The following is a 55,552-nucleotide window of genomic DNA, read 5'->3' on the forward strand; positions in this document are numbered from 1 at the left end:
CGCCGTCGTCCAGCAGCCAGACGGTGAAGCGATCCTTCGGATAGTCCATCGCTTGCGCCGCGGCGATCGTGTCGGCCAGCAGCGAAGGCTCTTCGTTGTATGTCGGTATGAAGACGTCGACCGTGGGCAAATCCTCTTCCGCGACCGAAATGGACGGACGGGAGGGAAGCGGCTTGGCAACGATGAACAGGCTGAGCGCCAGCATGAACACGCTGTACATCTCCGCCAGATAGAGCAGCAGGCCGGGAATGAAGTTCTCCAACTGGCTGACCGGCGGCAGCGTGCTCGTCGTGCGCCAATAGACGTAGCGCATGACGATGGCCGTGCCGAGCGCGAGCGCGATCAGCCGCCAGGTCCCTCCGGCGCCTACGAGCTTCAGCGTCATCATTGCCGTCAGGACGACAGCGCCGGCGATCAGGTGGGTCTGCAGGTTTATAGGCAGCGATACGATCAGCAGAACCATGACGGCAGCCGCCGCCCACAAAAGCACAATAAGAAGCCTGCTCATCGCAAATCCCTCGTCGTACCGCCGTCGAAACGGCGAGCGTTCCGGTGAACGCGATGATGCCACCCGGTCCGATTTTTCAGGTGCACTCGAAGGTGGCGCAAAGCCGATCCCCACTTCAACCGATGAGGGGCGCTAGAGTTTGGCATTTGTGCGATCATTGCCGGCAAAGCTCTGATCCTGCTTAATCTTTGGTAAAGTCGGCGGGCGACATCCTGATTGCGTGAACTATTGTCCCGGCGGGGGCGGCGGCACGACGGGCGCCGGTTCGGCCTGCGCGGCAGGCGGCGGCGGGATGAGCGGAGCACCGGGCGGCGGCGCAGGCAGCACCGGCCGGACAGGGGCTTGTGGCGGCGGGGCGGCAACCCGCCTCACTGCCTGTTCCCGGGGAGGGGCTGGCGCATCGAGCATCGTGTCGAAGCCGGTGGATGAGCCGGGCACGATCACCTGGCCCGGACTGCCAAGCCGCGGGTCTGCCGCCTGCGGGGTGCCGTAGGGGTTCCAGTTTTCCCCGCCGAAGGATGCGTTGATCGTGTAGCCGTACATCAGCGCCAGAAGGCCCCGCTCGCTGGCTCCCGCCTGGCATATGCGCAGGCGTACCTGAACCGTGCCGAGATTGCCGAAGGGCGCCCCGTTGCGGCTGCCGGCGATACGCTGCCAGGCATAGAGGCAAAGGTCTGCGCCCGACGTTCCGGTCGCGTAGCCGAACGGGCCGTAGCCGTTTTGGGTATAAAGCGGCGAGCGCTGCATGGCGACGCCGGGAAACTGCGCACGCATCTCACGCCGCAGTTCCGCGTCGTGAAGCCGGCGGTCGACCAGAGGCGTTTCGCCGCCCTCCCGGCCGACAGGGCCGAAAATCTGCACGCGCAAGAGATTCTGGCCGGAAACGGCGGACCGTGTGGTCAGCGCGATGTCCTGCTGGATGGCGTTGGAGTAGCGCCTCTCAACAATGCCGGCGATCGAGGGTCCGCCGGGCGGCAGCAATGCAATCGCCTCCTGCGCGGCAACGCCGCGCGCCAGCGAAGATCGCTCCAGCTGCGTGTCAGTCTGTGCACAGGCGACCAGAAGCAGACCGAACAGTGCAGGCATCAGTTGCCGCGCCGGATGCTTTCGTTCATTTTGGCCTCTGCCGGCCAGAGTTTGCGCTCCAGTCGTCATCCTTGCCCGAATCGGTTGGCCCACCATCCCCAGCTGTTCCTAGCGCCTCAGGCGAAACGACGAAAGCGGCAAGCGATCAAAACGTTCGATACTTCTCCGCACCGGTATCCCGGTAGCTTGAGAGCGCGGGCGGCGGGGGGCTCTTGTGGAAACGAGCGCCTTTTAGCCACAGTCTTAGGGCCTGCCAGTGAATGCCGGCCACCACCTTCAGTGTCATGAACGGGAACCTGACGAGGCATACGGCGAGCGAAGCATCGGTGAGGGGAACCGCATCGCCGTGGAACGTCGCCGCCAGCAGCGGCTCGCCGCTTTCGGTTTCGTGGATGCGCAGCCGTACCGTCCTGCCGGGTGGCATAACGCGGAAATGGTAGCGCGCGTCCATGCCGACGAATGGCGAGACGTGAAAGACCTTGGCGCGCGTTTGTCTCACGCCGGCAGGCGTCAAGTCGGTGGCTTCGACGGGGGCGATATAGATGTGGCGCTCGCCGAATGTGTTGCGCACGGCGTAGATGAGGGCGAGCAGCTCGCCGTTGCCGTCATAGGCAAAGAACACCGAGATCGGATTGAAGACGTAGCCGAAGACGCGCGGATAGGCGAGCAACAACACGCGCGCGGCAGGTCGGTGCAGCCCCGCGCCTGAAAGCAGCCGGTCGACGAACTGCCGCAGCGTCTCACCCGTCTGCTCGACGTGGTCGGCTTCACGAAAAGACAGGATGCCCGCGCGGTTGACGGCAAGCAGCCTCGTCATTCCTGCAAGTTCGTCCAGCCTGTCGATGTCGACCAGAAGTGAGAAGACCGAGTATTCGAAGCGGTGGCCGAACGGCTTCAGCCGCTGATGCATGACCTTGCCCGGATAGAGTGCGGCTGGAGCACCCGGCGGCGGCCCATTGGCGGCCATGGTGGTTATGCGCTCGGAGGTCATGCTTCGTCCTTCATGGCCTGATAGGCGGCAAGGGCACGATCACGCGCGCGGCCATGGTCTACAACGGGCGGGGGGTAGGTTTTGCCGAGTTCCATCCCGGCTTTGGCGAGTACATCCTTGGGCGCTTCCCACGGTTTGTGAAGGTAGCGGTTGGGCAGCTTCGCCAGCTCCGGCACGAATTGACGAACATAGTCGCCTTTCGGATCGAACTTCTCGCCCTGAAGAACCGGATTGAATATGCGGAAATAGGGTGCCGCATCGGCGCCTGATCCCGCCACCCACTGCCAGTTGGCGGGGTTGCTGGCGGGGTCGGCATCGACCAGCGTGTCCCAGAACCAGCGCTCCCCCTCTCGCCAGTCTATCAGGAGATGCTTGGTGAGGAGCGACGCGGCAATCATGCGGACGCGGTTGTGCATGGCGCCGGTCTGCCACAGTTCCCGCATGCCGGCATCGACGATCGGATAGCCGGTCAGGCCTTTCTGCCAGCGGCGCAGGGCCTTGTCGTCGGACACCCATGCGAAAGTATCGAATGATGGCTGGAAATTCTTCCGGTGAAGCTCGGGATTGTGGAACAGAAGATGGTGGCAGAATTCGCGCCAGCCGACCTCCTTGCGGAAAGTGGCGACGTCCGCACTTCCTGCCTTCCCACGGCCATCGCGCAACGCAGCAAAAATCTGATAGGGCGTGATCTCGCCATGCGCCAGATGTGGAGATAGCCGGGAGGTTGCAGGCCGGGCCGGGAAGTCGCGCCCTTCTCCATAGTCGTCGAGGCCGTCTTCCAGGAACGCCTCCAGACGTTCGTGAGCGCCATGTTCACCCGGGGACCAGTTTTCGCGCAGGCCGCCCGCCCAGTCCGGCGCAGTGGGGAGCGGGAGAACGTCGTCTATGCGCAGCGCGTCGACCTTTCCCTCCCAGCCGTGCAGAGAGGAAGGCGCATCGACCGGATCACGAGGCTCGGGGCCGGAAGAGAGGGTTTTCCAGAACGGTGTGAACACCTTGTAGTAGGATCCAGAGCCGTTCTTGAGGCGCGAAGGTTCGTGCAGCAGGTGCCCTTCGAAGCTTTCGGCGTGCAGTCCGCGCTGACGAAGCGAGCATTTCATCGCAGTGTCGCTGGCGATCCCGCCCGGGTCGTAGCGGCGGTTCCAGAAGACGCAAGAAGCACCCGTTTCGGCGATGAGGTCGTCGACGACCTCCGTCATTCTTCCCCTGCGGACGGCAAGGCGCGCGCCAAGCCTATCGAGCTGCTTCTCGAGTGCCGCAACCGAGTGGTGCAGCCACCAGCGAGATGCACCGCCGCGTGGCCGCACACCGTCGCTCTCCTCGTCCAGAACGAATACGGGAAGCACAGGCGAAGCCGCCTCCGCCGCATGATATAAGGCGGCGTTGTCGGCTATCCGCAGGTCGTTTCGAAACAGGACAAGCGTCGGGCCTTCGCTCATCTTGCGGACTTCCTCAATCGGCAGGCGTCCAGCTCACATCGCGGCACAGCACGCCGCCAAGCACGCATCCACGCGTCACCAGGCTGTTCTGGGCCACCTGCAAGGTCATGGAATATGTGCGGTCGCGCTTTTCATCATAGGCCGTGCCGGCCAGGGTATTCTCCGACTGCGGCTCGAGCGACATCACGAGCCTGTCGCCAACTTCTTCACCTTTGCTGGTATCGCGGATCCAAAGGTTGGTTGCGCACAGATTGTTTCCGCATGGGGCAATTTCAACGCGGGCGTTGCCGTCGTCGCGCATCCATACGCCGTTAGGTTCCGCAGCCTCCTGTGCGATAGCCGGAAGGCCAGCAAGCAGGAAGGCGGCTACGGTCAAAATTGCCGGGTTCTTCATTGCCGTTCGTCCTCGTTGGTCACCCTCCTATACGCAGACAAGTCCCGTTCGGTTCACTCGAGCTGTGATCCGAAGCGATCCAAGCGCCGTAGAAAGTGCATCGCCACAGGAGCACAACATGAAGACCATTCTCATCGCCTATGTGGCGGCCGGACTTGCCTTTCTCATTGTCGACGCGATCTGGCTGACGACCATGGCGGACTCGCTCTATCGTCCGCTGCTGGGCGACAAGCTGGAGCCTCAGTTCAAGTTGGCGCCCGCCGTCTTTTTCTATCTGATCTATATCGGCGGTATCGTGTTCTTCGCGGTGATGCCTGCCCTTGCGGGCGGAGGGCTGCCCAAGGCTGCGCTGAACGGTGCGGTGCTGGGCATCGTCGCTTATGCGACGTACGACCTGACCAACCACGCCACTCTGAGGGATTGGCCGCTGGCCGTGACGCTCGCCGACATTCCTTGGGGTGCGTTCGTCACCGCCGTCGGTGCTTCAGCCGGGTTCGCGGCGGCGAGCAAGTTCAGCGGCTGACTTTTCGGTCTGAGCCAGAACGTTGGAGAAGACCAGTGCTGCACAGACAGTCAGCGCGGCGGCGCTGACCGCGTTAAGGCGAATGAAGGCTGCGTACTCTTCTGCGGTGTAGACCACTGCCGGCGAACCGTACCAGTCGCCGAGCACAAGGTAGGCGGCGAAGGCCATGCCGGCCAGGAGATATCCGAGCCAGCGCTCGTGTGGCCGGAACAGCAGCAAAGCCAGGACCGCGCAGGGAATGAGGAATATTTCCACGCCGGACTGAACGCCGAACAGCTGGGCGCACATGATGCCATTGCCGATGCCGGTGAGCGGGAGCAGCGCGCGTCCGGCCATCGTGTTCCTGCGCGCCAGCGCAGGCACGGCAAGGAAGAACGGCGTCGACAGGAACGTGTAATAGGCGGGCCAGACCGTCTCGCTCACGATCCAGTAAAGATAGAGTGGGTAGAAGGGCTGGTTGGACGCGACCAACAGCGCAAGGAAGTTGGCAGACGCGACCAGCGGATCGGGGTGTGCGGTGTAGGCGCGCAAGGCTGCCATCGGCTCACGCCAGAAGCGTAGCATTGTCACGCCCGTGCTGGCTGTTCGACCGGCCGAAGCAGATAATGGCTGACGCCCCATTCGTCGCCCCCGGCGTGTCCGAACAGGCCTGCGGTAGCGAGGAAGAAGAGGCGCCAGCGGCGCATCCACAACTGCGCATCCGAGCCGTAGGTTTCCTCGAATATCTTTGTGATCGCTGCGCGGTTGGCGTCGAAATTCTTCAGCCAGTCCATGGCCGTGCGCTCGTAGTGGCGGCCGTTCCAGCGCCAGTCTCGCTCGACAGTGAATGTGTCGCCAAACTGGCGAACAAGCCCGTGGCTGGGCATGACGCCCCCCGTAAAGAAGTGCTGTGCGATCCAGTCAGCCTTGTCGGCATGGTCGAAGCGGTAGGCGCTCACGCGATGAGAGAAGACGTGGATGAACATCCGACCGTCCGCGTGCAGCCATGTGCGCGCACGCTCGAACAGGGCACGCCAGTTGGACATGTGCTCGAACATCTCGACCGAGACGATGCGGTCGAATTTGCCATGCGGCGTAAATGCGTTCATGTCGCCCGTGACGATCCTCAGGTTGGTCAGGCCGCGCCGCGCGATCTCGGTTTCGATGTGCAGGCGTTGTGGCGTCGAGTTGGAGACCGAGACGATGCTGGCGTTCGGATAGCGTTCCGCCATGAACAGCGACAGCGAACCCCAGCCGCAGCCGAGTTCGAGGATCGTCATGCCATCGCGCAGATCGGCGTGTGCGCACGTTTCCTCCAGTGCGGCGATCTCCGCCTGCTCAAGCGTCGCATCCACCGCTCGATAGAGGCAGCACGAATATTTGCGCCGGGGCCCGAGCGCCAGTTCGAAGAATGCGGGCGGCAGTTCGTAGTGCTGTTCGTTGGCCTCTTCGACATGCACCGCGATTGGCCAGCGCTCCATCGCGCGCGCAAATTCGGGGTCGGCAACGCCTTGGCCACCTGCGAGCCGGCGCCGGGTGCGGCCGACAAGCTGGTCGACACCGAAACGCAGTGCGGCATCGGGTAGCGGAAGGCGTTCTGCTGCGGCAATCGCGGTTACGGCGAGGTTCATGTCGGCGTCTCCTTAAGTTGCGGTCCTGGCCAGAAGGCGTTCACCCGCCGGCGATATTCGGCGTAGGCCGGGCCGCGCGAGCGCATCATGTGCTCTTCCAGCGGGGGGATGCCGGACGCGTAAACCAGCAGCCAGTACATGAAGAGAGGACCCGCCAGCGCTGCCCAGCCCCATATCCACATGCCGTCGGGCCCGATTGCGATTACGGCGTAGCCGGTCCAGCCAAGCCATTGAAAGAAATAGTTCGGATGGCGCGAAAGTGCCCAAAGGCCGGTATCGCAGACCTTGCCCTTGCCCCTGTTCTCACTACGAAAACGTGTGAGCTGTGCGTCTGCGACGCCTTCGCCCACAACGGCCGCCATCAGGATCAGGACACCGACGATGTCGCTCCATTGCAAACCAGGCGCGGGGTTGCGCGCGGCCAGAAAGATCGCGCCTGCGAGCAACAAGGCTGCCGCTGCCTGGATTTGCAGGAAGCTGAACATGCGGGTGCGCCACTCTTCGCCCCATTCCTCCTTCAACGCCGCGTAGCGAGGATCCTCGCCGCCGCCTTTGGTGCGGGCGACTATATGGAGCCCGAGGCGAAGCGACCAGAGACCGGCGAGCGTCGCGACCATGACCGAGCGCACAGAGTCGCCATCCCACCCCTCGACGGGGACCAGCGCGACCGTGACACCGGCGGCACCCACGAGGAAAGACCACACGGCATCTACCCAGCCTGACTTTGCGCCGCGTATGACCGCGAGCGCGGCGAGGGCCATGACGGCCGACAAAGCCACGGCGACGGCGATGAAAAGCGTCGCCACGCTCATGTCAGATGCCGAAGATGGGTTGCAGCATCCGGCCGAGGAAGCTGTTGAAGCGCATCTTGCCTTCCATCGCGGCAAGGCAGATGCACTCCTGGCCTTCATCCACGATCGGCTGGTGCTCGATATCCTCGTCCATCTCGGCGAGATCGCCGACCTTGAACTGACCGAACTTATCGGTGAATGAGCCGCTCACGAGATAGGTGAACTCGGTGCCCACATGGCCGTGATCGGGCAGCGCGCGTCCGGGGCCGACTTTGATGAGGATCACGTTCGCGTCTGGATCATGCGGTACGCCGATCCTGCTCATATGCATGCCGGGACCGATCCAGCGCCAGCGCCCGATGTCGCAGCCGCGCAGGGAGTCGGGCAGCCGCACACGGCCGATCTGCACGGGTTCGAGCGGCGCAGGGGGTGCGGTTGGCTCGGACGATTCGCCATCGATCAGCGACAGAACGTCGGCAAGCGCCGTTGGTGAGAGCTGCGTCGGCTCGGTCTCTTCGAGCACGGCGCCGCCTAGAGCCTCATAGTCGCCAACGCGGGCGCGGCAGGCGGAACAATGCGCCAGATGGGCCTCGACAACGATGGCGGGACCGGCGGCCAGGGTGCCGGCGGCATAGCGCATCAGCGTCTCGTCGGTGGCGTGATGGTGTAGGGTCATTCTTCGTCTTCCAACAGGGCTCTCAGGCGGTTCATGGCCAGCCTGGCCCTCGATTTCACTGTGCCGAGCGGTATCCCCAATTCGCTCGCGATCTCGGTCTGCGATTTCTCGCTGTAGTATGCCAGCCGGATGATGGTCTGCTGGTCGGGCGAGAGCCCGGACAGGGCCTTGCGCACCCGTAGGTCTCGCTCCGCCCCCAGCAGCGCATCTTCCAGTGTCTGAGGTTCTTCCTCCGGATCGGGAGGAAGATCGGCCGGGTTGCGCTGGCGGCGCAAATGGTCGATCCGCAGGTTTCTGGCGATGGTGAACACCCATGTCGCGACACCTGCCCGTCCAGGGTCGAAATAAGATGCCTTGCGCCATACGGACAGCATGGTTTCCTGGACAAGATCCTCTGCCAGCCCGGCAGACATGCTGCCACGCATGAAGAAGGTCTTCAGCCTCGGTCCGAAATGCCGGAACAGGGCCGCAAAGGCGTTGCGGTCGCGATTCGTCGCCACGGCAATGACAAATCGCGCCAGTTCGTCCGCCGGCGGTACCGGCAGTCCTTCCCCAAGACTCACGATGGCCATCCGCATCCTTGCTGGGACCGGTACGCCTTCGCTGGGCAGGTTCTGGTTCGACGCTTCATGCATGCACCCTGATACGCGACTGTCCGTCTGCCGGATCACTCGACGGACAACACTGAAACTTTTGCAGTGATCCGTCCGTAACTTAAGCCCGTAGAACCTAGCGAAACTACAATATCAAATCGACAGCCACCACGATGCCGGTGTGAAGGATTTACATGCGTCACTTTTCCGAGTCCGAACGCCCCCTCAAAATCGCGGTGATCGGCACTGGTATCGCCGGCCTGTCGGCCGCCTGGCTGCTGTCGCAGCGCCACGAAGTAACCGTGTTCGAAGCAGACAGCCGCATTGGTGGTCACTGCCACACTGTCGATGCGGGCGAAGCGAGCGTCGATACCGGTTTCATCGTCTATAACGACGCCACCTATCCCAATCTTTCTGCCCTGTTTCGGCACCTGGATGTTCCCACCAAGGCGTCTGATATGTCGTTCGCCGTCTCGATGGACGACGGCGCGCTCGAATATTCGGGCACCAATCTTGCCGGCCTTTTCGCGCAGCGGCGCAACCTCGCCAGCCCGCGCTTCTGGTCGATGCTGCGCGATCTCGTCCGATTCTATCGAGCCGCGCCCGAAGATGTGCGTGGCATCGGCCCGTCGGCAAGTCTCGACGAATATCTGAACACAGCCGGCTTCGGCACGGCATTCCGCGAGGACCATCTCTACCCGATGGCGGCGGCCATCTGGTCGACGCCGGCGATGGAGATCGGCGACTACCCCGCAGTGTCCTTCATCCGGTTTTGCGAGAATCACGGCCTGCTGAAGTTCTTTCGAAGGCCGGTGTGGCGCACCGTCGATGGTGGCAGCCGCGCCTATGTCGAGCGCCTTGTCGCCAGCTTCCGGGATACCATCAGGACCGGTGCCGCCGTATCATCCGTAAGGCGTGTAAACGGGGCCGTTGAAATCACGACGGCCGGCGGTGAACCGGAATGGTTCGACCATGTGGTCGTCGGTTCCCACGCCGACCAGGCGCTGAAGATGCTTGCCGATCCGTCCAACGAGGAACGGCGTCTGCTCGGCGCGTTCACCTATGGCCGTAACGAGACCGTGCTCCACCGGGACGCCTCGCTCATGCCGCGGCGACCCAAGGTGTGGTCGAGCTGGAATTACCTGGCCAGCTCGCAGGTGGACGAGCGCGGACGCAAGAAGCCGTGCGTGACATACTGGATGAACCGGTTGCAGGGTATCCCGGACACGTCGCCGCTGTTCGTTACGCTGAGCCCGCTTAGTCCGCCGGCTGAAGACAAGGTGATCTGGCGGGGCACCTACGACCATCCGTTGTTCAGCGCGACGACGCTGGAAGCACAAGGCAAGCTGTGGTCGCTGCAAGGCATGCGTAACACGTGGTTCTGCGGCTCCTATTTCGGCTCTGGCTTCCATGAGGACGCAATTCAGGCCGGGCTTGCTGTGGCGGAAAGCCTGGGTGGAGTGCGCCGTCCATGGACCGTGCAGGGCGAATCGGACCGCATCTTCTGCCGGCCGCAACCGGCGCTTCCAGTCGCGCTGGAGGCTACCGAGGCTATTCCTTCCTGATCGGGTAGGACGGCGGAAATATCTCCCTGACTTCCGGGTGCCCAAAGGTGCGGTCGGGATACTTCGCAATCAGCCCTTCGAACTGCCGTTCGGCCTGAACCTGCGCGGACGCCAAATCAAACGAGGGGACGCTGCCGTCCCGCATTGACAGCCGGCCGTCGACAAAGACCGCTTTCACGATCGCGCCGCTGCCTGCCACCATCAGCGTCTGGATGGGGTCGAAAGACGGGCCTGTTCGCGGCGAGGCGAGATCGAAGATCGCCAGGTCCGCCTTGCAGCCGGGGGCGAGACGGCCAATGTCGCTGCGGCCGAGTGCGCGGGCTCCGCCCAGCGTCGCGGCATCGTAAATCTCGGCCGACGAGCAGGCATCCGCTCGCCCTTCTGCCACCCGGCACATCATAAGCCCAATTGCCATGTTCATCAGCATGTCGGGCGGCGCGGTGTCGGTCCCGAACGCGATGTTCAGCCCGATGTCGCGGCAGGACCGGAACGAGCGAAGCACCTCGCCATGCCTGGCGAAGACCAGCGGGCAGTGAACGATGCTGACGCCATGGTCGCGGTAGAGCGCCAAATCCTCAGTCGTTGCGTGGGTGGCATGTGGGGCGATCAGCCGGGGCGAAAGCACGCCCAGCTCGGACAACCACTGTGGCGCAGTCTTGCCGTGGAGCTTGCGCATGGTTGCCACTTCCATGTCGCCCTGCGCGGCGTGAAGGCGGATCGGGATGCCGCGCACGTCTGCCGCGCGCGCCGTCTGCGTCAACAGCTCTGCCGTGCATGTTTCCACGCGGTCGGGCGCGAGAAGCGTGCGGATCAGGCCGTCGCGCGTATCTTCGTTGCGTTCGCTGAAGGCCAGCGCAGCGCGCAACCCGTCAAGCCCGCGTGCCTCGTCGAACACGGGGTGCACCCGGCCTTCGACATCAACGACCATTCCGCCGGAGCGGTAGGCCGGGCCGAGATAGACCCGAAGGCCAAGATCGTCGGCGGCTTGGGCCGCTGCTTCAAACTCGCCGACGGTCTCGCCCCACTCACGATAGAAAAGCGAGGCGATCGGAGCAGCCGTGGTGACGCCGTTGAGCAACAATTGCGCGAACGCATAGCGTTTCTGGAAGGCCAGTTCTTCGGGCGAATACATCTCGTATGGCCCGCGCGCGACATAGCTTTGCGGCCAGACGCGACCCTTGCGCCAGCCCGGTTGGGCATCGAGCCCGAGCACGGTTGTGTCGAGGTCGGACAGCGCATCCAGGTCTACGAAGCCGGGTCCGATCAGGACGTTGCCGAGTTCGATCCGACGCGCGACTTCGCGTTCAAAGCGCTTGCCGACGAAGACGACCTCGTTGCCGTCGATGACGATGCCCGCATCCTCGTGGAGGACGTGAGCGCCATCCTCGTTGCCGACGACCCAGCGAGCGCCGAGCCATGTCGGTCCCGCCGGACGCTGCCCCAGAGCCAGATCGCCGAGCTGCGTCGTCTGCTCAGGCGGCACGCGGCGCGGCCTTCACGCGTGCCATTCCCGCAAGTCGCCTTGTGGCGTCCACCGTCTCCTGCGCGGCGTACCAGTAGCGCTTGTCCAGCTCGATGTTGAAAAGCACGCCTTCCGGAAACTCGCATTCGGCGACGATCTTCTCCCACTGCATGTCGCCCCATCCGACCGGCAGATGCAGGTCGCCGTGGCCGTAGGCGACCCGTTCGCTTTCGACATACATCCAGATGTCATCCTGCCTGCCGAAACTGTCGTGGATGTGCAGGTGCCGCGACCACGGGGCAAGCGCCTTTGCCTCCTCGATGAAGTCTTCGCGCCGGCCGTCATAGTCCAGCTTGATGAGCGAGTGGCTGAAGTCGAAGGTGGCGCCGACGCGCGGATGTGCGATCTTGTCCAGTTCGCTGGCCAAGCGCGAAGGCGACATCGCGAGTTCGCGGCCGTTATAACCGGCAAACAGCGTCTCTACGCAGAGATACAGCCCATGCTCAGCTGCCAGGTCGCCGCCGCGCGAAAGCCATTCGCGCTGCCGGTCGTAGGCGGCCTCGACGGCATCGCCCTGCTGCTGCGGCATCAGGCCCGAATGGATCACGTAGTGTTCCGCGCCGACTTCGGCGGCGACTTCCAGCGAGGCCTTCAGCACTTCCATATGGCGCGGCAGCCTCCATGGCTCGTCCATGAAGTTGATGGCAAGTGCGCCATGGGCAGAGTAGACGACATTACGTCCTGAGCACGCGCGCCTCAGCGCGTCCAACTGTGGCTGGCGTATCTTGCCGCCGATCACGATGTCCATGTCGTAGGTGGGCAGTTCGATGGCCTCGACGCCCAGCGCCTCGATCATATCGAGCTCATCGGCGAAGTCGCTCAGATCGTTTGCCCGCTTGTGGGCCGAGATTCCCGTACCCGTCGCACCGTTCGGCAGCATGGTCATGTCCTTCGAAGTTGGCTCGCAGTCGTGCGTACAGTAGCCGAGATTCGGGCGCGTGCGTATCGCGGTCTGGACATGGAATGTCGCTTCGCGGTGGCGTCATGCGCCTGTCACGCAGGGCTGCGTAAACACGCGGCATGAGACGGACAGGACATGAAGATTCGAACGACAGCGTCCAGCCTAGGCGCTATCGCAGCCTGTTTCTCTCCGACCTGCACCTTGGGACCAAGGGAGCGCAGGCCGAGGCGCTGCTGGAGTTCCTGAAGCATCACGACGCGGAGACCATCTATCTGGTCGGCGACATCGTGGACGGTTGGCGGTTGCGTTCCGGCTGGTATTGGCCGCAATCGCACAACGACGTGGTGCAGAAGCTGCTTCGCAAGGCGCGCAAGGGGGCGCGCATCGTCTACGTGCCGGGCAATCATGACGAATTCCTGCGCGACTTCTACGGGACCCATTTCGGCGGGATCGAGGTGTGCGAGACGGCGCTGCACCAGGCGGCGGACAGCAAGCGCTACCTCGTGATCCACGGCGACGCCTTCGATATGGTCATCAGCCACGTCAAATGGCTCGCCTATCTGGGCGACTGGGCATACGAGATCGCGCTGGCGATCTCGACACGCATCAACTGGGTGCGCCGCAAGCTGGGCTTCACCTACTGGTCGCTGTCGGCCTGGGCCAAGCTGAAGGTCAAGAATGCCGTCAACTTCATCGGCCGCTTCGAGGAAACGCTGGCCGCCGAAGCAGCGCGCCACGGCGTTGACGGCGTGATCTGCGGCCACATCCACAGCGCCGCGCAGCGCGACTTCGACGGCCTCATCTACATCAACACCGGCGACTGGGTGGAAAGTTGCACGGCTGTCGTGGAGCACGAAGACGGGCGCATGGAGATCATCCACTGGCCCGCATTCAGCCAGACACTCAACGCGGGACGCAGTTTGGCGATGCTTCCGCAGCAACGCGCGGCCTGAACCCGGAAGGATATTGCGAATGGACCTGATCGCAACCGAGGCGCAAACCCTGCCGGCGGGAGGCGCCGCCGATGCCGGCCGGCGCTTGCAGCATGCGGTACGCCGCAACCGGCTCTTCTCTCGTTCCGGACTTGCAGAATATGCCTTTGCCCGGCTTTTCCATGGTCTCGTCTACGCCCAGATATGGGAGGACCCCGACGTCGACATGGAGGCGCTTCGCATCGAGCCGGGGCACCATGTCGTCACGATCGCATCTGGCGGCTGCAACGCGCTCTCCTACCTGCTGGCGGATCCGGCACGGGTGGAGGCCGTCGATCTCAACCCGGCACATATCGCCTTCAACCGGCTCAAGCTGGCGGCGCTGGCCAATCTTCCCGACTACGACTCGTTTCATCGTTTCTACGGCAGGGCCGACGACCGCGCGAACCTGGACGCCTACGAGCGCTACATACGGCCGGCGCTGGACGAGACTAGCCGCGATTACTGGGAGAGACGCTCCGCTTCCGGCCGCCGCCGCATATCAATGTTCTCGCGCAATCTTTATCGGCATGGGCTGCTCGGGCGTTTTATCGGGCTGGGGCATGGGGTCGCGCGCCTCTATGGCGTCGATCCACGCCGTCTTCTCGAGGCTCGTTCACTCGACGAACAGCGGTGCTTCTTCAAAACGGCGCTGGCGCCGCTCTTCGAAAAGCGGCTGGTGCGCTGGGCAACGGGCCAGCGCTCCTCGCTGTTCGGGCTGGGCATCCCGCCGCAACAATACGACGCGCTCGCCGGTGACGGCCATATGGCTGCGGTGCTGCGCGAACGGCTCGAAAAGCTCGCTTGCGGCTTCCCGTTGTCGGAGAACTATTTTGCGTGGCAGGCCTTTGGTCGCGGCTACGGTGAAGTGGACGCGCCGCTGCCGCCATATCTTTCACGCCAGAACTTCGAGGTTCTGCGCGAACGCGTGGGCCGCGCATCCGTCGTCAACGCGTCGATCACCGAATTGCTTGCGGCCAAGCCCGCAGCCTCTATAGACCGGGTTGTTCTGCTCGACGCTCAGGACTGGATGACGGACGGGCAACTGAACGCCCTGTGGCGAGAAATCACTCGAACCGCGAGGCCGGGCGCACGGGTCATCTTCCGCACGGCGGCTCCAGAGAACCTGCTTCCGGGGCGTGTGGACGATACGATCCTCGACCGTTGGGAGTATCGCCGCGATGCTTCGCTGGCGCTGCACGAGAAAGACCGCTCGTCTATATACGGCGGTTTCCATCTCCACGGTTTCCGAGGCTGAGCCAATGGCGACGTCTTCGGAACATGCGCTGCTGATGGACCGCATCTATCGCTACCAGCGGCGGTTCGGGATCTATGACGCGACGCGGAAATACTATCTGCTCGGCCGTGACCCGCTGATCGCGAGCCTGAACCCGCCACCTGGCGGCACGGTGCTCGAGATAGGCTGCGGAACTGGGCGGAACCTCGTTCAGGCTGCCCGACTCTACCCGGCAGCGGCGTTTCACGGCATCGACATTTCACAGGAAATGCTGGCCGCAGCGGGTGAAGCGTTGGAGCGCGGCGGGTTGCGCGGTAGTGTCCGGCTGGCCCACGCCGACGCCACGACGTTCGACCCTGCAACGACGTTCGGCCGGTCCGGCTACGACCGCATCTTCATATCCTACGCGGTGTCGATGATCCCACAATGGAGGGCGGTGATGGCCGCAACGGTGAGCCACCTTGGCCCCGGCGGCGAACTTCACATCGCGGACTTCGGAGACATGGCCGGGCTTCCGGCGTGGTCGCGGGCTGCTATGTATTCATGGCTGAGATTCCACCATGTGAAGCCGCGAAACGACCTGTTCGACGTCGCCTCAGCTGTGGCCGCAGAGTTCGGGGGCGGGACGACGGAGACGCGGTTGCATCGCGGCTTCTCGTGGATTTCGGTCGTTCGACGTGGATGACGATTGACCTGCCTCGACGCGGGGGCGAAGAAAGCCTCTCACTGGATGGGAGGAAGACTTGGCCACCATCGTGGGCGTCATACTGGCAGGCGGGCTCGCCACGCGAATGGGCGGCGGTGACAAGGGCCTCCTACCGCTCGACGGGAGCACGCTCCTGGACAAGGTGATCGCGCGGCTGGCCCCACAGTGCGGCACACTTGCACTCAACGCCAATGGCGATCCGTCCCGCTTTGCGACTTTCGGACTTCCGGTAATCGCCGATCCCGTCGCAGAGTATCCGGGACCGCTGGCGGGTATTCTGGCAGGGCTGGACTGGGCTGCCCGGCAGGGTGCCGACATGATGATATCGGCTGCGGCCGACACCCCTTTCCTGCCGCTCGACCTTGTGGAACGACTGCAGGCTCAGGCCGGAGCGACCGGAGCGAAGATCGTGCTTGCCGCATCCCCGGACGATACCGGGACCCTGCGTCGTCATCCCACCTTCGGTCTATGGTCCGTCAGCCTGAGGAACGACCTGCAGGCCGCTCTGGAAAGGGGTGAGCGCAAGGTTGTGGCGTGGGCAGACCGGCATGGCGCTGCGACGGCACCTTTCGAGGCTGACGGCGTCGATCCGTTCTTTAACATCAACACGCCGGACGATCTGGCGAAATCGCGGGTGATGCTGGCGGCTGCTCAGGCGAAGCGGCTGTAGTCCAACGGTGCGTGGCGGTCGAGCGTCTGGCGTGCCGGCGGCAGCGGGTATTTCAGCCCCGTGGCGCAGTTGAACAGGACTGCGCGTTCGTTTGCGCTGACGCGGCCATCCTTCAACGCCTGTCGGTAGGCCGCCCAGGTTGCCGCGCCTTCCGGACACAGCAGCAGGCCGTCGGATTGCGCCACTTCCGTCAGCCCGGCCTCGATGGCCTCGTCGGAGACGGCGATTGCAAATCCGCCGCTTTCGCGCACGGCCCGCAGGATGAGGAAATCGCCAACGGCCTGCGGCACGCGTATGCCGGATGCAGCCGTATGGGCGTCCTCCCAACGCGTCGCATGCTCCACGCCGTCTTCGAAGGCCTTGACGATGGGCGCGCAGCCTGCGGCCTGAACGGCGATCATACGAGGACGCTTGGGGCCGATGAAGCCGATCGCTTCGAGCTCGTCGAAGGCCTTCCACATGCCGATAAGGCCGGTGCCGCCTCCGGTGGGATAAAAGATCACGTCGGGCAGTTCCCAGCCGAGCTGTTCGGCCAGTTCCAGCCCCATCGTCTTCTTGCCCTCGATGCGATATGGTTCCTTCAGCGTGGACAGGTCGAACCAGCCGACGGCCTCCTTGCCCGCGCCGACTATCTTACCGCAATCGTCGATGAGGCCGTTGACGCGCCAGGTGTCTGCGCCCTGCAACGCGATTTCGGACACGTTTACTTCCGGGGTGTCTTCGGGGCAGAAGATCGTCGTGCGGATGCCGGCCCGCGTCGCGTAGGCAGCAAGTGCCGCGCCTGCGTTGCCGTTGGTCGGGATGGCGATGTGGCCCACGCCCAGAGCCTTCGCCATCGAAACCGCCATCACGAGCCCGCGCGCCTTGAAGGAGCCGGTGGGCAAGCGGCCCTCATCTTTCACCAGCACCTCGCCGCCACCGGCAGCAGCCGCCGAGTTGGGGATGGGTATGATGGGCGTCATCGTCTCGCCGAGGCTGACGATGTCGCGGCTGTCACGCACCGGCAGCAACTCGCGATAACGCCAGAGATCGGCCGGGCGCGACGCGAGAGCCTCCTTGGTCAGCGCCTTGCTCACGCCTTCCAGATCGTAGCGCACCAGCAGCGGCCTCCCTGCGCGCGACAAGCCGTGCAATATGTCGGCTTCGTAGGTTTCGCCGGTGATCGAGCATTCGAGATGCGTGACGAAGGTGGGGCGCTCCTCCGTCAGATTCGCGTCATGCCGCATCTCAGAAAACGAGCGCCGCGGTGGAGGCTATAGCCATAACCATGGCGAGCACGATGAGAATCGCGACCGCGCGCGGCAGCTGAAACACCATTGCATAGCCCGCAAGCCAGGCCGAGGTCGCAGCGCCGAGAGCATAAAGGAAGCTGCTGCGGTCGCCCGTGCTGATCGCCGCAGCCATGAGGCCGCCTATCGCCAATGCGCCAAACACCACGATGATGGCGATGGCGTATCTCTCGAGTTCATTTTCCATGACCGGTCCCTTGCCGAGCGAAGCAGCTGTTCGCACCGTTCTGACAATCATTCGCGGCGCACACAAGACCGGCGAGGCAATATGATTGTTGTGTGGCATCTCTGCAAAGACGTGCGCGATCCGTTGAAGCTGGACCCGGCAGGTGCGAATGTGGCCAGCATGCCGGAGGAGGGGAGTGCGGCCACCATGCGCATTCTGCTGGTCGAGGACAACGAAGATCTGGGGGAGGCGATCGAGCGCCGCCTGCGCGACGCCGGCCACTCGGTCGAATGGCTGCGCAATGGCGATGACGCGATCGACGTGGCAACGAGCGAGACCTTCGACGTGGTGGCGCTCGACCTGACGCTGCCCGGCCGTGACGGCATCTCGATCCTTGGCGAACTGCGCGGCCGCAAGTCGGATACGCCGGTGCTGGTCATGACGGCGAGGGCCGAGATAGACGACAAGGTAAGCCTACTGGACCGGGGCGCCGATGACTATCTCGTCAAGCCTTTCGACCTGCGCGAACTGGAAGTGCGCCTGCGCGTGCTGATGCGCCGGCCGGCGGGGCAGGCGACCAGCGTGACTACCGTGGCAGATGTGACGGTCGATCTGGCAAATGGCTACGTCACCGTTGGCGGACGGACGATAGAACTTGGCCGCCGCGAGTTTCGACTGCTCGAAATCCTACTTGCAAGAGTGGGGCAGGTGGTGGCCAAGGAGCGGCTGATGGCGCAGCTCTTCAATTTCGACGAGGACGTGTCGGTCAACGCGCTGGAACTTCAGGTGTCGCGCCTGCGCCGCAAGCTGGATGGGTCGCGGCTGGAGATAGAGACGGTGCGCGGCGTAGGCTATCTTGCAAGGGCGATGGCGGTCGATGGGCGGTAGCACCTTCTCCATCCGCAGGCGCATCTTCGCGCTTGCCGTCTCGCTGCTGCTGGTGGCGGCGCTCGCGCTTGCAGCCTTTATTCACGATTACGCCCAGCGTGCCGCCGACCGTGCATTCGACCGGCTCCTGGCTGCTTCGGCGCTGACGATCGCCGGTGCGGTGCAGATCGAGGACGAGGCCGTTCTGGTGGAGCTGCCGTTCGCGGCGTTCGCGATGTTTTCCGGCAGCGACCGGCTGTTTTATGCTGTGCGCGGGCCGGACGGCGCGCTCGTGACCGGTTATGACGACCTTGGAGCCGAGCTCGCGCCGGCAACGTCCGCAGAACCTGTATTTCAGGACTTGTCCTATCGTGGCGAAACCCTCCGACTTGCAAGTGTCGGCAGGCTCCTCTCGTCAGCCGATGCGGCGGCATGGGTGACTATTCGCGTGGCCGAGACGCAAAACGAACGTGAAGCCCTCTCGGCCGAAATCCTGTCCAACGCGATGGTGCCGCTGGCTGCGCTTACTTTGCTGGCAATCGGTATTGTCTGGTTCGGGCTGGGGCGCACTTTCGCGCCGCTGTCTGCTCTGGAACAGGAGCTGCGTGCGCGTTCGCCCGACGATCTTTCGCCGGTAACGGTGCCGGTGCCGGCAGAGGTCAGTCAGCTCGTCGCCGCGCTCAATCTCTTCACTGGACGCCTGCGTCTTGCCATAGAACGCATGAGTGGTCTGGTGACGGAAGCCGCCCATGAAGTGCGCACACCGCTGGCGTCGCTGCGCGCGCAGGCGGAAATCGCCATGGACGAGCCAGACGCCGACAGGCTGCGCAAGCGTGTGGCGCGCATCCATCAGAGTGCAGCACAGGCAAGCCAGCTCGTATCGCAGCTTCTGATGGACGCGACGATCTCCCATCGTCTCGAAATGCGCGACGCGCGGCCGACGCGCGTGGACGCGCTGGTGGAGGAAGTGCGAGGTCGCCTCGACGCGGCGGCGGCCGAGAGGCTGGACGTTTTCATCTCCGACGAGGCGGCCGAGGCGGAGCTTCTCGCCGACAGGGTGGCGATCCGCGAGATGCTTCGGAACGTCGTGGACAATGCGATGCTCTATTCTTCGGGGCTCGTCGAGATCGTCGCTGGCATGAGCGAAAAGCAGACGGTTAAGCTATGCGTGCAGGATCGCGGACCGGGCATCGCGGACGGGGAAAAGGATGCCGTGCTGGAGCGTTTCAAGCGCGGCAGCACGGGCGAAGGCAAGACTGGCTCGGGGCTGGGGCTGGCGATCGTGAAACGTGTTGTCGATTCCCATGGTGGGACCCTGCAACTTGCCGATCGCGAAGGAGGCGGGCTGGTGGTGGAAATGGAGCTGCCTCTATTGCGCACGGGGTCTGTCGGCCAAGCGGCCTCGCATGTTGCGGCTGCATCGATCCTGCTTGTTGGACTGCTCTTGCTGCCTGTTCAGGGGCTTGCCAACGAAACCCGCTATCCGGCCCTGTCGCCTTCGTTCCAAGGAGAGCGCACGCTCACCATCGTCGGAACGACCGATACGCCGCTGTTCGCGCATTTCATCGAGGGGTTTCAGCGCACGAGGCCCGACGTGGGCGTCCTTTATCGCGAGACCGACACGCTGGTGATGTATGAGGAGTTTCTTGACGGTGGCATCGAGCCGAAGCCCGACCTCATGATAAGTTCGGCGGCCGATCTCCAGCTGAAGCTTGCCAATGATGGCCACGCGCTGGCGCATGCTTCGCCGCATCTGGCCACGCTGCCCGCCTGGGCGCGGTGGCGCGGCGAGGTGATCGGCTTCACCTTTGAGCCTGCGGTCATTATCTACAATCCGCGCCTTTTGGCGGAGAGCGAATTGCCGCGCACGCATCTGAGGCTAGCGGAGTTACTGGAAGAACAGCCCGAGCGTTTTCGCGGCATGGTCGGCACCTACGACATCGCCAAGAGCGGCGTCGGCTATCTGCTGGCCGCGCAGGACCAGCTCATCTCGTCCAATTTCTGGCGGCTGGCGGCCGCGTTCGGCCGTGCCCGGGTCCATCTGAGCGGGTCGAGCCCGGATATCCTCGATCGCGTGGCGCGCGGCGATCTTGCGCTTGGCTACAATGTGCTCGGCTCCTATGCGCTGGCGCGGCAGGCGGCCGGCGCGGAGATCGGCATCATCGTGCCGGACGACTATGTGCTGGTGCTGACCCGCACGATGCTGATCCCGCGTGACGCGCCGGATACCGAGCTCGCGCGAGCCTTCGTCGACTACGCGCTTTCGCCTCAGGGCCAGAGCGTGGCGGCGGGCGAGGTGGCGCTGGGTTCCATAGTGCCGGGGTCGTTCGGTCGGTTCACCTCCGAAGCGATCTCTGCGCGGGGCAGGGGCGCGATACAGCCGCTCGCACTGGGGCCGTCGCTGCTCGTCTTTCTCGACCAGCAGCGTCGAAGCCGGTTTCTGGCGACATGGCGGGAGATCGTCTCGCCCCGATAGCCGATGACAGGCGGATGACAGGTTGACCTGTTAAGGTGCCGGCAACCGGGAGGAACCGGCCACATATCATACCTGTCTGGGAGGACATCATGAAGACTTTCGCGCTCGCCGCCGCAGCGGCGCTGCTTTCCGCATCCACCGCATTCGCGCAGATGGCGGAGCTCAAGATCATGGCGCCGGCGGCCCCTGGCGGCGGCTGGGACCAGACCGCCCGCACGATCCAGTCGACGCTTCAGGCCGAAGGTCTGGCAAGCAACATCCAGGTCGAGAACGTCGGCGGCGCCGGCGGCACCATCGGCCTCCAGCAATTCGTGAACAATTCCAGTGGTGACGGCTCGGCAACCATCGTCGGCGGCTACGTCATGGTCGGCGCGATCATCGCAAACGACTCGCCGGTGTCCCTCGCCGACGTGACGCCGATCGCGCGCCTTACGGGCGAGTATGTCGTCGTCGTCGCCCCCGCCAGCAGCGAAATCGACAATGCCGAACAGCTCGCTGAAAAGCTGCGCGCCGATCCCGGGTCGGTCACTTGGGCCGGCGGCTCGGCAGGCGGCGTGGATCACATCGCGGCCGGCATGTTCGCCAAGGCCGCGGGCGCCGATCCGGCAGAGATCAACTACATCCCGTATGCGGGCGGCGGCGAGGCACTGGCGGCACTGCTCGGCAATCAGGTGAGCGTCGGCGTTTCGGGCTATAGCGAGTTCTCGGCGCAGATCGAGGCAGGGGCGCTCAAGGTCATCGGCATCACCGCGCCGGAGCGTCAGTCCTACCTAGACGCCCCTACCTTCGCAGAGCAAGGCTTCGACGTTGACGTTCAGAACTGGCGAATGATCGCCGGTGCGCCCGGCATTTCCGACGAACAGCGCGAAGAACTCCTTACCACCATCCGCACAATGGCGGAGTCGGATACCTGGAACGGCGAGCTGGAAACAAAGGGCTGGGTGAACACCTATCTCGACGGTGACGAGTTTGCCGCCTACCTCGAAGGCGAAACGGAGCAGACCGCCGCCATCCTTTCCGAACTCGGGATCACCCAGTAAGCGGGACGACGAACATGTCTTCGGATGAAGAAGGAGCCGGCGGCAGCCGGCTCCATTCGGATGATGGGACGACTGGTAGGGACCTCGCGGGGCTTGGCATAGCGCTGGCGTTGTTCGCTCTGGCAGCCCTGATCTGGTGGGACGCGTCTGGCTACCCCGTCAGGCGCAGCTACGCGCAATTCGGCCCGGAAATCTTTCCCTACATCGTCGCGGCGGGCCTCGCCGTGTTCGGTCTTCTTACGGTTCGACTGGCACTGTTGTCCGAGTTTCCTCCGCGAGAGGAAATGAGCTGGCCGCCGGTGCTATGGATCGTGAGCGCCATCGCCGCAGAGATCTTGCTGCTTCGCATTGGAGCGGGCTTCATTCTCGCCTCGGGCACGCTGTTCGGCTTTGCCGCGCGCGGTATGGGACGGCGGCCCGTATGGTTGACCATACTGGTCGGGATCGTCGTTTCAGCGCTTCTCTATACCCTGTTCCGCCACGGGCTCGGCCTTTCGCTGCGCGCCGGTCCGCCAGAACGGCTGATCGACGGCCTGTTCCGACGCTGAGGAAAGCAACGCGCAATGGATACCTTTTCGCTTCTGCTCAACGGCCTTTCGGTCGCGTTCGAGCCGATGAACCTGATGTTCGCCTTCATCGGCGTCGTCCTTGGAACGGCCGTGGGCGTAATGCCGGGCATCGGCCCGGCGCTGACCGTCGCGCTCCTTCTGCCCGTCAGCCTTTCGTTCGGGGCCACGGGCTCGCTCATCATGTTTGCCGGCATCTACTACGGTGGGATGTACGGTGGCGCGATCTCTTCGATCCTGCTCAATACCCCCGGCGAGACCGCGTCGATCATGACGGCTGTGGAGGGCAACAAGATGGCCCGGGACGGACGCGGCGGCAAAGCGCTCGGCGCGGCCGCTATCGGCTCGTTCTTTGGCGGCTCTTTCGCTACGCTCGGGCTCGCGGTCGTCGCGCCCTTCATGGTCATGGTGGCGCTATCCTTCGGGCCTGCCGAATATTTCGCGCTGATGGTCCTGTCGTTCATGACGGTTTCGGCAGCCTTCGGAGGCTCGATCATCCGAGGGCTGACGGCACTGTTCCTCGGTCTGGCAATCGGTCTCGTCGGCATCGACAAGCTGACCGGGCAGGCGCGCATGGCCTTCGGCGTGGCCGAACTTCGCGACAACATCTCGATCGCCATCGTCGCCGTCGGGCTCTTTGCGGTAGGCGAGACGCTCTACATCGCCTCGCAGAAACACAACGTCATCGACAAGGTCGAGGCCATCAAGGGTTCGGTCTGGCTGACCTGGCAGGATCTCAAGCGCTGCATCAGACCATATATCCGCGGCACGCTGCTCGGGTTCAGCTTCGGCCCGCTACCGACCGGTGGTGCCGAAATCCCGACCTTTCTTTCCTACTCGACCGAGCGAAAGACTGCCAAGGGAGTCGCCAAGGAAGAGTTCGAGGGGCCGAAGGGCGCAATCGAGGGTGTGGCCGGTCCTGAAGCGGCCAACAATGCTTCGGCTGCCGGCACGCTCATTCCGCTCCTGACGCTCGGCCTGCCGACATCGGCGACTGCTGCGATCATGCTCGCGGGTTTCCAGCAGTACGGGCTTCAGCCCGGTCCGCTGCTTTTCACCAACAATCCGGACATCGTCTGGGGTCTCGTGGCCAGCCTGTTCATCGCCAACCTGATGCTGGTGGTGCTCAACCTGCCTTTCGTTGGCATCTGGGTGAAGCTTCTGATGATACCTAGGCCGTGGCTCTATGCCGGCATCCTGACCTTCGCGACGCTCGGCATCGTGGGTGCGGAAGGGTCGGTGTTCGCGCTGGTGCTGCTGCTCGCCTTTGGCGTGATCGGCTTCGTCATGCGCCGGTTCGGCTATCCGCTTGCTCCTGTGCTGGTAGGTACCATCCTCGGGCCGCTAGCCGAAGAGCAGCTTCGTCGTGGCCTGATGATTAATCGAGGAGACTGGACGTTCCTGTTCACGTCGCCGATTGCGCTGACGATTTATGCAATTGCGATCGCAGCCGTGCTTGGGCCCGTGATCTGGCGGGCGATGCAGCCAAAGGGCAAGAACACGGTTTTCGCGATGGACGGCGATTGATGATCCCCGGCGCGGCCGATGGACCCGCGCCGGATGGCCATGTATCAGGGGGGCTACGCAACGCTGCGTAGACCTTTTTGCTTCGCCGCGCTGCGAGGGTATTGATGGCCGAACCTGCTGCATCGCGAGATATAGACTGCCTGAGCGAAGCACAGAAAGCGATCGCGCCTGAAGTGGCGGCCGCGCGGGCGGTGGCAATTGCAAACAGTCTCGTCGAGACCGAAAAGCTGCTGCTGGCTGAAGCAACCGGACGCGTTGTCGCGGCGGCGATCGACACTCCTATTGCCATACCGCCCTTTGACAACTCGGCCATGGATGGCTACGCGGTGCGCAGGGCTGAGCTTGCGGGGGAAGGCCCATGGACGCTTCGCGTAGCCGGGCGTATTGCCGCAGGCGGTCCGGGTGTGGGGTCTCCCGGCGAAGGCGCGCTCCGCATCTTTACGGGCGCGCCGGTGCCGCCGGGTTTCGATGCAGTGGTGATGCAGGAGCGTGCCCGGCCAGAGGACGACACCGTCGTCATTTCCGGCAGGCGGCCGGCTGCCGGTGAAAACATCCGCCGTGCCGGAGAGGATGTAAGTCTCGGCGCGCGGCTGCTGGAACCTAGCATGACGCTTTCGCCTCAGCATCTGGCACTGCTCGCCGGTGCCGGCGTGGCAACCGTCGAGGTTTTTCGCAAGGTGCGCATCGGCATCATATCAACCGGGTCCGAACTGCGCGACCCGGGCGAAGAACTCCTCCACGGCCAAATCTACAATTCCAACCGGGTGATGCTGCGTGCCACGCTGGCCGGGCTCGCCTGGGCCGATCTGCGCGACTTCGGCATAGTGCCGGACGACCGGCGGCTTGTGGAGGCAGCATTGAGCAGGGCTGCGGCCTCGTGCGACGTCGTCGTTACCACGGGTGGCGTTTCGGCCGGAGACGAAGATCATGTAGCCGCGATCCTGCGTGACGGCGGGGCCTCGGTCGAGGTGGTCAACGTCGCAATGCGACCGGGCAAGCCCGTCAAGATCGGTCAGATCGGCCACGCGCTGTTTGCAGGGTTGCCGGGCAATCCCAACGCGGCGCTGGTGACTTTTCGCCAGATTGCGCTGCCCGCAATCCGCGCGATTGCCGGGCTGGGCGACATCTATCCCGCCTGGCAGCCGGCGATTTCCGGTTTCGCCTACGCCAAGCGGCCCGGGCGGACGGAATTCGTTCCGGTGAGAATGTCGGGCAGGAACGATCGCGGACTGCCGGTCCTGGAGATGCTTGGTCGAGGCTCGTCAGCCAGCCTGTCCGCAATGGCGCTAGCGGATGGCATTGCCCTGCTGCCGCCACACGACGAGGCGATAGAGACTGGAATGACCCTGCGATACGAGCCCTTCCGCGCCGGCTGAGGTGCTGGGAAATAATCCCTTGGTCGGAGACGACAAAAAAGCGCGGGGGCGCAGGGTTGACCGTTGTCGAGGGCGGATGCGACACAATCACTATCGCATGCCAGTCACGAGGCACGGGCATCAACCGGGGCAGCCTGCAACGAGTGTCAAGCATGAAACCGACTGAACATCCGCAGGAACAGCGCTGGCTGGGCGCTACGGCGCCCTCGCGCATCGCGCTGATACCTCCGCTTTCGGCAGCGCGGTGGTTGCTGGTGCTTGTAATCGCGGCGGGCATCTATTTCTTCCACGGCTTCCTCGTGCCGGTACTTGCCGCGCTGGTGATAGGCTTTGCAAGCTGGCCGATCTATCGCGACATCCTGCGGCGGTGCGGCGGCAACCGCGCACTTGCCGCGAGCGTTGCCATCATCCTCATCCTGACGTTCCTGATCGTGCCGATCGTGCTCGCCGTCAGCTATACGATCGGCGAGATCGGGCAATGGTTCACATGGGCGGTCGAAACCAACAGAACGGGGTCGCCGACGCCCGAGTGGATGGCCGCGCTTCCCGGCATCGGCGAATGGGTCGACGAGCAGTGGTATCGCTACATCGGCCACCCAGGCGCCATCGGCGAGCTGGTGCAGATCGTCAGCGGTGCAAATATCGGCAGCATCTATCGTGGTGTGCTGGCGGCGGGCACGGGTCTGTTCGACCTGTTCCTGACGCTTCTCTTCATGATGATCGCGCTGTTCTTCGTCTACAAGGATGGCGAGAATTTCGTGGCTCAGCTCGACACGCTGGGCGAGCGCATCCTGCCGATGCGGTGGAGCCGTATCTCGCGCGTGGTGCCTGCCACGATAAGCTCCACGGTTATGGGCATGACGCTCATCGCCATTGGCGAAGGCATCGTGCTGGGCATCGCCTACTGGATCGCCGGCGTTCCTTCGCCGGTGACGCTGGGCGTGATCACGGGCGTCATGGCGCTCATTCCCGGCGGTGCGCCGCTGTCGTTCACTCTCGTCTCCATCTACCTCGTGGCGTCAGGTTCGCCGGTCGAGGGTATCGCGCTGTTCGTCTGGGGGTCCACCGAACTCTTCATCGTCGACAAGACGTTGCGTCCAAAGCTGGTGGGAGGGCCGATCAAGCTGCCGTTCCTGCCGACGTTTTTCGGACTTATCGGCGGTGTGAAGACGATGGGCTTTCTGGGCCTCTTCATCGGCCCGGTTCTGATGGCGCTGCTCGTTGCGATCTGGCGCGAATGGCTGCACGAGATGAAGACGCCGGAGCCTGCCATCCTGCCGCCACCCGGTGAAGCGGAACCCATGCCTCCGCCTCGGGGGTGAAGTGACGTCCGGGCTGAGTTTTCAGTTGATGCATATTGCCGCTTTCTGAAAATATCGACTTGACGCATGCGGTTTCAATATCGCTTTTCAGAAGCAGGTCGCTGGCAACCCCGGTCGGGCCGATTCGAACTATTTCCCGGACAGTATGACAGAACCAAACCTGCTCCTGCTTCTCATTCTATTGCCTTTCATGGGCAGCGTGCTTGCGGCGATGCTGCCTGGCAACGCGCGCAACGCGGAAGCATGGTTGTCTGGTGCGGTGACGATCGTCGCCTTTGCGATCGCGATAAGGCTTTTTCCATCGGTCGCCGATGGCGGGGTCGTGCGTCGGCAGGTCGACTGGCTACCCGAGTTAGGGCTGAACTTCACACTGCGTATGGACGGCTTTGCGTGGCTGTTCACGATACTGATCATGGGTATCGGCTTCCTCGTCGTGCTCTACGCCCGCTACTACATGTCGCCGAAGGATCCCGTACCCCGGTTCTTCTCGTTCCTGCTCGCCTTCATGGGTGCGATGCAGGGCATGGTGATTTCGGGCAACCTGATCGTTCTGGCCATCTTCTGGGAACTGACCAGCATCTTCTCGTTCCTGCTGATCGGCTACTGGCATCACAACGCCGCTGCACGCGACGGCGCGCGCATGGCATTGACCATCACCGGTATCGGCGGGCTGTGCCTGCTGGTCGGCCTCATCATCATCGGGCACATCGTAGGCAGCTACGAACTTGACGATGTGCTGGCCTCGGGCAATCTCATTCGCGAGCACGACCTCTACGTGCCGGCGCTTCTTCTGGTGCTGATGGGGGCGCTGACGAAGAGCGCGCAGTTTCCGTTCCATTTCTGGCTGCCCAACGCGATGGCGGCCCCCACGCCCGTCTCGGCCTACCTGCATTCGGCTACAATGGTGAAGGCTGGCGTTTTTCTGCTGGTGAGACTGTGGCCGGTGATGTCCGGCACCGATGAATGGTTCTTCATCGTCGGCATAGCAGGCATGACCACCCTGGTGCTGGGCGCGTTCTTCGCCATCTTCCAGCAGGATCTCAAAGGCCTGCTCGCCTATTCGACCATCAGCCATCTGGGGCTCATAACGACGCTTCTGAGCTTCGGTAGCCCATTGTCGGCGGTCGCGGCGATTTTCCATATGATGAACCACGCCACCTTCAAGGCGTCGCTTTTCATGGCTGCGGGCATCATCGACCACGAGGCGGGCACGCGCGACATGCGCAAGCTCTCGGGGCTGTTCATCTTCCTGCCCATCACGGCGACGCTGGCGATGGTGGCCAGCGCTGCAATGGCGGGCGTGCCGTTGTTGAACGGCTTCCTCTCCAAAGAGATGTTCTTTGCGGAAACGCTCGAGCAGCACTCCGGCGTGTGGCTCGATCGCATCTCCCCTTATGTGGCGACGCTCGCAGGCGCGTTTGCCGTGGCCTATTCGCTACGCTTCATCCATACCGTCTTCTTTGGGCCCAAGCCGGTCGGCCTGCCGCGCGAGCCGCATGAGCCGCCGCACTGGATGCGCCGCCCCATCGAACTGCTGGTGCTGATCTGCCTCATCGTCGGCGTCGTTCCCGGCATGACGGTGGGCCCCTACCTGCACGCGGCGGTCGTTTCAGTGCTCGGCGACCGGACACCCGAATACAGCCTTTCGATCTGGCACGGCATAAACCTGCCGCTCATCATGAGCGTGGTGGCGCTGGTAGCGGGCGTCGCACTCTATTTCCTGCTGCGCGGCTATCTCGCAACATGCGAGGACGGAACTCCGTTCCTGCGCAATCTCAAGGGCCAGCGCATCTTCGAGCGTATCCTCGTCACCATCTCGTGGCGCATGGCGCGCTGGATGGAAGCCAATTTCGGGACAAGGCGCCTTCAGCCGCAACTGCGCCTCGTCGTGTTTCTCGCCTTTATCGCCGGGCTTTGGCCGCTCTTCAGGGCGGGCTTCACGCCGAAGGTGCCGACGCTTGCTGGCGTAGACCCCGTCTTCGCGGCAATCTGGGTCGTGGGCGGGGTATGCGCGATCGGCGCTGCGCATCAGGCCAAGTATCACCGGTTGGCGGCGCTCGTGCTGATGGGCGGCGCGGGCATCGCGACATGCCTCACCTTCGTGTGGCTGTCCGCGCCCGATCTCGCGATCACCCAGTTGATGGTCGAGATCGTCACAACGGTTCTTATCCTGTTGGGACTGCGCTGGCTGCCCAAGCGCATCGAAGAGGTGGACAACTCGATATCGGCCACTTCCCGCATGCGCAGGCATCGCGATTTCGCGCTCGCGGTCCTTTGCGGCGCGGGCATGAGCGTCATCGCCTATGCGATGATGACCAACCCGCTGCCCTACACGATTTCCGACTTCTTCCTTTTGCGCGCCTATACTGAAGGCGGGGGCACGAACGTCGTCAACGTCATCCTCGTCGACTTCCGTGGCTTCGACACGTTCGGCGAGATCGTTGTGCTGGGCATCGTGGCACTCACGGTGTTCGCATTGTTGCGCCGCTTCCGCCCGGCCTCTGACAGCGTCGGCGTGCCGGAACAGCAGCGCAGGCAGAACGAATATGACGACGCGGCCGAAGACCGCGAGGTTGGAACGACCGTGCATGACTACCTGATGGTGCCGTCGGTCATCATGCAATGGATGTTCCCGGTCACCATCCTCATCGCCGCCTATCTGTTCCTGCGCGGCCACGACCTTCCCGGTGGTGGGTTTGCGGCGGGCATAGCGATGGCGATCGGCTTCCTGCTTCAATATCTCGCTGGCGGTACCCGGTGGGTGGAAGATCGATTGCGCATCCTGCCAGTGCGCTGGATCGGCTTTGGCCTCTTGATGGCGGCATTCACCGGTATGGGGGCCTGGCTGTTCGGCTATCCGTTCCTAACGTCCTACTTCCAGTATCTGGACATACCCTTCATTGGAAAGGCGCCGGTCGCGTCGGCGCTGCTGTTCGATCTGGGTGTGTTCGCGCTGGTGGTCGGCGCTACGGTGCTCATCCTCATCGCGCTCGCACATCAGTCGGTGCGCAGCCATCGCGTGCGCGCCGTCGAGGCCGCCAAGGTCGAGGAGCAGGCCTGATGGAACTCGTCCTGTCGCTGGCAATCGGTGTGCTCGTCAGTTCCGGCGTCTGGCTGCTGCTGCGCCCGCGCACCTATCAGGTCATCATCGGGCTGGCGCTGCTGGGCTATGCCGTCAACCTGTTCATCTTCTCGATGGGGCGGCACCTTATCATCAACGCCCCGCCGGTGCTGGAGGGTGGCGATCCCATAGATCCGATGACTTTCACCGACCCGCTGCCGCAGGCGCTGGTGTTGACGGCTATCGTCATCGGGTTCGCCACCACGGCGCTCTTCCTCGTGGTGCTGCTCGCCGCGCGCGGCCTGAGCGGGACCGACCACGTCGACGGGAGGGAGCCTGAAAGATGAGCGTTTCTCCCGAACACCTTGTTATCGCACCGATCCTGCTGCCGTTGGTGGCCGGTGCGCTGCTGCTCTTCTTCGACGATCGTGAGCGCCTGCTGAAGGCGACGATCTCCATCCTTTCCGCCGTCGCGCTGCTCGGTATCTCCATCATGCTGCTGCGCATCGCGCATGCCGATGGCGCGGTGGATGACGGGCGCGTCATCGTCTACCTGCTTGGCAACTGGCCGCCGCCATTCTCCATCGTGCTGGTGCTCGACCGCCTGTCGGCGATGATGCTGGCACTGACCGCGACGCTGGCCATACCGTCGCTGATCTTCTCCATCGGGCGATGGCAAAAGGCGGGGCCGCATTTCCACACGCTGTTCCTGCTTCTACTGGTGGGGCTCAACGGTGCGTTCCTGACCGGCGACCTTTTCAACCTCTTCGTCTTCTTCGAGGTGATGCTTGCGGCCTCCTATGGCCTGATGCTGCACAGCTCGGGCTCCCAGCGCGTCAAGGCAGGCCTGCACTACATCGCGATCAATCTGGCTGCGGCCCTGCTGTTTCTCATCGGCGTGGCGCTGATCTACGGCGTTGCGGGCACGCTCAACATGGCCGAGTTGGCCACGCGCTTTCCGGACGTTCCGGTGGAGCGCCGGATATTCCTCGAGTCGGGTGCGGCCATCCTCGGCGTAGCGTTTCTCATCAAGGCCGGTATGTGGCCGCTGTCGTTCTGGCTGCCCACCACATATACGGCTGCGCCGGCGCCGACCGCCGCCATCTTCGCGATCATGAGCAAGGTGGGCGTCTACGTCATCCTGCGCCTGTCGCTGCTGTTCTTCGAGGAAACCCCCGACGGCGTGTCCGGCTTCGGCTCACAGCTTCTGTTCGTGGGTGGAATGGCCACCATCGTCTTCGGCACAATAGGCGTGCTGGCATCGCAGGCGCTGGGACGTCTTGCCGGCTTTTCCGTGCTGGTATCGTCCGGCACGCTGCTGGCCACTCTGGGCCTGCTGCAGGTCGAGATCACGGCGGGCGCGCTGTTCTACCTGATAAGCTCCACACTCGCGATCAGCGCATTCTTCCTGCTGATTGAACTGGTGGAGCGCGGGCAGGACGCCGTCGCCAACGTTCTCGCGGTGACGCAGGAAGCCTTCGGCGATGAGGAAGAAGAAGAGGAAGAGGAGGTCGGCGTCACGATTCCCGGTACGCTTGCAATCCTCGGGATCAGCTTTGCTGCCTGCGCCATCATGCTGGCTGGCCTGCCGCCGCTCTCTGGCTTCATCGCCAAGTTCGCCATTCTGACCGCAATGCTCAATCCCGAAGGTTTCGGGCAGGGCGGGGCCATCGCCGCTTCGGCTTGGTGGCTTGCCGCGATGCTGATCATCTCGGGTCTCGCGGCGCTGATCGCGATGAGCCGTGCCGGCATCCGCGCTTTCTGGGCTCCGGTCGAGCTCAACGTGCCACGCGTGCTGCTGGTCGAGATCGTTCCGGTGGCCGCGCTGCTGATGCTCACCCTTGCAATGACCGTACAGGCGGGGCCGATCATGCGTTTCATGCACGCTACGGCCGAAAGCCTCCACGCCCCGCGCTCCTACATTGACGGCGTGCTGGACGCGCCCAGGCCTCCGATGAGCCGGGACGCGCCGCTCCCACCGGAGGTGCAGCGATGATAAGTCGGATATTCCCCTATCCGCTGCTGATCGCATCTCTTGTGGTGATGTGGATGCTGCTTGCCGGCTTCACGCCCGGCCAGCTTCTGGTCGGCATCGGCGTGGCGCTGGTGGCTGCTCAAGGACTTGCCGCGCTCCAACCGGCCAAGCCTCGCCTGCGGCGATGGGATCTTCTGCCCAAGCTTGTAATCATCGTGCTTTACGACATCGTGCGATCGAACATCGCGGTGGCGAGGATCATTCTCGAAGGTTCGAAACGGGAGCGCAAATCCGGCTTCCTGACCATTCCGCTGGACCTGCGTGATCCGACCGCACTGGCGATCCTTGCCGTCATTCTGACCAGCACGCCGGGCACGGCGTGGCTGGACTACAATTCGGCGCGCGGCACGCTGCTGCTTCACGTCTTCGATCTCGTCGACGAGGCGGAGTGGTTCGACCTCATCAAGAACCGCTATGAACATATGCTGCTGGAGATCTTCGAATGAGCGCGATCATCCTGCTTTGGGCCCTGACCGCAGCGCAGGCGATGCTTGCCATAGCCATGGGTTTCGCCACTTTCCGCATGATGAAGGGGCCGCGCGCGCAGGACCGCGTGCTCGGGCTCGATACGCTCTACGTCAATTCGATGCTCCTGCTGCTGGTGTTCGGCATCCGCACCGGCAACGTCCTCTATTTCGAGGTGGCCCTTATCATTGGCATGCTCGGCTTCGTGGCTACCGTTGCGCTCGCCAAGTTCCTGATGCGCGGCGAGGTGATCGAATGAGCCACGCTGCCGATCTTCCTGTCTGGGCTGCGATAGTCGTTGCCGTGTTCCTGCTGATCGGGGCAGGGCTGGCGCTCATCGGTTCGTTCGGTTTCTACAGGCTGCGCTCGTTCTACGACCGCATCCATGCACCAACCCTGGGTACGAGCTGGGGCACGGCCGCCATCGTCATGGCTTCCATGTTCTGCTTTACGGTGCTTCAGTCGCGACCAGTGATCCATGAGATATTGATCGGCATCTTCGTCACGATCACGACACCGGTTACCCTCATGCTGCTGGGACGCGCCGCCCTCTACCGCGATCGCTCGGAAGGCAGCCCCGAGGTGCCCGCGATGGACCCGGCAGACGGCGTGCTTGAGGAAGGCGTGCAAGTCGAGGAGTAAGGCAGCCTGCCCGAAAGTAGGCTGGCCAACGGGACAGGAAGATGCAGTCGATCACGCGTCATATCATTACCGGGGTGCTCACGGTCATACCGCTTTTGGTGACGGTGTGGATCGTGTGGTTCGTGGTCGACATGTTGATCTGGCTCGGGCGCCCCGCAACCTTCGCGCTCTCCGGCGTGCTGCGGCCCACCTTGCCGGATGTGGCGGATCTGCTGCTTGCAGGCTGGTTCCAGTCGAGCCTCGCGCTGGTGCTGGTGCTGATATTCCTCTTCATTCTTGGCAAGGTCGCCAACGCCGTCGTCGGCCGCAGGCTGCTCAACACGGTCGATCGCGTGGTCGAGGCCGTGCCTCTGGCGCGCACCATCTACAGCGCGACGCAGACGCTCATCCGTTCGCTGGGTGGCGACGGTTCGCCGACCGGCCAACGGGTGGTGCTCATAGAATTTCCATCCGAAAACATGCGTGCGGTGGGCATCGTCACGCGCATCTTTCCCGCCAGTGAAACCCAGCCGGAGCTTGCGGCGGTCTATGTGCCGACGACACCCAACCCGACATCGGGTTTTGTCGAGATCGTGCCGACCTCGCGGCTGGTGTGGCTCGACTGGACCAAGAACGACGCGATGGCCTTCATCGTTTCCGGCGGATCGATGACGCCGGAGAACCTGCCGATCAACTGGATAACGGATGTGGGCCCGCGCATCACTCCTTCTGATGCGCGAGTTGCGTCCGCTCGAAGCCCAGAACCACAAACAGAGCGATGATGAACGGTATGATCAGGTAGAGCAGCCTGAATACCAGAAGCGCGGCCAGAACGTCGGCCGGGTCCATCTCCGACAGGCCGGTGATGAATACCAGTTCCAGCACGCCCAGCCCGCCCGGTGCATGGGAAAGGAGGGCGGCGGAAAATGAAATCAGAAAGATCCCCAGCACGATCATGAAGCCCGGGTTGCCCGCCTCCGGCAGCGCGAAATAGATGATCGCCGCCGCGCCGATGAGCTCGAGCGGCGCGATGACGAGCTGGCGTCCGACGATGTGCAATTGCGGATAGTGAATCTCGAACGAGCCGATCTTGAGCGGGCGCAACCGCAATGCGCTTCCCAGAACGTACAGCCCGACGAGAGCCAGCAGCAGCGCGCCCGTTGCCGCCGATGCCTCAACCGGCAGCACATCGACGAACCGTTCGGAAAGCTGCGGCTGCAGGATCAGGACGAGGCCGGTCAGCATGATGGTGCCGAGCGCGAAGGTGAAGGAGCAGAAGGCGACCAGCACGCCCACTTCTGCGCCCGAAAGCCCCTTGGCGGTGTAGGCGCGGTATCGCACGACCGAGCCTGAGAAGACCGATGCGCCGATATTGTGCGACAGCGCATAGGTCGTGAACGAGCAGATGGTCATATACAGCCATCCGACGTGTCGCCTCAGGTGGAGCAGCGCCAGATGGTCGTAGCCGGCAAGGGCGGCGTAGGCCAGGAAGGTGGCCGCAACGGCAAGCGTCCAGTCGCGTGCGGAGATCGCCATGAGGCTGTCCCAAAGCTCGTCGAGCGAGAGGCCCCGCAGTTCGTGATAGAGCAGCCAGACCGAAAAACCCACGGCTGCCAGCCCGATGACGGGCCAGATGTATTTCTTCACCTTCACGGTGCACTCCCTTTGCGGATGAGACCGCTGGGACAGCCTCTCCTGTTTGTCGTTTTCGAGGGATCTGTGCTCGGTATGCGTTCGCTCCCCACCTCGTTCGGCACAATAGCCAAAAAAGTGGTAACGGAAATGAAAACGACTGACATGAACACGTGATCGATACTTATGTCTATGGCCGATACGGGCGCAAACCGCATCGCTTGCGACCGCTGGCTGCGCTATTTCGCCCGCACTCATCGCCAGATTGAAATCCCGGCTCTCGCTCGGCTGTAGCTCTGCGCTGCTTCGACCAACGGGCGGTGGCGCGGTGAGGTTCCAGCGCCCGGCGAATCCGTCCCGGCGGGCCCGAGGCAACTCCGTCCTGTCCAATCAACCGCCGTTTGCAGGCGATTTTTTGGCGAACCCGGCAGTTCGTCGGTGGATTGAGAATGACGTTGCGTTGGTGGTATGGTTTGCGGAAAAACAATCTGCGAATTCACTGATCGACGGTATCGAAGTGCGTTACGCGCGATTGTTCAACGAATATAGCTTGCAATGGAAATCGAGGGCGACGGGAGGATTGTGTGCGGGGAAGGTCCAGCCATTGGTTGAGGCGCGTTGCCTTGGTGGCATCGCTTGCGGCGATGACGGCCGTGGCGTCCGGCACCGAGGAAGATAGCCTGCGCGCCGAAGCTGACGAACGCGTTGCGGCGATCCTCAAACTGTCTCCAGATCCTGCCTACGGCGCCTATCTGGCGGGTGACTGCGCGACCTGCCACCGCGCGTCTGGCGGCTCCGACGGCATCCCGCCGATCGCCGGTCTGCCAGCGGACTACACCGTCAACGCGCTGATCGAATACAAGCTCGGCATTCGCGAAAACGAGGTGATGGTCGTACGTGTCGCCAGGTTGGGCGATGCGGAAATTGCCGCGCTCGCCGCACACTTCGCCGATCAGAAACCATGAAACTCAGGACAACGGGCAAACAGGAGAGAACGATGAACGGATTGACCAGAAGACAATTCGGGCTGTTGCTGGGGGCGGGCGCATCGACGCTTGCGATGCCTGCCTATCTGCGCGCGCAGGACAAGCCGCGCGTCGTCGTCATTGGCGGCGGCCCCGGCGGCGCGACCGTGGCGAAGTATGTCGCCAAGGATTCGGCCGGCGCAATCGACGTCACGCTGATAAACGACGGCGAGACCTTCACCACCTGCTTCTTCTCGAACCTCTATCTCGGCGATTTCCGCACCTTTGAGTCGATCACGCACAGCTACGACCAGCTGGCGTCCGCCTATGGCATCAACAAGGTGACTGGCAGGGCGGTTTCGGTGGACCGCGAGGCAAAGACCGTCACGCTCGCCGACGGTTCGACCGTGCCCTACGACCGGCTGGTTCTGGCCCCCGGCATCGACGTGATCTACGATTCGGTGCCCGGCTATTCGGAGGAGGCGGCAGAGATAGCGCCCCATGCGTGGAAGGCCGGCGCGCAGACGCAGCTTCTCAAGGAAAAGCTGGATGCAGTCGAGGATGGCCAGAACATCGTGATGGTCGCGCCGCCGAACCCCTACCGCTGCCCGCCCGGACCGTACGAGCGCGTCTCGATGTTCGCGCATGTGCTCAAGAAGAAGGGCTTCACCCAGTCGAAGATTTTCGTCATCGACCCCAAGGAGACCTTCTCCAAGCAGGCCCTGTTCACAGAGGGCTGGGAGAAGCACTATCCCGGCATGGTCGAGTGGTACGGCCCGGATGTCCATGGCGGGTTGAAGAGCGTTGATGTTGCCGCCGGCACGGTCGAAACCGACCTCGATACGTTCGAAGGCGCGCTGCTGAACATCATTCCTGCGCAGCGGGCCGGCGCGATCGCAATCGATGCAGGCGTCACCAACGAGGCCGGCTGGGCGCCGATCGACGCGGGCTCGATGCGCTCGACGATAGACGAGGCGATCTACGTCATCGGCGATGCATCGATCGCGGGCGACATGCCGAAGTCCGGCTTCTCGGCCAACAGCCAGGCCAAGGTGGCCGCGCTCAACATCCGTGCCGACCTGACGGATGCGCAGGCCTTCCCGGCCCGCTATTCCAACACCTGCTGGTCGCTGATCGAGACCGACGACGGCGTGAAGGTTGGTGCGCAGTATGAGCCGCAGGACGGCAAGATCACGGCGCTTGACGCGTTCGTCAGCCAGCCGGGCGAGAGCGCCGAACTGCGCAAGGAAACCTATGAAGAGTCGATTGGCTGGTATTCCGGCATCATCGAGGACACCTTCGCCTAAACATTCGTTATCCGACACCGGAGGCGGCGGAGATACCGCCGCCTTCGCGCGTTTGTGACTGGTCGCAGAGGCGTTTCCTGCCTATCTGGGACGAGATGGAAAAGGGACAACTGGAATGACAATGACGATGACCAGACGACAGGCGCTCGTTGTCACGCTCGGCATTTCGGCTGCGGCGATGGCGAGGATGCCTGCCTATGCGTCGACCGAGGAAGCCGAGGCCGTCGTTTCCGCATTTACCGGCGGGGCGGAGCCGCAGGCGGGCCGGATCGTGCTTACCGTTCCGGACGTTGCCGACAACGGCAATGCCGTGCCGGTTTCCTTCGAGGTCGAGAGCGCCATGGAAGGAGATGACCTCGTCGAGAGCGTAATCATCGTCGCGGACGGCAACCCGCGTCCGGAAGTCGCGACCTTCCATTTCACGGGGCTGAGTGCGGCCGCCGCCGCCACGACCCGCATCAGGCTGGCGCAGTCGCAGACGCTGACGGCGGTAGCGAAGATGGCCGACGGCTCGTTCATCGTCGATCGGCGCGACATCAGCGTTACTGTCGGCGGTTGCACCGGCTGAGGCCTTCAGGAGATCACCATGTCTGCAAGACCACGTGTCCGGGTTCCGGAAACCGCAACCAAAGGCGAGGCGGTTCTCATCCGCGCGCTCATCAGTCATCAGATGGAATCCGGCCAGCGGCGCGACAACGCCGGTAACCTAATCCCGCGCCGCATCATCAACACGTTTACTTGTGCGTTCAACGGCCATCCGGTGTTCTCTTGCGACCTTGCCCCTGCGATTTCGGCCAACCCGTATTTCGAGTTCTCGGTGAAGGCGACGGAAAGCGGCACCTTCACGTTCACCTGGGCCGACGATGACGGCTCGGTCTATATGGACGAGCAGCGCATCGAGGTCAGCTGAAGGTCACGACCGGCGCATTGGCGCAAGCACGCGAACCAACGTCCCAAGGTCTAGGTCTTCTGCAGGGGCCTGTGACTTCAACGCACCCATCCTGTCCTGAGTGTCGGCGATGGCGTCTGCGAGAGCGTCGTTGAGGCCAAGCGTGCGCATGGTGACGGCACTCTCGCGCATTTCAGCGGCGCGCCGTTTGCCGTGGGTCAGCGTGCGCTCGAACTGATAGCGGGCGAAATCTGGCCAGCCCAGGCCCGGAAATGAGCCGCCGAGAGAGTTCATCACATAGTCGAGGCAACCTGACGCTTCCGCCGCAAGCAGCGTTTCGACGGTGATCGCCTCCATGCCCTTCACGAACAGGCTGCGCACCATCTTGATCGCGGTGGCCCGTCCTGGCTCCGTTCCGACGACCTCGAAGTTGAAATCGAGTGCGCCCAGCGCTTCCGTCACTCCATTCGGTGCCGAGCCGGCAATCAGGGTCGGGGTGCGGTGACCTCTGGGGTGAACCGGTGCCATCACCGCCATATCCAGATAGGTCGCGCCGGCGGATGCCACCAGTGCCGCGCTGTCGCGCTTTCGCTGCGGCGAGACGGAGTTGATGTCGAAATAGATCTGGCCCGCGCGCAGCCACGCGCTGGCTGCCTCAGCCGCTTCGAGGCTCTGGTCTGCCGTCACCGCGCTGATGATCCAGTCGCATCCCGACAAATCCTGCGAGTGAACGATCTCCACATCTTGGTCGCGCGCGGCAGCGGCACATGCACCCTCGATGCCCTGGGCGTCGAACAGCAGGTCATAGGCGCCGAAGGTCAGGTCATGCCTTACAGAAACAAGGCTTTGCTGAAACGCCCGCGCGGCCTCGCCGAAGCCGATGAAGCCGATCTTCATGGCCGGCCTACTCCTTCTTCGCGCCGATGGGCGGCGTGCCGTGGGTGTGGAAGCTCTCGATGGTTTTCAGGCCCCAGGCCTGGCCCTTCTTTCGCTCGGCTTCCGTCCAGGTGACGGTCGGCCAGTCGGGGCGCAAGATCAGCCTCGCGCCGGCATTGGCCACCTCCACCCGGTTTCCGGCCGGTTCATAGACGTAGAGGAAGAACGTGCCCTGAATGGCGTGCTTGTGCGGCCCCGTCTCGATAAAGACGCCGTTCTCGAGGAATATGTCCGCCGCCCGCAGCACGTCCTCGCGCTGGTCGACGGCGTAGGTGATATGGTGAAAGCGTCCGCTCTCGCCGGAATGATCTTCCGTGTAGGCGATGTCGTAGCTTTTGTTGTTGACCGTGAACCAGCAGCCGCCGAGCCTTCCGTTGTCGAGCTGGATTTGCTCTGTCACGCGGCTGCCGAGCGCCTTGGTCATGAAGTCGCGGATGACCTGTACATCTCTGGCCAGCAGGTTGAGGTGGTCGATCCGGCGTACGCCGACGCCACGGCCGTGGTATCGCTGGGCGATGTTCTTGAGTGCGGGTCGCTCTTCCGCCGGCGCCTCATAGATGCGTGTTTCGTAGTAGAGCTCGAATATGTGGCCGTCCGGGTCGTTGAACCGGTAGGCGCGGCCATGGCCGAGGTCGCCCTCCGTCCAGCCGATGCCGCAGCCCATTTGCTCGATCACCTTCACCCGGCGTTCCAGTGCCGCCTGTGAGGATGTGCGATAGGCGATATGGCCCACGCCGGTCGTCTTTGCAGTAGTGAGCTTTAGCGTATGGAACTCGTAGTCGTCGAAAGCGCGCAGATAGACGGAATTGCCGTCGCGTCCGCTTTCCGTCAGCCCGTAGACGTTGACGAAGAAATTCAGGCTCTCTTCCGGCTTGTCGGTGAAAAGCTCGACATGGCCCAGATGCGCGACATCGAAACAGGGTTCATTCTCGTTCATGCGTTCCTCCCGCCGCATCGTGGGTCAGTTGCGGCACGCCGTTTTTGTAGAGGGTGGCGCGGCCGATTGTCGATGAATTTCCTTTGCTTTCGGGAGGCGCGGAACCAATCTGCAGTTGCCGCGTTCGCGTAGTGCAGGAAAGAGGGCGATAACTGCATGATCGAAGCCTATTGCGGACCGGCCCCGACGCCGGCCTCGTTGTTCTGGGCCTGGAATCCGGACCCGGTGGCACTTGGCCTGTGCGTTGTGCTGGGTGCGTTGCATATGCATGTGACGCGGAAGGGGGGCCTGCCGCTTTGGACCGCCGTCGGTCTCATATTCCTGCTTTTTGTTTCGCCTCTGTGCGCGCTTACGACTGCGCTGTTTTCGGCCCGCGTGGCTCATCACATTCTTCTGGTCGCCGTGGCCGCGCCGCTTCTGGCACTTGCCTTCGCGGACAGGGAGCTTGAAGTTCGCATTCCGCTGTCATGGCTTGCCGGCCTCCACGCGGCGACGGTGTGGTTCTGGCATGTGCCCGACATCTATTCCGCCGCGATCTATTCGGCGGTGCTCTACTGGCTGATGCAGGCGAGCCTGCTTGGGACTGGCGTGTTGCTGTGGCGCGGCATCTTCGCGGAGCGCGCCAACATAGGCGCAGCAATGCTGGCGCTGCTGGCGACCGTCATCCAGATGGGCATGCTGGGAGCGCTGCTGACATTCGCGCAGAAGCCGCTCTACCAACCGCATTTCCTGACCACCGGGCCGTTCGGGCTTTCGCCGCTCGAAGACCAGCAGCTCGCCGGGCTTATCATGTGGGTGCCGGCGGCGCTCCCGTATCTTCTTGCCGCGCTTCTCCTTTTCGCCGCGCGGCTCACGCCGCGGCGGCTGGAGACTGTGGCACGATGATATGGGTGAAGACCCTTCACATCGCCGCAATCGCCATCTGGAGCGCCGGTCTGATCTGCCTGCCGGGCCTTTATGTCCAGCGTGCGCACCTGCCGGACGATGCGTCGCTTCACCGGCTGCAGGGGATGGTGCGCTTCATGTACGTGGCGCTGGTCTCCCCGGCGGCGTTCCTGGCGGTGGGCAGCGGCACGGCGCTGATCTTCATGCAGGAGAGTTTCGAGCCGTGGTTCTCCGTCAAGCTGGTTTTCGTCGGCGTCATGGTGACGGTGCATATCCTGACGGGGCTGGTCATCATCCGTCTTTTCGAGAAGGGCAATGTCTATCCGGTCTGGCGGTTCGTGGCTGTGACGGTCGTGACGCTGCTGATCGTCGGGGCGATCCTCGTCGTTGTGCTCGCCAAGCCGGCGATACCCAACCTCCTTCCCGAGGCGATGTCGGAGCCGGGCGCGCTCCGCCGCATCGTCGAAGGCCTCAATCCTTTTCAGAGATGATGAGGCCGATGCCGTGATCGAACACAAGCTTGCCGCCATGCCAGCCCGCCAGTCCTGTGAAGATGCTGGCCAGAACCGACAGCATGAGGCCATGCGGCAGGACGGCGTTCTCGTCGACCAGACGGACACCCCAGTTCATGCCGGCGATTGCGATCAAGGTCATGGCCGCTATTGCGTGGGTCCAGCTTGCCACCCGGATGCGGATGCCTGGAACGAGAAGCAGTTCGGCCGTGCCGACAATGCCCGCGCCGATGCCGGCCGCGAAGGCGAAACCGGCCGACCACAGGCCGGCGCGCAGCCAGAACGGATCGGCTGTCCACCAGTAGAACACGTCGCAGCCCAAAGTCGCGATGACCAGCGCGATGGGAAAATGCACGCTCATCGCATGGATCGGGTGGCCCGCGACAGCGACTGCGGAGGCCACGGCCTCGTCGGCCACTTCCTCGATCACCGGATTGCTGCGGTCGCGGGTTTCGTTCATCAGGCGTCTCCTTCGATGCAGAAAAGCGCGGCAGCAGGCGCCGGGTTCCCGCCAAAAGGTATTTTTGCAGGTGCGGCGGTGGCTTGCACGCTGTTTCTCGCCGGCTGCAGCGGGCCCTTGTCGGCGCTGGAGCCCGAAGGGCCTTCGGCACGGGGGGCGGCGACGCTGTGGTGGGTGATGTTCTACGGGAGTGCGGCCATCTTCGTCGCGGTCAGCGCGGTGCTTGCCATGGCGCTTTTTCGGCCCGCTCCGCTTCGCAGATTGGGGCCCGAGGGTATGATCCGATGGGGCGGAATTTTCTTTCCGCTATCCAACCTCGTATTGCTGGTCATCGCGGCGTTCGTTCTCGGCGAGCGATTGCTGGCCACGCCGCGTGATCCGGCCCCCCTGCGCATCGAGGCAGTGGCGCGCCAGTGGCAGTGGGAATTCCGCTATCCGGACGGCGAAACCTCCTTCGACCGGCTGCACATGCCGGCCGGCCGGGACGTCGATTTCGCGGTGACGAGCGAGGACGTGATCCACTCCTTCTGGATACCCCGGCTGGGCGGCAAGATCGACGCGATACCCGGACATGAGAATGTGGTGAGGCTGCGCGCCGACCGGCCGGGGACATTCGGCGGCGTCTGCGCCGAGTTCTGCGGGCCGGGCCACACGGTGATGACCTTCACCGTCGAGGCCCATGAGGAAGAGGATTTCTTGGCGAGCGTCGATGAACTCGGCAATGGGGAGGGCGGGCAATGAGCATCGAGCAGGCAAGCCCGAACCCTATCCGCCTGCACAAGGAGCTAGCCGCGCTGTGGGATACGCCTGCCGGCTGGGGCAGGCTTTCGGCCGTCAACCATACCGTGCTGGGCAAGCGCTTCATCGTGGCGGCCTTCGTGTTCTTCGCCATCGGTGGGCTGCTGGCGATGCTCATCCGCGTGCAGATCGCCACATCGCAGACGGCCTTCGTCGGTCCTGAAATCTACGGCCAGATATTCACCATGCACGGCACGGTGATGATGTTCCTGTTCGCGATCCCGATGTTCGAGGGGTTCGCGATCTATCTCCTGCCGAAGCTGCTGGGCGCGCGCGACCTCGCATTCCCGCGCCTCACCGCATACGGTTTCTGGTGTTATATCTTCGGCGGGTCGATCCTGATCTGCGCGATGCTGGCCGGCGTCGCGCCCGATAGCGGCTGGTTCATGTACACGCCGCTCTCATCGTCCACCTACACGCCGGGCATCAATGCCGATGTCTGGCTGCTGGGCATCACCTTCGTCGAAATCTCGGCGCTGGCTGCTGCGGTGGAGATCGTCGTCACGGTTCTGAAGGTGCGCGCGCCGGGCATGTCGATCGACCGGATGCCGATCATGGCGTGGTATCTGCTGATTACCGCGCTGATGATGCTGTTCGGCTTCCCGCCGCTCATCCTCGGGTCGATCCTGCTGGAGCTCGAGCGCGCATTCGGACTGCCGTTCTTCGACCCGACACGGGGCGGGGACTCGCTGCTGTGGCAGCACCTGTTCTGGCTGTTCGGCCACCCCGAGGTCTACATCATCTTCCTGCCGGCAGCGGGCGCGGTGTCGATGATGATCCCGACATTCGCAAGGCACGAACTGGTCGGCTACCGCGCGATCATCGTTGCGGTCATCGCCGTCGCCTTCCTGTCCTTCGGGCTGTGGGTGCATCACATGTTCACCGTGGGGATACCGCATCTGGCGCTGGCATTCTTTTCAGCCGCGAGCGGGCTGGTGGCCGTGCCGACAGCTGTGCAGATCTTCGCGTGGATCGCGACGCTGGCGCAGGGGCGACCACGCTACGACGTGCCGATGCTCTATCTCGGCGGTTTCTTCTTCGTCTTCGTGCTGGGTGGATTGACGGGCGTCATGCTGGCGATGGTGCCGTTCAACTGGCAGGCACACGACACCCATTTCGTGGTGGCGCACCTGCACTACGTGCTGGTGGGCGGTTTCGTGTTTCCGATGATGGCGGCCGCCTACTACTGGCTGCCGCATTTCACGGGCAGGGTTTCGGACCACCGGCTTTCGGTTCCAGCCTTCTGGCTGATCTTCGGCGGGTTCAATCTCACCTTCTTCCTGATGCACCTGACCGGGCTTCTCGGCATGCCGCGCCGCGTCGCGTTCTATCCGGTAGAAGCGGGCTGGGACTGGTTGAACCTGATCTCGTCCGTCGGCAGCTTCCTGATGACCATCGGCTTCGCGCTGTTCGTGGTCGATCTGGTGGTGCAGGTACGCTTCGGAAAGGCTTTCCGGCGCAATCCGTGGAACGCACGCACACCTGAATGGGCCATGCCCACGCCGCCCACTTCCTATGCTTTCGGCTCGCTGCCGCATATCGAGGACCGTGCCGACCGGCTGGATGCCGACAAGCTCGGGGCGGAACTGGCAGGCGGCAGCGGCTATCTGGGCTTTACGCGCAATGGCTGGCTGGAGACCCTTACCGTCGACATGACCAGCGGGCGGCCGGACCAGCTTCTCGTGCTGCCGAACCAGACCTTCAAGCCGCTGTGGAGCGGGCTTGCCACCGGCGCGTTCGTGCTGTGCCTGCTGTTCAAGTTCTACTGGCTGTCGCTGGCGGCGCTGGCGCTTGCGGTTGCTTCGCTGCTGGCGTGGACGCAGGGCATGGGCGCGCGGGAAGATGTGGGCGCGCTTCCGATCGGGCGAGGAGAGGTTGCCGCACCCCACTGGGAAACCGAGCGGCCACCTTCATGGTGGGCGATGGTGTTCTGCATCGCGGCCGAGGGCACGCTGTTCGCCTCGCTGCTGTTTGGCGCGCTGTTTCTCTGGCTGGTCGCGCCGGGGTGGCCGCCGCCGGATGCGGTTTCTCCGGGCACGATCCTGCCGGTCTTGTGCCTGGTTGCGCTGGGCAGCGCGGCCCTTGGCGGCAGAGGGGCGCTGGCCGCGTTGACAGCAGGCAACTCTCCTTCGGTCTGGCTGATGCTGGCATGTGCGTCGCATCTTGCCGCGATCGTGCTCCTGGCTTCCATGGCGGCGGGCATCGACGATCCGACCGCGCATGCGCACTACGCCACCGCCTTCGTGACGCTGATCTATGCCGCCGTGCGCTCGGGACTGGGGCTGATATTCGCGGGCCACGGGCTGTGGCGGGAGAGGGGCGGCTACCTTTCGCAAGCCCGCAGCCTCGACCTGAGGATCGGCAAGCTGTGGCACGACTATTCGGCCGTTACCGGCGCGATCGCCGTTCTGGCGGTGTTCGCCACCGCCTGGCTGGTGGGGAGTGCGCGATGAGCAGCCCCGCGGCGAAGATGGCGCACGGGCGCAATGCGAGACTGCTGCTGATGGCGGCAGGTTTCACCATCTGGGCGGTCGCGTTCATCGCGCTCTATGGAATGCTTTCCGTGGGGTGCCGCTTTGGGTGGGACCGCATCGACGCGGTCGCCGGGATATCGGTTCAGCGCCTTCAGCTTCTGGTGCTGTTTGCCGTGCATGTTGCGGCAGGGGTGGCTCTGGCCGTCGGCCTGCGCCCGCCCTTTCCGCGCGAGGGCGCGGGCGGCCACTTCGTCCGGTGGGTCGGATACTGGGCGGCTGTCGCCGCCCTCGGCTCTACGGTGTTTTCGTTCGCAGGCGTGTTTGCACTGACTGCCTGCTACTGACGGTGGATCAGCTTCGCGCGGTGGCGGTGATCTGTGCCGCGACCTTGTTGAGCGCATCGAGCCTGGCTTCGGCCGTACCGGCGGCCCAGCCCGCGTCCAGCGCCGAGACGAACGAGCTGAACTGCTCCATCTCCTCGCCTGCTGCTTCGACCGTCAGCGGCTGATCGTCGTAGGCGTCGACGAAACGCTGCGCGGCGAAGGCGATGAGGAAGAGGGCGGCCGCGTTTTCCGGCTCGGCAGCGATGCGGCCGCGCGCGGCGCGTGCGCACGCTTCGTAAGCGCGCACGCTTCCGCCCTGTTCGTTCAACCCCTTCACAAGCGTATCAAACATGATGCGATTCCCTGGTTGCTAGCGCGGCAATTCCGATATGCCGCCATGGTTGGCCGACCACTGCACCGGCCCGTTCAGGAACTTCTCCACTTCGGCAATGGTGTCGTCGGAGAAGCGCTTCTGCTCCTTGCAGACCCGCAGGATGTCCCACCACGTCGCGAGATAGTGCAGGCGCATGCCGGCCGCCTCCAGCTTCTGAGGCGTGTCGGGGAAGATGTCGTAGTAGAAGACGGCGAAGGTGTCGGTGACGCGCGCCCCGGTCCTGGCGATCGCCTCGGCGAACTTGATCTTGCTGCCGCCGTCGGTCGTCAGATCCTCGACCAGAAGGACGCGCGCGCCTTCTGCCAGCGTACCCTCGATCTGCGCGTCACGGCCGAAGCCCTTGGGCTTCTTGCGCACATACTGCATCGGCAGGCCCATCCGGTCGGAGAGCCATGCCGCAAAAGGGATGCCTGCAGTCTCGCCGCCAGCAACCGCGTCGAACTGCTCGAAGCCGACATTGCGGAAGATGACCGAGGCGGCGAAATCCATGATCGCGGAGCGGATGCGCGGATAGGAAATCAGCTTGCGGCAGTCGATATAGACCGGGCTCGCGAGACCGGAGGTGAAGGTATAGGGCTGGTCGGCGCGGAAATGGACGGCGTTGATCTCCAGCAGCATCTTGGCCACCGTCTCTGAAATCACCGCACGATCTGGAAATGTGTTGGAGAACATGGCTTCACCCCAAAAGTTGACCGGGAACTCTCGCTATCAACTTCACTCCGCTCTAGCCAGCCTCGGAAGCCAGATTCCAGTGGATCGGGAACATCGGATCGAAGACGGTGACAGCGCCTTCGCCAGTGTCGATCCTGGCGGGGAATTTCTGCGGCTCTTCGTGCTTCTTCAGCGTTACGCGCACTTCGTTCGCCGGCAGGCTGTAGAAGGCCGGTCCATTAAGCGAAACGAAGGCCTCAAGCCGGTCGAGCGCGCCTTCCTCTTCGAACACATGTGCAAGGCATCCCATCGTGTTGATGGATGAGAAAATGCCGGCGCAACCGCACGCGCATTCCTTGAGCGGATCGATGTGGGGCGCGGAATCGGTGCCGAGAAAGAAGCGGCGGTCGCCGGAAGTGGCGGCCTTGCGCAATGCCTGACGGTGAAGCTCGCGCTTGGCGACGGGCAGGCAGTAGTAGTGAGGGCGGATGCCGCCGGCCAGGATCGCGTTGCGGTTGATGATGAGGTGATGGGTGGTGATGGTCGCGCCGAGATTTTCGGCCTGCGAGAGGGCGTAATCGACCCCGTCCTTCGTGGTCACGTGCTCCATGACCACGCGCAGGCCGGGAACGGCGCGGCGCATCGGGTCCAGGACGCGGTCTATGAAGACGGCTTCCCGGTCGAAGATGTCGATGGAGGCATCGGTGACCTCGCCGTGCACGCACAGCGGCACGCCGGCCTTGGCCATACGCTCCAGCACCGGGTAGACGTTCTCGATGTTGCGGACGCCGCTCTGCGAGTTGGTGGTGGCGCCGGCGGGGTAGAGCTTCACTGCCGTGATCTCGCCGGCCTCGAACGCGCCGACGAGATCGGCAGCGTCGGTTTCCTCGGTGAGGTAGAGCGTCATCAGCGGCTGGAAGTCGGACCCCGCGGGCAGGGCGGCCATGATGCGCTTGCGGTAGGCGGCGGCATCCGCCCGGGTGACCACGGGCGGAACCAGATTGGGCATGATGATGGCGCGGGCGAAATGATCGGCCGTATGGCGGGCGACCGCCTGCAGCATCGCGCCGTCACGCAGGTGGACATGCCAGTCGTCGGGCTTGCGGATGGTGAGGGTGGTCATCGGTGCCTCGCGAGAAATTCGTAGACGATGTCGGTGGCGTCCGCGAAGTCGGGCAGCTCCATCGCCTCGTGCGGGTTGTGCGATCCGTTGCGGTTGCGCACGAACACCATCGCCGAAGGGATGCCTGCCGCCGAAAACACGGCCGCGTCATGGCCACCGCCGCTTGGCATGACGAAGGGTTCCTGTCCAGTGCGCTCCATCGCCGCCTTGAGGCCCTCGACCAGATCGGAGTCGCACATTGCGGGCTCTACGCGCATCTCCTCGTCGAGCTCGAAGCGCACCTTGCGCTCCTTCTCCACCTGCCGCATCTCGGCCTTGAGCAGGCGGCGCATATCGTCCAACGTGCGTGCGCTCTGGCTGCGGATGTCGAGGCTGAAGCAGACTTCCTCGGGAATCTTGGACATGGCATGGATTTGCGGGTCGGTGCCGACCATGCCGCTGGTTAGCACCAGATCGTCGCCCATGTTGAGGATGGTGGACCAGCTTTCGTCCATGCGCACCAAAAGGTCCGCCATTGCCAGCACGGCGTCGCGCCGATACGCCTTGGGCACCGCGCCGGAATGGCCCGCCTCGCCGATGCAGCGCACCTTGCGATGACGGAAATTGCCGCGAATGCCGGAGACTACGGCGGCGGGAATGTCCTTGCCGACCAGCAGGGGGCCCTGCTCGATATGCAGTTCGAGATAGGCCTCGATGGCGGACACGTCGATGAGGGGCGTGCCGGCGCGTACCTTGTCCATCGGCAGGCCGATATCGGCCATGTGATCGTCGAGCGTGCGGCCGTCGCCCTTGTGTGACGCCTTGAGCTCCGATTCGCCGAGTGTGCCTGTGAGCGCCTTGGAGCCGATGTAGCAGGGGCCGAACCAGGCGCTTTCCTCGCCGCGCATGGCAAGCACGTGGACGGGCCGTGCGAAGCGCTCACCGCGCCGGTGCGCGCGCACGAGGCAGACGAGGCCTGCGACAACGCCCGCCAGCCCGTCGAAATTGCCGCCATACGGCACGCTGTCGACATGTGAACCGACGACGACGAAACGTTCGGCGCCGCGATCGGCGGGCAGGCTGAAATTGGCGTTCGCGCCCGCGTCGTACCAGACCTCGAGGCCGTGACCGCGGGCGAAATCCTCGAGGAAGCGCAGCGTCTCGGTCTCGACCTGCGAGAAAGCCGGACGGCTGACGCCCTGCGTGTCGGGGGTGAGGGCCGCGATTTCCTCGAACAGGTAGCGCGCCGTCTCGATGTCGAGCTCGCGGTCGTTGCTGTCGGCGGCGGCCAGCGCGCTCATGGGGCCGTTTCCATGAAGACGACGCCCTCATTCTGCTCGCCGTCGATGACGGTGCCGACGAGATCGCGGACAGAGGCGATGCCTTCGCTTTCAAGGCGGGCCTGAAGATCGGCGATGATGGACGGCATGATCGTGGGGTTGATGAAGGTGGCGGTGCCGACCTGCACGGCGCTGGCGCCCGCGATCAGGAACTCCAGCACGTCCTCGGCATTCGAGATGCCGCCGCAGCCGATGACGGGGATGTTCGCGGCCTTGGCGCATTGATACGCCATGCGCAGCGCGATCGGCTTCAGCGAAGGACCGGAAAGGCCGCCCATGAGGTTGCCGAGCTTCGGACGGCGCGTGCGCACGTCGATGGCCATGGCCAGCAGCGTGTTGGCGACCACGAGCGCATCGGCCCCGCCTTCTTCGGCGGCACGCGCGACTTCCGGCGTCTCGCCGGTGTTGGGCGTCAGCTTGGCCCACAGCGGCAGGTGCGTCGCCCTGCGCAGCTTGCACATCACGTCGTAGGTCGAGGACGGACGGATGGCGAAGGCCTTGCCGTCTTCCTCGATGTTGGGGCACGAGATGTTGACCTCAATGGCGTCGACGCCTTCGACGGTGACCTCAGAGCAGAGGGCCGCGAACTCGTCGGCGGTGTTGCCCGAAATGCTGACGACGAGGGGGGCCTTGTAGGCGCGGTAAAAAGGTATCGTCTTCTCGATGAAGGCGCCGACGCCCTTGCTGGGGATGCCGATCGAATTGAGCATCGAGCCGGAGACTTCGCAGACGCGCGGGGTCGGGTTGCCGTCGCGCCAGCCGCGCGTGATCGTCTTGGTGACGTGCGCGCCGAGGGTGTCGAGGTCGAATACGTCGGCCAGGTCTTCCGAAAACGTGCCCGAGGCAGGCATGATCGGGTTTTTCAGACGAAGGGAGCCGATGTCTACGGACAGGTCTACCACGGCATGGCCTCCTGCATGTCGAAGACCGGGCCTTCGCGGCAGACGCGCAGATTGACCTGCCTGCCGTCCTTGCGGAAAGGTCTGACACAGCAGTGGCACATGCCCAGCCCGCAGGCCATCTGCTGTTCCAGCGCGATCTCTCCGGGGATGTCGTGGCGCTCGCCCAGATTCTGAAGCAGGCGCAGCAAGCGGTTGGAACCACAGGTGTAGAAGGCGTCCACGCCCTTGTCTGCGATCAGTTCCTCGATGATGCGCTCGAGATTGTCGACGCCGGCGGTGTTTTCAGCATCGGTGACGGTGACTATGTCCGCGCCGAGATCGCGGAAGTAGTCGATGGACATCAAGACGTCCGGGCTGCGGGCGCTGCAGATCGCGGTGAGCTTTCGTCCGAGGCGCTTCGCTTCCAGCGCCAGCGGAGCGAGCGTGGCGAGGCCGACGCCGCGCGCGACGAGGACGAGGTGGTTCCAGTCGTCCTCTATGCTGAAGCCCTGACCCAAGGGTCCAAGCACGTTGAGCCTGTCATCGGGGCCTAGATGAAACAGCGCGCGGGTGCCTTCACCCGTGACCTTGTAGAGGAAATGCAGCTCTTCCCTCTCAGGGTAGAAACCGTAGATGCTCATCGGCCGGCGCAGATAGGGCCGCTCGCCGCCGACCACCGGGCAGAGCAGGTGAAAGAACTGGCCCGCGCGGCATTGTTGCAGCAGGGCGGCGGGTGCACGCAGCACCAGCCGCATGTACTCGCCATTCACCGGCTCGTTCGACAAAACCTCCAGATCGCGTTCGAAAACGGCGGGCGCGTTCGCCGGCGAGATCGCGGCGGCTGTTGTTGCATGAAGTGCCATGATCGTCACCGCTATCCGAGCAACAGATTGGGCAGGAAGGTGGAGACGGGCGGAACGTAGGTGATGACCATCAGGGTTGCGAGGTTGGCTACGATGAAGGGGCCGATCCCCGAGATGATGACCATCACCGGTTTCGACAGCGTCGAGGCGGCGACGAAGAGATCGAGGCCGAAGGGCGGCGTTATCATGCCGATGGTGATGTTGAGCGTGACGATGACGCCGAAGTGTACGGGGTCGATGCCCAGCGCCATGGCGACCGGGTAGAGCGGCGGAACGAGGATCAGCAGCGCCGAGTTGGGATCGACGAACATGCCGACGACGAGAAACACGACGTTGACGATGATGAGAAAGACGATCGGACCGGCGTTGACGGTGTCGATGAACGACAGGATGTGGCTCGGCACCTGCGCCAGCGTGACGAAGTATGAGAGCAGGCCACCCAGCGCCAGCAGGATGAAGATGATGGCGGTGGAGAGGGCCGCACGCTCGGTTATCTCGAAGAGCTTGCGCAGGTTGAGGCTGCGGAAGATGACCGTCTCGACGAAGATCGCATAGACGACGCTGACGGCGGCCGCTTCAGTAGGCGTGAAGTAGCCTGTATAGATGCCGCCGAGGATGATGACGGGCATGCCGAGCGCCCACGCGGCGCGCGATACCGCAGTCAACCTCTCGCGCCAGCTCGTGCGCTCGCCGCCTTCGATGCCGTTCCTGCGCGCCTCGATGGCGACAAGGATGGCAAAGGAGAGCGCCAGCACCAGCCCCGGCACGATGCCGGCGATGAACAGCTTGGCGACCGAGGTTCCCGTCATCCAGCCGTAGATGATGAGGGTAATGGAGGGTGGCAGCAGCAGGGACGTTTCGGCTGCGGAGGCGATGAGCCCGAGGCTGAACTTGTCGCTGAAACCCTTCGCGCGCAGGTCGGGATAGACCATGCGGCCCATGGCGGCCACAGTGGCCGGCGCGGAGCCGGAAACGGAACCGAATGCCAGTGAGCCGCCGATGGTGGTGTAACCCGGGCCGCCGCGGAAATGGCCGAGGAACGCGCTGGCCATACCGGTGAGGCGGGCGGATATCTGGCCGCCGCCCATCAGTTCGGCGGCGAGGATGAAGAAGGGGATCGCCAGCAGAGTAGAGTGGTTGATGCCACCCACGATCTTCTGCACGGCGACGGGATCCGGCAGGGTTCCGTAGAAGAACTCCTTGACCATCAGCGCGGGGACACCCAGCACCAGCAACATCTCGAAGCCCAGGACGAGAAGGGCTATGGCGGTGGCTACGACAACAGCGAGCAACATGCGCCTTACTCCTTGTCCTGCGCGGAATAGCGGTCGATCACCCCGAAAAAGCTGAGCCCGTAGCGCAGGGCCAGCAGGATGAAGCCGATGGTGGGCGCGAGATACATCCAGAAGATCGGCATATTCAGGGTCGGGCTGGTCTGGCCCATCGAGTGTACAAAGACGGTCATCTGATAGCCGAGCCAGGCGAGGTAGAGGCTGAAGATAACGCCGACTGCGTCGATGATCCTGCGCACGGGCAGGCGGGTTGCCGCGGCAATGCCGTCGCGCCATGTGTGGACGCCGACATGGCGACCCTTCTCAAGCGCCAGCCCCAGCGCGAGGAACACAAGGAACAGGCTCATCAAGCGGACGGCCTCCTCGATCCATGCGAGGTTGGTGGCCAGCGTGCCCCCGAACTGTCGGCCCACGACATTGAGGAAGTACAGCGCGACCATGATGAGGAAGATCGCGACGATGGCGATCCGCTCGGCGGTCCGCAAAATGGAAAGCGCCTTCATGGCCCGCTCCTCGGAAGGTGAACAGCGGCGTCCCGCATGCAGAACGCCGCAGTGGTTTTACTGGGCGAGGGCTTCGTATTCGCGCTCGTACACTTCGATCAGCGCCTTGCCCTCATCGCCGGTGCGGCTGAGGAACGCTTCACGCGTGGCGGGATACATCTTCTCGCGGAAGGCTTCCTTTTCCTCGGCGGTCATCTCGCGGATGTCGATGCCGGACGCGGTGATCTCTTCCAGAGCGGCCTTCACGGCCTCGTCCTTGTGGGCGATGAGTTCGGGGATGACTTCCTCGAACGCCTCGACGATCACCGTCTGGTGCTCTTCGGGGAGGCTGTTCCAGAAGGCGGGGTTGAACAGCACGACATCTTCCATCGCGCCGTGGTCGGAGATGACCAGGTGCTTCTGGACTTCGTAGTACTTCATGCGCTGGATGGTATCGAGCGGGTTCTCCTGTGCATCGACGACGCCGGTCTGGAGCGCGGTGTAGAGCTCGCCGAAGGGCAGTGCGATGGCGGATGCGCCCAGCGCGTTGAACTGCTCGATCAGGATGTTGGAATCCATCACGCGGAACTTCTGGCCGGCGAAATCATCGACGCTTGCAAGCGGCCTGCTCGACGTGAAGTGCTTCTTGCCGTTGGGCCACAGGGTGAGGCAGACGACGCCGCGCGTCGAGAAGGAATCGCACAGCGCATCGCCGAACGCGCCGCCGCGGATGGCCTGCGCTGCTTCCGCGTCTTCCGGCAGCAGGAAGGGAATGTCGAGGATGGAAACGAGCGGGTTGAAGCCGCCGAGGAAGGCCGCGGGCGCGACGGTGGCTTCGAGCGTGCCGAGCTGCACGCCTTCCGTCATCTCACGCTGCTGGCCGAGCTGGCCCTGCGGAAAAAGCTGGAACTCGACAGCGCCGTTGGTACGCTCTGCCACCAGGGCGGCGACCTTTTCCAGATGTATGTGGCGCGACTGCTGCGCGGACTCGAGATGACCGATCTTGGCGACGAAATCCGCCGACCATGCCGCGGAGGCGGCGGTCAGGCTGATGACGGTCGAAAGAGCGAGCGATCTGAAGTTGCGGACTACCCTGTTCATGTTCCACCTCTTGTTGTTGGGGCTACGAAGGAGGTGACGGTATGGAGGGCTCAGGCGCCTGTCAATCGCAATTCTCAAAAATGAGACGAAAATGAGATTAGTCCAATAATTGATCCGACAGCACGGATGTGAGAGGATTCGTTGACAATGATGCGTGGCTGAACCGATAACGAATGACAGCCTGAACCGGTCGTGGGAGAGAATGTGAGCGATTCTGACGATGCCGCGATAAGGTTCAGCGACATAGGGGCGCGCCTGCGCGCCTATCGAATGGGCAAGGGCCTTACGCCCGACGCGCTGGCGGAAAATCTGGGCATCTCGCGCGCCGCGCTCTATCGCGCCGAAAAGGGCGAAATCCGCAAGATCGACACGCTGACCAACATCGCCAGCGAACTGGGCGTATCGCTGCCCAGCCTGATGGGCGTGGGCGTCGAGTATGTCAGCACGGCTACGGCCTTCTTCGAGCGCATGCGCCAGCTTGAGGAAGAGTGCCAGCAGATCATCGGTCTGTTCAGCCCGGTCTCCTACCTGCTGACGTCAGACGAGTACGATGCCGTGCTGGGCGAGGTGCTGAAGGAATCGATACCCGATGGGGTCGATCCCAACGGCACATCGGCGCGCGCAGTGGATGGGCTGGTCGAAATCCTGCGGGCCAGAAAGAACGCCTTCAGGCTGCGCAGGCCGCTGATCGTGAGCCTGATATCGTCAGCCGATCTGGAACGGTTTCTGGTGCACGGGTTGATCGGCCGGCAGGATTTGCCGCCGGCAACGATCGAAAAGCGCAGGCTGGCCGCCCGCCACGAGGCCGAATACATCCTCTCGATGCTGACGGAACAGCCGATCGGCATCCAGATCGGCATCATCCGCGAGCCGGTGCCTGCCACGAGCTTCCAGATATTCCGGCAGGCCGACCGCTCGGTGCTGGCGATCAGCCCCTTCCGGCTGGGCGAGCAGCCCAATGTGAGACTGGGCGTGGCGCTCATTACATCTGCGCCCGAAGCGATGTCGCTGCACGAGGAGATCGCCGCGCGGCTGTGGGGCGATGCGCTCAAGGGCGCCGATGCCGCGTCCTACCTGCGGACGATGATCGACAAATATGCGATCCGCTGAGGCCTGACGCCGTACACGCCGCGTGACAAGGACGGCGGGGTAGGGCTAAGCATCTTCATGGCCTTCACGCTTCGCCAGTTGCTGTATTTCGTCGCCGTGGCCGAGCAGGGAACGGTCAGCCGCGCGGCGCAGAACCTGTCAATCTCGCAGTCTTCGGTGACGGAAGCGATCAAGGAGTTGGAAAGCGACCTCGGGGTGGAGCTGTTCGAGCGCCATTCGCGCGGGCTGTCGATCACCCACAAGGGCCATCAGTTCCTGCGGCACGCGACCAAGATACTGGCCGACGTCTCGGATGCACGGCGCACCTTTACCGAAGAGGCCGCGGCGGCGGGCGGGGCGCTTCATCTCGGCGTGACATCGCTGGTGGCGGGCTATGTGCTTTCCGACCTTCTGGCGCGCTACAGGCGCGCGTGGCCATCGGTGGACGTGACCGCGATCGAGGACAATGGCGACTATCTCGAGCATCTGCTGGTCGGCGGCGAGCTCGACGTGGCGGTGATGGTGATATCCAACCTGCGCGACCGCATGGCGCTGCAGGCCGAAATCCTCGAAGTCTCCCCCTACCGCCTGTGGCTGCCGCTGGGCCATCCGCTGGCGGGTGCGGACATCATCTCGATCGAGGACGTGGCGCGCGAACCGCTTATCATGCTCACCATCGACGAGATCGAAGAGAACACCGGCAAGCTTCTGACGGCGCTGGGCGCGCGCCCGCACGTGGCGTTTCGCACCCGCTCGGTCGAGGCGGTACGCAGCCTCGTGGCAACGGGCGCGGGGGTGGCACTTCTGCCCGACCTCGTCTACCGGCCCTGGTCGCTGGAAGGCGACCGGATCGAATCTCGCGACGTGGCTGGTTCGCTTCCGGCGGTTCAGGTCGGCATGGTGTGGCGGCGCGGATCGGCGCTGCAGCAGGCCGCCCGAGACTTCATCGGCGTCGCCCAGGGACAGCGCACGACACGCCAGCGGTTATGATCCCGATGTATCGGATTTTCCGATATCGCCTTTCTGTTAAATGAATTTGCGAACGCGAAAAATTCGGATCACGTTTCGTTACAGGGGCTGAACCGCCGATGGAGAGCGGTCCCTTCAATGGGAGACGTTGTGATGAAATCATTCCTGAAATCGTGCACCGCGCTGACCGTGGCGGCCGCCTTCACGGGGCAGGCGTTGGCACAGGAAATGAAGACCGAACTCGGCGCGGCCGAGGGCCAGGTGAACATCGTTGCA

59 protein-coding genes (2 of these 59 cut by a window edge) are annotated in these 55,552 nt (G+C 63.7%); 32 read left to right on the plus strand and 27 right to left on the minus strand.

Annotated features, from left to right (window positions below; all coding sequences use genetic code 11):
* The 5 genes from bcsA to FY036_RS18195 all read right to left on the minus strand — a co-directional run.
* Nucleotides 1-508, minus strand: partial view of a UDP-forming cellulose synthase catalytic subunit gene (gene bcsA, locus FY036_RS18175; RefSeq protein WP_148916173.1) — the 5' portion only. The gene continues 1,685 nt to the left of window position 1, outside the view; 508 of the gene's 2,193 nt are visible here — the first part of the coding sequence; the start codon lies at nt 506-508; its stop codon lies off the left edge, out of view.
* Nucleotides 509-733: 225 nt separating this feature from the next.
* Nucleotides 734-1,594 (minus strand): cellulose biosynthesis protein BcsN, encoded by an 861-nt coding sequence (gene bcsN, locus FY036_RS18180; protein WP_161601166.1) that lies wholly within the window; start codon nt 1,592-1,594, stop codon nt 734-736.
* A gap of 145 nt (nt 1,595-1,739) precedes the next feature.
* Nucleotides 1,740-2,585, minus strand: coding sequence for a DUF1365 domain-containing protein (locus tag FY036_RS18185; RefSeq protein WP_148916175.1), 846 nt, complete (start codon nt 2,583-2,585; stop codon nt 1,740-1,742).
* Nucleotides 2,582-4,024 carry a cryptochrome/photolyase family protein gene (locus FY036_RS18190; RefSeq protein WP_148916176.1) on the minus strand — a complete coding sequence of 481 codons (1,443 nt, stop codon included), beginning with the start codon at nt 4,022-4,024 and terminating at the stop codon, nt 2,582-2,584. The genes FY036_RS18185 and FY036_RS18190 overlap by 4 nt, the downstream gene beginning before the upstream one ends.
* A gap of 13 nt (nt 4,025-4,037) precedes the next feature.
* Entirely contained in the window at nt 4,038-4,418 is a 381-nt protein-coding gene (locus FY036_RS18195) for a DUF2147 domain-containing protein (protein WP_148916177.1), read from the minus strand.
* A 118-nt stretch (nt 4,419-4,536) separates the two neighbouring features.
* Between FY036_RS18195 and FY036_RS18200 the strand changes: the two genes are divergently transcribed.
* A complete protein-coding gene (locus FY036_RS18200) occupies nt 4,537-4,941 on the plus strand; it encodes a DUF2177 family protein (RefSeq protein ID WP_148916178.1) in 405 nt (134 codons plus the stop codon).
* Here the strand turns inward: FY036_RS18200 and FY036_RS18205 are convergent.
* From FY036_RS18205 to FY036_RS18225, 5 genes are read right to left on the minus strand one after another with little or no spacing between them, the layout of a single operon-like run.
* Entirely contained in the window at nt 4,903-5,505 is a 603-nt protein-coding gene (locus tag FY036_RS18205; protein ID WP_148916179.1) for a hypothetical protein, read from the minus strand. The genes FY036_RS18200 and FY036_RS18205 overlap by 39 nt on opposite strands.
* A gap of 2 nt (nt 5,506-5,507) precedes the next feature.
* Nucleotides 5,508-6,551 carry an SAM-dependent methyltransferase gene (locus FY036_RS18210; RefSeq protein ID WP_148916180.1) on the minus strand — a complete coding sequence of 348 codons (1,044 nt, stop codon included), beginning with the start codon at nt 6,549-6,551 and terminating at the stop codon, nt 5,508-5,510.
* Complete coding sequence (locus FY036_RS18215) at nt 6,548-7,363, minus strand: DUF1295 domain-containing protein (RefSeq protein ID WP_148916181.1); 816 nt, start codon at nt 7,361-7,363, stop codon at nt 6,548-6,550. The genes FY036_RS18210 and FY036_RS18215 overlap by 4 nt, the downstream gene beginning before the upstream one ends.
* 1 nt (nt 7,364) lies before the next feature.
* Complete coding sequence (locus FY036_RS18220) at nt 7,365-8,018, minus strand: ChrR family anti-sigma-E factor (RefSeq protein WP_148916182.1); 654 nt, start codon at nt 8,016-8,018, stop codon at nt 7,365-7,367.
* Nucleotides 8,015-8,590, minus strand: a complete 576-nt coding sequence (locus FY036_RS18225; RefSeq protein ID WP_148916183.1) for a sigma-70 family RNA polymerase sigma factor — start codon at nt 8,588-8,590, stop codon at nt 8,015-8,017. The genes FY036_RS18220 and FY036_RS18225 overlap by 4 nt, the downstream gene beginning before the upstream one ends.
* A 215-nt stretch (nt 8,591-8,805) precedes the next feature.
* On the opposite strand from FY036_RS18225, the gene FY036_RS18230 reads away from it, so the two are divergent.
* Complete coding sequence (locus FY036_RS18230) at nt 8,806-10,176, plus strand: NAD(P)/FAD-dependent oxidoreductase (RefSeq protein WP_148916184.1); 1,371 nt, start codon at nt 8,806-8,808, stop codon at nt 10,174-10,176.
* Here the strand turns inward: FY036_RS18230 and FY036_RS18235 are convergent.
* On the minus strand, nt 10,163-11,659 hold the full coding sequence (locus FY036_RS18235; RefSeq protein WP_148916185.1) for an amidohydrolase family protein: 1,497 nt from the start codon (nt 11,657-11,659) through the stop codon (nt 10,163-10,165). The genes FY036_RS18230 and FY036_RS18235 overlap by 14 nt on opposite strands.
* Complete coding sequence (locus FY036_RS18240) at nt 11,649-12,578, minus strand: sugar phosphate isomerase/epimerase family protein (RefSeq protein ID WP_161601167.1); 930 nt, start codon at nt 12,576-12,578, stop codon at nt 11,649-11,651. The genes FY036_RS18235 and FY036_RS18240 overlap by 11 nt, the downstream gene beginning before the upstream one ends.
* A gap of 140 nt (nt 12,579-12,718) precedes the next feature.
* Between FY036_RS18240 and FY036_RS18245 the strand changes: the two genes are divergently transcribed.
* From FY036_RS18245 to mobA, 4 genes are read left to right on the plus strand one after another with little or no spacing between them, the layout of a single operon-like run.
* Nucleotides 12,719-13,552 carry a UDP-2,3-diacylglucosamine diphosphatase gene (locus FY036_RS18245; protein WP_148916187.1) on the plus strand — a complete coding sequence of 278 codons (834 nt, stop codon included), beginning with the start codon at nt 12,719-12,721 and terminating at the stop codon, nt 13,550-13,552.
* A gap of 19 nt (nt 13,553-13,571) precedes the next feature.
* On the plus strand, nt 13,572-14,828 hold the full coding sequence (locus tag FY036_RS18250) for a DUF3419 family protein (protein ID WP_148916188.1): 1,257 nt from the start codon (nt 13,572-13,574) through the stop codon (nt 14,826-14,828).
* Nucleotides 14,829-14,832: 4 nt separating this feature from the next.
* Nucleotides 14,833-15,492 carry a class I SAM-dependent methyltransferase gene (locus FY036_RS18255; protein ID WP_148916189.1) on the plus strand — a complete coding sequence of 220 codons (660 nt, stop codon included), beginning with the start codon at nt 14,833-14,835 and terminating at the stop codon, nt 15,490-15,492.
* Between the two features lie 58 nt (nt 15,493-15,550).
* Nucleotides 15,551-16,183: a molybdenum cofactor guanylyltransferase MobA gene (gene mobA, locus FY036_RS18260; RefSeq protein ID WP_148916190.1), complete on the plus strand. Its 633-nt coding sequence runs from the start codon at nt 15,551-15,553 to the stop codon at nt 16,181-16,183.
* Here the strand turns inward: mobA and FY036_RS18265 are convergent.
* Nucleotides 16,165-17,409: a threonine synthase gene (locus FY036_RS18265; RefSeq protein ID WP_148916191.1), complete on the minus strand. Its 1,245-nt coding sequence runs from the start codon at nt 17,407-17,409 to the stop codon at nt 16,165-16,167. The genes mobA and FY036_RS18265 overlap by 19 nt on opposite strands.
* Nucleotide 17,410: 1 nt before the next feature.
* Nucleotides 17,411-17,659: a hypothetical protein gene (locus tag FY036_RS18270; protein ID WP_148916192.1), complete on the minus strand. Its 249-nt coding sequence runs from the start codon at nt 17,657-17,659 to the stop codon at nt 17,411-17,413.
* 81 nt (nt 17,660-17,740) lie between these two features.
* On the opposite strand from FY036_RS18270, the gene FY036_RS18275 reads away from it, so the two are divergent.
* The 14 genes from FY036_RS18275 to FY036_RS18340 all read left to right on the plus strand — a co-directional run bounded on the left by FY036_RS18275 (nt 17,741) and on the right by FY036_RS18340 (nt 33,776).
* A complete protein-coding gene (locus tag FY036_RS18275; RefSeq protein ID WP_328593109.1) occupies nt 17,741-18,526 on the plus strand; it encodes a response regulator transcription factor in 786 nt (261 codons plus the stop codon).
* Nucleotides 18,516-20,981 (plus strand): sensor histidine kinase, encoded by a 2,466-nt coding sequence (locus FY036_RS18280; protein WP_148916193.1) that lies wholly within the window; start codon nt 18,516-18,518, stop codon nt 20,979-20,981. Before FY036_RS18275 ends, FY036_RS18280 begins: the two co-directional genes overlap by 11 nt.
* Before the next feature lie 89 nt (nt 20,982-21,070).
* Nucleotides 21,071-22,021, plus strand: a complete 951-nt coding sequence (locus tag FY036_RS18285; protein ID WP_148916194.1) for a Bug family tripartite tricarboxylate transporter substrate binding protein — start codon at nt 21,071-21,073, stop codon at nt 22,019-22,021.
* 14 nt (nt 22,022-22,035) lie between these two features.
* Nucleotides 22,036-22,569, plus strand: coding sequence for a tripartite tricarboxylate transporter TctB family protein (locus FY036_RS18290; RefSeq protein WP_148916195.1), 534 nt, complete (start codon nt 22,036-22,038; stop codon nt 22,567-22,569).
* A gap of 15 nt (nt 22,570-22,584) precedes the next feature.
* Nucleotides 22,585-24,114: a tripartite tricarboxylate transporter permease gene (locus tag FY036_RS18295; RefSeq protein ID WP_148916196.1), complete on the plus strand. Its 1,530-nt coding sequence runs from the start codon at nt 22,585-22,587 to the stop codon at nt 24,112-24,114.
* 104 nt (nt 24,115-24,218) lie between these two features.
* Complete coding sequence (locus FY036_RS18300; RefSeq protein ID WP_148916197.1) at nt 24,219-25,490, plus strand: molybdopterin molybdotransferase MoeA; 1,272 nt, start codon at nt 24,219-24,221, stop codon at nt 25,488-25,490.
* Between the two features lie 152 nt (nt 25,491-25,642).
* Nucleotides 25,643-26,812, plus strand: a complete 1,170-nt coding sequence (locus FY036_RS18305; RefSeq protein ID WP_148916198.1) for an AI-2E family transporter — start codon at nt 25,643-25,645, stop codon at nt 26,810-26,812.
* Between the two features lie 145 nt (nt 26,813-26,957).
* Nucleotides 26,958-29,873 carry a monovalent cation/H+ antiporter subunit A gene (locus FY036_RS18310; protein ID WP_148916199.1) on the plus strand — a complete coding sequence of 972 codons (2,916 nt, stop codon included), beginning with the start codon at nt 26,958-26,960 and terminating at the stop codon, nt 29,871-29,873.
* Entirely contained in the window at nt 29,873-30,220 is a 348-nt protein-coding gene (locus FY036_RS18315; RefSeq protein ID WP_148916200.1) for a Na+/H+ antiporter subunit C, read from the plus strand. The genes FY036_RS18310 and FY036_RS18315 overlap by 1 nt, the downstream gene beginning before the upstream one ends.
* Nucleotides 30,217-31,869, plus strand: a complete 1,653-nt coding sequence (locus FY036_RS18320; protein WP_148916201.1) for a monovalent cation/H+ antiporter subunit D — start codon at nt 30,217-30,219, stop codon at nt 31,867-31,869. Before FY036_RS18315 ends, FY036_RS18320 begins: the two co-directional genes overlap by 4 nt.
* On the plus strand, nt 31,866-32,354 hold the full coding sequence (locus tag FY036_RS18325) for a Na+/H+ antiporter subunit E (RefSeq protein ID WP_201744802.1): 489 nt from the start codon (nt 31,866-31,868) through the stop codon (nt 32,352-32,354). The genes FY036_RS18320 and FY036_RS18325 overlap by 4 nt, the downstream gene beginning before the upstream one ends.
* Nucleotides 32,351-32,632 carry a K+/H+ antiporter subunit F gene (locus tag FY036_RS18330; protein ID WP_148916202.1) on the plus strand — a complete coding sequence of 94 codons (282 nt, stop codon included), beginning with the start codon at nt 32,351-32,353 and terminating at the stop codon, nt 32,630-32,632. Before FY036_RS18325 ends, FY036_RS18330 begins: the two co-directional genes overlap by 4 nt.
* Entirely contained in the window at nt 32,629-33,015 is a 387-nt protein-coding gene (mnhG, locus tag FY036_RS18335; RefSeq protein WP_148916203.1) for a monovalent cation/H(+) antiporter subunit G, read from the plus strand. Before FY036_RS18330 ends, mnhG begins: the two co-directional genes overlap by 4 nt.
* A 41-nt stretch (nt 33,016-33,056) precedes the next feature.
* Nucleotides 33,057-33,776, plus strand: coding sequence for a DUF502 domain-containing protein (locus tag FY036_RS18340; RefSeq protein WP_148916204.1), 720 nt, complete (start codon nt 33,057-33,059; stop codon nt 33,774-33,776).
* Here FY036_RS18340 and FY036_RS18345 read toward each other — a convergent pair.
* Entirely contained in the window at nt 33,715-34,647 is a 933-nt protein-coding gene (locus FY036_RS18345; protein ID WP_148916205.1) for a lysylphosphatidylglycerol synthase transmembrane domain-containing protein, read from the minus strand. The genes FY036_RS18340 and FY036_RS18345 overlap by 62 nt on opposite strands.
* 605 nt (nt 34,648-35,252) lie before the next feature.
* On the opposite strand from FY036_RS18345, the gene FY036_RS18350 reads away from it, so the two are divergent.
* From FY036_RS18350 to soxZ, 4 genes are all read left to right on the plus strand, one after another.
* On the plus strand, nt 35,253-35,591 hold the full coding sequence (locus tag FY036_RS18350; RefSeq protein WP_328593110.1) for a c-type cytochrome: 339 nt from the start codon (nt 35,253-35,255) through the stop codon (nt 35,589-35,591).
* Between the two features lie 32 nt (nt 35,592-35,623).
* Nucleotides 35,624-36,898, plus strand: a complete 1,275-nt coding sequence (locus FY036_RS18355; protein ID WP_148916207.1) for an NAD(P)/FAD-dependent oxidoreductase — start codon at nt 35,624-35,626, stop codon at nt 36,896-36,898.
* A gap of 121 nt (nt 36,899-37,019) precedes the next feature.
* On the plus strand, nt 37,020-37,466 hold the full coding sequence (locus FY036_RS18360) for a thiosulfate oxidation carrier protein SoxY (protein ID WP_148916208.1): 447 nt from the start codon (nt 37,020-37,022) through the stop codon (nt 37,464-37,466).
* 18 nt (nt 37,467-37,484) lie between these two features.
* Nucleotides 37,485-37,808: a thiosulfate oxidation carrier complex protein SoxZ gene (gene soxZ, locus FY036_RS18365; protein ID WP_148916209.1), complete on the plus strand. Its 324-nt coding sequence runs from the start codon at nt 37,485-37,487 to the stop codon at nt 37,806-37,808.
* Nucleotides 37,809-37,811: 3 nt separating this feature from the next.
* Here soxZ and FY036_RS18370 read toward each other — a convergent pair whose 3' ends face one another.
* Nucleotides 37,812-38,684, minus strand: a complete 873-nt coding sequence (locus FY036_RS18370; RefSeq protein ID WP_148916210.1) for an NAD(P)-dependent oxidoreductase — start codon at nt 38,682-38,684, stop codon at nt 37,812-37,814.
* A gap of 7 nt (nt 38,685-38,691) precedes the next feature.
* Nucleotides 38,692-39,660: a catechol 2,3-dioxygenase gene (locus FY036_RS18375; RefSeq protein ID WP_148916211.1), complete on the minus strand. Its 969-nt coding sequence runs from the start codon at nt 39,658-39,660 to the stop codon at nt 38,692-38,694.
* Nucleotides 39,661-39,816: 156 nt separating this feature from the next.
* Between FY036_RS18375 and FY036_RS18380 the strand changes: the two genes are divergently transcribed.
* Together FY036_RS18380 and FY036_RS18385 are read left to right on the plus strand one after the other, a co-directional pair.
* Nucleotides 39,817-40,545, plus strand: coding sequence for a cytochrome c oxidase assembly protein (locus FY036_RS18380; RefSeq protein ID WP_148916212.1), 729 nt, complete (start codon nt 39,817-39,819; stop codon nt 40,543-40,545).
* The gene (locus tag FY036_RS18385; protein WP_148916213.1) at nt 40,542-41,036 is read left to right on the plus strand and encodes a CopD family protein; all 495 of its coding nucleotides are present in this window, start codon (nt 40,542-40,544) and stop codon (nt 41,034-41,036) included. The genes FY036_RS18380 and FY036_RS18385 overlap by 4 nt, the downstream gene beginning before the upstream one ends.
* Here the strand turns inward: FY036_RS18385 and FY036_RS18390 are convergent.
* Nucleotides 41,017-41,517, minus strand: a complete 501-nt coding sequence (locus FY036_RS18390; RefSeq protein WP_148916214.1) for a DUF2231 domain-containing protein — start codon at nt 41,515-41,517, stop codon at nt 41,017-41,019. The genes FY036_RS18385 and FY036_RS18390 overlap by 20 nt on opposite strands.
* Nucleotides 41,518-41,532: 15 nt before the next feature.
* Between FY036_RS18390 and coxB the strand changes: the two genes are divergently transcribed.
* The 3 genes from coxB to FY036_RS18405 are packed head-to-tail and all read left to right on the plus strand — an operon-like array spanning nt 41,533 to nt 45,133.
* Nucleotides 41,533-42,258 (plus strand): cytochrome c oxidase subunit II, encoded by a 726-nt coding sequence (gene coxB, locus FY036_RS18395; protein ID WP_148916215.1) that lies wholly within the window; start codon nt 41,533-41,535, stop codon nt 42,256-42,258.
* Entirely contained in the window at nt 42,255-44,768 is a 2,514-nt protein-coding gene (gene ctaD / locus FY036_RS18400; protein WP_148916216.1) for a cytochrome c oxidase subunit I, read from the plus strand. Before coxB ends, ctaD begins: the two co-directional genes overlap by 4 nt.
* On the plus strand, nt 44,765-45,133 hold the full coding sequence (locus FY036_RS18405; protein ID WP_148916217.1) for a hypothetical protein: 369 nt from the start codon (nt 44,765-44,767) through the stop codon (nt 45,131-45,133). The genes ctaD and FY036_RS18405 overlap by 4 nt, the downstream gene beginning before the upstream one ends.
* Nucleotides 45,134-45,140: 7 nt before the next feature.
* Here FY036_RS18405 and FY036_RS18410 read toward each other — a convergent pair whose 3' ends face one another.
* From FY036_RS18410 to FY036_RS18450, 9 genes are read right to left on the minus strand one after another with little or no spacing between them, the layout of a single operon-like run.
* On the minus strand, nt 45,141-45,464 hold the full coding sequence (locus FY036_RS18410) for a hypothetical protein (protein ID WP_148916218.1): 324 nt from the start codon (nt 45,462-45,464) through the stop codon (nt 45,141-45,143).
* A gap of 18 nt (nt 45,465-45,482) precedes the next feature.
* A complete protein-coding gene (locus FY036_RS18415) occupies nt 45,483-46,178 on the minus strand; it encodes an orotate phosphoribosyltransferase (RefSeq protein ID WP_148916219.1) in 696 nt (231 codons plus the stop codon).
* 52 nt (nt 46,179-46,230) lie between these two features.
* A complete protein-coding gene (gene pyrC, locus FY036_RS18420) occupies nt 46,231-47,280 on the minus strand; it encodes a dihydroorotase (RefSeq protein ID WP_148916220.1) in 1,050 nt (349 codons plus the stop codon).
* A complete protein-coding gene (locus tag FY036_RS18425) occupies nt 47,277-48,560 on the minus strand; it encodes a Zn-dependent hydrolase (RefSeq protein WP_148916221.1) in 1,284 nt (427 codons plus the stop codon). The genes pyrC and FY036_RS18425 overlap by 4 nt, the downstream gene beginning before the upstream one ends.
* Complete coding sequence (locus FY036_RS18430) at nt 48,557-49,501, minus strand: dihydroorotate dehydrogenase (protein ID WP_148916222.1); 945 nt, start codon at nt 49,499-49,501, stop codon at nt 48,557-48,559. The genes FY036_RS18425 and FY036_RS18430 overlap by 4 nt, the downstream gene beginning before the upstream one ends.
* The gene (locus FY036_RS18435; RefSeq protein WP_148916223.1) at nt 49,495-50,343 is read right to left on the minus strand and encodes a dihydroorotate dehydrogenase electron transfer subunit; all 849 of its coding nucleotides are present in this window, start codon (nt 50,341-50,343) and stop codon (nt 49,495-49,497) included. The genes FY036_RS18430 and FY036_RS18435 overlap by 7 nt, the downstream gene beginning before the upstream one ends.
* Nucleotides 50,344-50,354: 11 nt before the next feature.
* The gene (locus FY036_RS18440; RefSeq protein ID WP_148916224.1) at nt 50,355-51,638 is read right to left on the minus strand and encodes a TRAP transporter large permease; all 1,284 of its coding nucleotides are present in this window, start codon (nt 51,636-51,638) and stop codon (nt 50,355-50,357) included.
* Between the two features lie 5 nt (nt 51,639-51,643).
* On the minus strand, nt 51,644-52,138 hold the full coding sequence (locus FY036_RS18445) for a TRAP transporter small permease (protein ID WP_148916225.1): 495 nt from the start codon (nt 52,136-52,138) through the stop codon (nt 51,644-51,646).
* A 57-nt stretch (nt 52,139-52,195) separates the two neighbouring features.
* Nucleotides 52,196-53,218: a TRAP transporter substrate-binding protein gene (locus FY036_RS18450; RefSeq protein ID WP_148916226.1), complete on the minus strand. Its 1,023-nt coding sequence runs from the start codon at nt 53,216-53,218 to the stop codon at nt 52,196-52,198.
* Nucleotides 53,219-53,422: 204 nt separating this feature from the next.
* Here FY036_RS18450 and FY036_RS18455 point away from each other — a divergent pair, with 204 nt between their 5' ends.
* The 3 genes from FY036_RS18455 to FY036_RS18465 form a co-directional block, all read left to right on the plus strand.
* Nucleotides 53,423-54,328: a helix-turn-helix domain-containing protein gene (locus FY036_RS18455; RefSeq protein ID WP_235897711.1), complete on the plus strand. Its 906-nt coding sequence runs from the start codon at nt 53,423-53,425 to the stop codon at nt 54,326-54,328.
* Between the two features lie 57 nt (nt 54,329-54,385).
* Nucleotides 54,386-55,297 (plus strand): LysR family transcriptional regulator, encoded by a 912-nt coding sequence (locus FY036_RS18460; RefSeq protein ID WP_148916228.1) that lies wholly within the window; start codon nt 54,386-54,388, stop codon nt 55,295-55,297.
* A gap of 132 nt (nt 55,298-55,429) precedes the next feature.
* Nucleotides 55,430-55,552, plus strand: the start of a protein-coding gene (locus tag FY036_RS18465) for an ABC transporter substrate-binding protein (protein ID WP_148916229.1). Its footprint extends 1,038 nt past the window's final position; 123 of the gene's 1,161 nt are visible here — the first part of the coding sequence; its start codon is at nt 55,430-55,432; its stop codon lies off the right edge, out of view.

It is taken from the genome of Neoaquamicrobium microcysteis, assembly GCF_008180155.1.
Taxonomy (GTDB): domain Bacteria; phylum Pseudomonadota; class Alphaproteobacteria; order Rhizobiales; family Rhizobiaceae; genus Aerobium; species Aerobium microcysteis.

Coding starts and splice junctions, on each gene's coding strand:
- bcsN (WP_161601166.1), bottom strand. CDS start 1,594: ATGCCTGCACTGTTCGGTCTGCTTCTGGTCGCCTGTGCACAGACTGAC.
- FY036_RS18185 (WP_148916175.1), bottom strand. CDS start 2,585: ATGACCTCCGAGCGCATAACCACCATGGCCGCCAATGGGCCGCCGCCG.
- FY036_RS18190 (WP_148916176.1), bottom strand. CDS start 4,024: ATGAGCGAAGGCCCGACGCTTGTCCTGTTTCGAAACGACCTGCGGATA.
- FY036_RS18195 (WP_148916177.1), bottom strand. CDS start 4,418: ATGAAGAACCCGGCAATTTTGACCGTAGCCGCCTTCCTGCTTGCTGGC.
- FY036_RS18200 (WP_148916178.1), top strand. CDS start 4,537: ATGAAGACCATTCTCATCGCCTATGTGGCGGCCGGACTTGCCTTTCTC.
- FY036_RS18205 (WP_148916179.1), bottom strand. CDS start 5,505: ATGCTACGCTTCTGGCGTGAGCCGATGGCAGCCTTGCGCGCCTACACC.
- FY036_RS18210 (WP_148916180.1), bottom strand. CDS start 6,551: ATGAACCTCGCCGTAACCGCGATTGCCGCAGCAGAACGCCTTCCGCTA.
- FY036_RS18215 (WP_148916181.1), bottom strand. CDS start 7,363: ATGAGCGTGGCGACGCTTTTCATCGCCGTCGCCGTGGCTTTGTCGGCC.
- FY036_RS18220 (WP_148916182.1), bottom strand. CDS start 8,018: ATGACCCTACACCATCACGCCACCGACGAGACGCTGATGCGCTATGCC.
- FY036_RS18225 (WP_148916183.1), bottom strand. CDS start 8,590: ATGGCCATCGTGAGTCTTGGGGAAGGACTGCCGGTACCGCCGGCGGAC.
- FY036_RS18230 (WP_148916184.1), top strand. CDS start 8,806: ATGCGTCACTTTTCCGAGTCCGAACGCCCCCTCAAAATCGCGGTGATC.
- FY036_RS18240 (WP_161601167.1), bottom strand. CDS start 12,578: ATGCTGCCGAACGGTGCGACGGGTACGGGAATCTCGGCCCACAAGCGG.
- FY036_RS18245 (WP_148916187.1), top strand. CDS start 12,719: ATGAGACGGACAGGACATGAAGATTCGAACGACAGCGTCCAGCCTAGG.
- FY036_RS18250 (WP_148916188.1), top strand. CDS start 13,572: ATGGACCTGATCGCAACCGAGGCGCAAACCCTGCCGGCGGGAGGCGCC.
- FY036_RS18255 (WP_148916189.1), top strand. CDS start 14,833: ATGGCGACGTCTTCGGAACATGCGCTGCTGATGGACCGCATCTATCGC.
- FY036_RS18265 (WP_148916191.1), bottom strand. CDS start 17,409: ATGCGGCATGACGCGAATCTGACGGAGGAGCGCCCCACCTTCGTCACG.
- FY036_RS18270 (WP_148916192.1), bottom strand. CDS start 17,659: ATGGAAAATGAACTCGAGAGATACGCCATCGCCATCATCGTGGTGTTT.
- FY036_RS18275 (WP_328593109.1), top strand. CDS start 17,741: ATGATTGTTGTGTGGCATCTCTGCAAAGACGTGCGCGATCCGTTGAAG.
- FY036_RS18280 (WP_148916193.1), top strand. CDS start 18,516: ATGGGCGGTAGCACCTTCTCCATCCGCAGGCGCATCTTCGCGCTTGCC.
- FY036_RS18285 (WP_148916194.1), top strand. CDS start 21,071: ATGAAGACTTTCGCGCTCGCCGCCGCAGCGGCGCTGCTTTCCGCATCC.
- FY036_RS18290 (WP_148916195.1), top strand. CDS start 22,036: ATGTCTTCGGATGAAGAAGGAGCCGGCGGCAGCCGGCTCCATTCGGAT.
- FY036_RS18295 (WP_148916196.1), top strand. CDS start 22,585: ATGGATACCTTTTCGCTTCTGCTCAACGGCCTTTCGGTCGCGTTCGAG.
- FY036_RS18300 (WP_148916197.1), top strand. CDS start 24,219: ATGGCCGAACCTGCTGCATCGCGAGATATAGACTGCCTGAGCGAAGCA.
- FY036_RS18305 (WP_148916198.1), top strand. CDS start 25,643: ATGAAACCGACTGAACATCCGCAGGAACAGCGCTGGCTGGGCGCTACG.
- FY036_RS18310 (WP_148916199.1), top strand. CDS start 26,958: ATGACAGAACCAAACCTGCTCCTGCTTCTCATTCTATTGCCTTTCATG.
- FY036_RS18315 (WP_148916200.1), top strand. CDS start 29,873: ATGGAACTCGTCCTGTCGCTGGCAATCGGTGTGCTCGTCAGTTCCGGC.
- FY036_RS18320 (WP_148916201.1), top strand. CDS start 30,217: ATGAGCGTTTCTCCCGAACACCTTGTTATCGCACCGATCCTGCTGCCG.
- FY036_RS18325 (WP_201744802.1), top strand. CDS start 31,866: ATGATAAGTCGGATATTCCCCTATCCGCTGCTGATCGCATCTCTTGTG.
- FY036_RS18330 (WP_148916202.1), top strand. CDS start 32,351: ATGAGCGCGATCATCCTGCTTTGGGCCCTGACCGCAGCGCAGGCGATG.
- mnhG (WP_148916203.1), top strand. CDS start 32,629: ATGAGCCACGCTGCCGATCTTCCTGTCTGGGCTGCGATAGTCGTTGCC.
- FY036_RS18340 (WP_148916204.1), top strand. CDS start 33,057: ATGCAGTCGATCACGCGTCATATCATTACCGGGGTGCTCACGGTCATA.
- FY036_RS18355 (WP_148916207.1), top strand. CDS start 35,624: ATGAACGGATTGACCAGAAGACAATTCGGGCTGTTGCTGGGGGCGGGC.
- FY036_RS18360 (WP_148916208.1), top strand. CDS start 37,020: ATGACGATGACCAGACGACAGGCGCTCGTTGTCACGCTCGGCATTTCG.
- soxZ (WP_148916209.1), top strand. CDS start 37,485: ATGTCTGCAAGACCACGTGTCCGGGTTCCGGAAACCGCAACCAAAGGC.
- FY036_RS18370 (WP_148916210.1), bottom strand. CDS start 38,684: ATGAAGATCGGCTTCATCGGCTTCGGCGAGGCCGCGCGGGCGTTTCAG.
- FY036_RS18375 (WP_148916211.1), bottom strand. CDS start 39,660: ATGAACGAGAATGAACCCTGTTTCGATGTCGCGCATCTGGGCCATGTC.
- FY036_RS18380 (WP_148916212.1), top strand. CDS start 39,817: ATGATCGAAGCCTATTGCGGACCGGCCCCGACGCCGGCCTCGTTGTTC.
- FY036_RS18385 (WP_148916213.1), top strand. CDS start 40,542: ATGATATGGGTGAAGACCCTTCACATCGCCGCAATCGCCATCTGGAGC.
- FY036_RS18390 (WP_148916214.1), bottom strand. CDS start 41,517: ATGAACGAAACCCGCGACCGCAGCAATCCGGTGATCGAGGAAGTGGCC.
- coxB (WP_148916215.1), top strand. CDS start 41,533: ATGCAGAAAAGCGCGGCAGCAGGCGCCGGGTTCCCGCCAAAAGGTATT.
- ctaD (WP_148916216.1), top strand. CDS start 42,255: ATGAGCATCGAGCAGGCAAGCCCGAACCCTATCCGCCTGCACAAGGAG.
- FY036_RS18405 (WP_148916217.1), top strand. CDS start 44,765: ATGAGCAGCCCCGCGGCGAAGATGGCGCACGGGCGCAATGCGAGACTG.
- FY036_RS18410 (WP_148916218.1), bottom strand. CDS start 45,464: ATGTTTGATACGCTTGTGAAGGGGTTGAACGAACAGGGCGGAAGCGTG.
- FY036_RS18415 (WP_148916219.1), bottom strand. CDS start 46,178: ATGTTCTCCAACACATTTCCAGATCGTGCGGTGATTTCAGAGACGGTG.
- pyrC (WP_148916220.1), bottom strand. CDS start 47,280: ATGACCACCCTCACCATCCGCAAGCCCGACGACTGGCATGTCCACCTG.
- FY036_RS18425 (WP_148916221.1), bottom strand. CDS start 48,560: ATGAGCGCGCTGGCCGCCGCCGACAGCAACGACCGCGAGCTCGACATC.
- FY036_RS18435 (WP_148916223.1), bottom strand. CDS start 50,343: ATGGCACTTCATGCAACAACAGCCGCCGCGATCTCGCCGGCGAACGCG.
- FY036_RS18440 (WP_148916224.1), bottom strand. CDS start 51,638: ATGTTGCTCGCTGTTGTCGTAGCCACCGCCATAGCCCTTCTCGTCCTG.
- FY036_RS18445 (WP_148916225.1), bottom strand. CDS start 52,138: ATGAAGGCGCTTTCCATTTTGCGGACCGCCGAGCGGATCGCCATCGTC.
- FY036_RS18450 (WP_148916226.1), bottom strand. CDS start 53,218: ATGAACAGGGTAGTCCGCAACTTCAGATCGCTCGCTCTTTCGACCGTC.
- FY036_RS18460 (WP_148916228.1), top strand. CDS start 54,386: ATGGCCTTCACGCTTCGCCAGTTGCTGTATTTCGTCGCCGTGGCCGAG.